Below are 55949 nucleotides of genomic sequence, written 5' to 3'. Positions count from 1 at the left end.
GGTGGTGGACTGCGCCAACGGGGCGGCGAGCGTGGCGGCGCCGCGCGCCTACCGTGGTGCGGGGGCGACCGTGATCGAGCTCCACTCCAGCCCCGACGGGTACAACATCAACGACGGGTGCGGCTCCACCCATCTGGACGACGTGCGCGCGGCCGTCCGCGAGCACGGCGCGGATCTCGGCCTCGCGCACGACGGCGACGCGGACCGTTGCCTGGCCGTGGACGCCTCCGGTGACGTCGTCGACGGTGACCAGATCATGGCGATCCTCGCGCTGGCGATGCGGGACGCCGGAGAGCTCGTGGAGGACACTCTCGTGGCGACGGTCATGAGCAACCTCGGCCTCAAGGTGGCGATGCAGGCTGAGGGGATCCACGTCACCGAGACCAAGGTGGGGGACCGCTACGTTCTGGAACGTCTTCGTGAGGGTGGGTACAGCCTCGGCGGCGAGCAGTCCGGTCACCTCGTCCTCCCCGCCCACGCGACCACCGGCGACGGGGTCCTCACCGGCCTTCGCATCATGGCCCGGATGGCGGAGACCGGCAACTCCCTGGCCCAGCTCGCCGGGGTGATGACGGTGCTCCCGCAGGTCCTGATCAACGTGCCGGTCGAGAACAAGGCAGCTGTCGTGTCGTCCGAGGTGGTGGGCGACGCGGTGGCGGAGGAAGAGGCGCGACTGGGCGCGACCGGCAGGGTGTTGCTGCGCCCGTCGGGTACCGAGCAGCTGGTCCGCGTCATGGTGGAAGCGGAGGACGCGCACTGCGCCCGCAGGGTGGCCGAGCGGTTGGCTGGACTCGTCACCACGGTCTGACACCACCGTCTGACGCGGCCCGGGGCGCCGGGATCCCGGTGGGGTCCCCGGCGGGCCCGGGCCGGCCGGGCTCGAGAGCCGGCTCAGCTCCCGGTGACGCTCTTGAAGAGTCTGAGTAGCGGCGGCCCGCCGGCCATGAGGTCGTCGTCCTCCTCGTCCAGCATCGCGTCGGTCACCGTGACGGTGTCCTTGAGCGTCTTCTCCGGATCGGCGAACACCGAGTAGGTCGCATCGCCCGCGAGCGTGGTCAGGAGATAACCCGCCAGAAGCGGCCGCACCGTGCGTTGTGTCCGGCGGTCCGGGTCTGCGAGCCCGACGTATTTGATCAACGGCGCGCCCTCGACCAGGCCGGTCTCGATGGCCTTCTCGAGACGCCGGTGCACGATCGGACCGCGCCATGCCAGGTGGAGCGCCCGCGCGTCCTCGGCGTGCACGCCACCGGAGGCCGACAGGAGCAGGCCCGGCGCGTCGATGGTCATCGCCCGATCGGCGGCGGACGGAACGGTCTCGGTGGGGAACGCCATCGCCACGGCCCCGATATCGGTGCGCTGGGAGGCCAGGAGTGCGGCGACCCCGGCGCCGAGACCGTGACCGGCCAGTCCGATCCGGCGGGGGTCCGCCCGGACGCCCCCGCGGCCGAGTTTGGCCTGGAGCACGTCCTCGATCGCGGCCGACAGATGGTCGGCGAAGTGCTGGTGATTCGGACGGGGGGACCGGTCGGTCGCGGGCGCCACCACGACGAAGCCCCACGAGGCGAGGTGCTTGAGCGTGTCGGTGTAGTCGCGGGGACCCTTGGTCCAGTCGTGGGCGAAGCCCACCACCGGGGCTGGCGACGGTGCGTCACGGGGCACGAACACGGCGCCCGGCGTCCCGGTGAACCCGAGATCGCCCGTATCGACCCCGTGGGGGCCCCGCCGGTTCACCTTGTCGAGCAGAGCTTTGGTCTTGATGGCCACGGGGGCCACAGTATCGCCTCCGGGGGGGTCGACGGTGCCGGGGCGTCGGGACGGCCTGGCTACACTTAGCGGCCATGTGCGGAATCGTCGGTTATGTGGGGCATCAGGCTGCCCTCCCTGTCGTGGTCGAGGCCCTGCGGCGGATGGAGTACCGCGGGTACGACTCCGCCGGGGTCGCCGTGCTGGACGGGTCGGGTGGCTCTCGGGTCGAGAAGAAGGAAGGCAAGCTCGCCAACCTCGAGGCCGCGCTGGCCTCCGCCGGTGACGACGGTTTCCCGGGGACCACCGGGATCGGACATACCCGCTGGGCCACCCACGGACGCCCCAGCGACCGCAACGCACACCCGCACGTCTCCGGCGACGTGGCGATCGTGCACAACGGCATCATCGAGAACTTCGCCCCGCTGCGCGCCGAGTTGGAGGCCGCCGGAGTCGAGTTGGTCTCGGACACCGACTCCGAGGTCGCCGCCCATCTGCTTGCCCGGGAGATGGGGTCCGGTCCCCGCGCGGGAGATTTCGTCGCGTCGTGCCGGGCCGTTCTCAGTCGACTCGAGGGCGCCTTCACCCTGGTGTTCAGCCATGCCGACCACCCCGGCACCCTCGTCGCGGCCCGTCGGTCGACGCCGCTGGTGCTGGGAGTGGGGGAGGGCGAGATGTTCCTCGGCTCGGACGTCGCGGCGTTCATCGAACACACCCGTGAGGCGGTGGAGCTCGGGCAGGACAACGTGGTCGTGCTCCGGGCCGACGGGTACGAGATCACCGATTTCGCCGGCGAGCCCACGGAGGGCCGTCCGTTCCACATCGACTGGGACCTGGCCGCCGCCGAGAAGGGCGGGTACGACTACTTCATGCTCAAGGAGATCGCCGAGCAGCCGAAGGCGGTGGCCGACACCCTGCTCGGCCACTTCCAGGACGGTCGCATCGTGCTCGACGAGCAGCGGATCAGCGACCAGGACCTGCGGGACATCGACAAGGTGTTCATCGTGGCCTGCGGCAGCGCGTATCACTCCGGCATGGTCGCCAAGTACGCGATCGAGCACTGGACCCGTCTGCCCTGCGAGGTCGAGATCGCCTCGGAGTTCCGCTACCGCGACCCGGTGCTGGACCGATCCACCCTCGTGGTGGCCATCTCCCAGTCGGGCGAGACCGCCGACACCCTCGAGGCCGTGCGGCACGCCAAGTCCCAGAAGGCCCGGGTCCTGGCGGTCTGCAACACCAACGGGTCGCAGATCCCGCGCGAGGCGGACGCGGTGCTGTACACCCACGCCGGGCCCGAGATCGGCGTGGCCTCGACCAAGGCGTACCTCGCCCAGATCACCGCCAACTATCTCGTCGGGCTGGCGTTGGCCCAGGCCCGCGGCACCAAGTACCCCGACGAGGTGGCGGCCGAGTTCCGCCAGCTCGAGCAGATGCCCGTTGCCATCCAGAAGGTGGTCGACTCCCTGGACCCGGTCCGCGAGATCGCCCGGGAGCTGGCCGGGTCGAAGTCGGTGCTGTTCCTCGGCCGCCACGTCGGCTACCCGACCGCCCTCGAGGGAGCGCTCAAGCTCAAGGAGTTGGCGTACATGCACGCCGAGGGTTTCCCGGCGGGCGAGCTCAAGCACGGTCCGATCGCGCTGATCGAGGACGACCTGCCCGTGTTCATCGTCATGCCGCCGGTCGAGGGACGCGGGGTCCTGCACTCCAAGCTGGTGAGCAACATCCAGGAGATCAGGGCCCGTGGTGCACGGACCATCGTGATCGCCGAGGAGGGGGACGAGGTGGTGCGACCGCTGTCGGACCACTTCATCCCGATCCCGGCCTCGACCACCCTGCTGCAACCGTTGCTCGCCACGATTCCGTACCAGGCCTTCGCCGCCGAGGTCGCCGCCGCCCGCGGCTACGACGTGGACAAGCCCCGCAATCTGGCCAAATCCGTCACGGTGGAGTGACCCGCACCCGGGTCCGAGTAAGGACGTAGACGTCATGTTGCGCGCGCACCCGGTCGAGGCGATCCGATCCGCCGAGCGCCCGCTCATCGAGGCGGCCGCAGCGGCGGGGGACCCGGACGCCGTGATGCGTCGCGCCGCCTCGGGGGTCGCCCACCACACCGCGGCGCTCCTGAGGAGTCGGACCGGAGGGGTCTACGGTCGCTCGGTCGTGCTTCTCGTGGGCAGCGGTGACAACGGCGGTGACGCCCTCTACGCCGGCGCGGTCCTGCGTGGGCGTGGGTGCCGGGTGGAGGCCGTCCTCCTCCACCCCGACCGGGTCCACGCGCGGGCACTGGGGGCCCTGCGCAGTGCCGGTGGTCGGGTGACCACCGGCGGGGTCGACGCGGTCTGCGGCGCGGCGGGCACGCCGGACGTGGTGATCGACGGCGTCGTGGGGCTCGCGGGATCCGGCCCGCTGCGGGAGCCCGCGGCGGCGAGGGTCGACGCGCTCGCCCGGGCCGGGTCGCCGTTCGTCGCGGTGGACCTGCCGAGCGGGGTGGACGCCGACACCGGCACGGTGCACGACGCGCACGTCCGGGCGGACGTCACCGTCACGTTCGGGACCCTCCGGCGCGCCCACCTGCTCGCCTCGCCCACGTGCGGCCGGGTCGAGGTGGTCGACATCGGACTGGCGGAACCCGCCTCCGGGCCGCTGACGGTACACCGCCCTGACCCGTCCGAGGTGGGCCGCGCCTGGCCGGTCCCGGGGCCGGAGGACGACAAGTACACCCAGGGCGTGGTCGCCATCCGGGCGGGATCCGGCCGGTTCCCCGGAGCGGCCGTGCTGTGCGCCTCGGCCGCGGTGGCGGCGACGTCGGGGATGGTCCGGTACGTCGGCTCCGGAGCGGCTGACGTGCTCGCGGCTCGTCCGGAGGTGGTGTGCCACCCGTCGGTCGCCGAGACCGGCACCGCGCAGTCCTGGGTCGTGGGGCCGGGAGCGGGGACCGGGTCGGCGGCGGTCGCCGACATCGAGGCCATCCTGGCCCGGGCACGACCGACCGTCCTGGATGCCGACGCACTGACCTGCATCGCGAGTCATCCCGTGGTGCTGCGGAGTGCGAGGGCCCCGGTACTGCTCACCCCCCACGCCGGGGAGTTCGACAGGCTGACCGGCGGGTGGGACCGGTCGGACCGGCCGGGCGCCCTGCGCAGGTACGTCTCGGATCTGCGCAACCGGGGGATCCCGGCGACGGTGCTGCTCAAGGGGCGGGTGACGCTCGTCGACGACGGGCAGACCACCTGGTCGGTCGACCCGGGCTCCTCCTGGGCCGCGACGGCGGGCTCCGGGGACGTGTTGGCCGGGATGGTCGGCGCCCTGCTCGCGAACGGTCCGGGCGGGAGCGGCGTGGACTCCGGCGGAACGGGTTCCGGCGGGGAGGTCGCGTGGTCGGCGGTCGCCGCGGCGGTGGTCCACGGCGAGGCCGCGCGGGCCGCGGCGCGACGCACGGGCGGTCCCGGCGCGCCGATCGGCGCCGGGGATCTGCTGCGCGCGGTCCCGGTGGCGATCTCCGCGATCCGCGGAGCGTGAATGGCCTCTCCCGGCCGAGGTTTGGCAGAATGGACGAAATGGGTCCAATTGTCCCCCAGTCGCCGTGTCGCGCCGAGATAGACCTGGACGCGATCGAGCACAACTCCCGCGTCCTGACGCGGGCCGCGCAGGGTGCGCGGGTCATGGCCGTGGTGAAGGCCGACGCCTACGGCCACGGGGCCGTGCCCGTCTCCCTCGCCGCGCTGCGCGGTGGTGCGGACGCGCTGGGCGTCACGACGATCGCCGAGGCGCTCCAGCTGCGTGCCGCGGGCATCGACTCCGAGATCCTGGCCTGGTTGTTCGGGGTCGGTGATGACGTCGGCGCGGCGCTGTCAGCAGATGTGGATCTGGCGGTCCCGAGCCCGGGCCACCTCGACACCGTGCTCGACGCCGCCCGTCGGACCGGACGCCGCGCGAGGGTGACGCCCAAGATCGACACCGGTCTCGCCCGCTCCGGCGTCACGCTCGAGGAGTGGCCCGCCCTGCTCGACCGGCTCGTCACCGCCTCCGAGGAGGGCCTCGTGGAGTTGACGGGGTTGATGGCACACTTCGCGCACGCCGACGACCCGGGCAACCCGGTGATCGACCAGCAGGTCGCCAGGCTGCACGCCTGCGTGGCGCAGGCCCGCGAACGGGGGTTGGAGTGCCCGGTGAACCACCACGCCAACTCCGCGGCCACCCTCACCCGTCCGGAGGACGGGTTCGAGATGGTCCGCCCCGGGATCGCGCTCTACGGACTCAACCCGGTCGACGGTCTCGAGGCGGACCTGATCCCGGCGATGACGTTCTCCGCCGAGGTGTTGATGGTCAAGCGCATCGCCGCCGGTCAGGGGGTGAGCTACGGGCACACGTGGTACGCGCCGCACGACACCACCGTCGCTCTCGTGGCGGCGGGTTACGCCGACGGGGTGTGGCGCCTGCTCTCGGGCGGTCTCGACGTGCAGATCAACGGGCGTCGCTACCACAACGTCGGACGTGTCTGCATGGACCAGTTCGTCGTCGACCTGGGCCCCGACCCGGGCGAGGCGGTACGGGCGGGGGACACCGCCGTCCTGTTCGGCGACGGTTCCGACGGCGGACCCACCGCCGCCGAGTGGGCCCGCTCCCTCGGGACCATCCACTACGAGGTCGTCACCGCGGTCCGAGGTCGCGCTGTGCGCCATCACGTGCTCGGGACCCGCCACGCCCCGGACCGGCGGAAGGAGGGGTCGACATGAGTGGAGACGACAACTCGCCCGGGCGCCGGAGGTCGATGCCCCGACTCCGGCTCCCCCGGCGCCCCTCCAGGTCGCCCGCGAGCGAGCCCGTCGAGGTCCGATCACCAGAACTGGTGGGCGGTCAGGCCAGTGACGCCGAGACCGTCGACGAGCAGATCCGGACCCCCGGGGGACTCGCCGCGGGCCTGAGCGCCCTGGGCGCCGCGACGATCGGATCCGTCGGCACCCTCCTCCCGGGGCGCCGGGCGAGCGACCCGTGGGCCGGAGAGGACATGTGGGAGCTCGGGGTCGACCGGGGGTCGATGGTCGCCGCCTCGGACGGGGTCCCGCTCGCGGTGCGCGAGGCCGGCCCGACGGACGCGCCGATGACCGTGGTGTTCGCCCACGGCTACACGCTCTCGATGGATTCCTGGCACTTCCAGCGCCGGCACCTCCAGGACCGGTTCGGATCCGAGGTCCGGTTGGTCTTCTACGACCAGCGCGGTCACGGGCTCAGCGGGAAGAGCTCGCGCGAGAACTCGACGATCGCCCAGCTGGCGGCCGACCTCAACTCGGTGATCTCGGCCACCGCCCCGACCGGCCCGATCGTGGCGATCGGCCATTCCATGGGGGGGATGACGGTATTGGGCTACGCAGCCCGTCACTCCGAGGCGGTCCGCGAGCGGGTGCTCGGTGTGGGTTTGGTCGCCACCGCCATGGCAGAACTGTCGGAGTCGGGCCTGGGCGCCGTACTCGACAGCCGGGCCGTCAGCAGGTTCGTGGGTCTGGCCGGCCGCACGCCGGCCGTGTTCACCAGCAGCCGCAAGGCCCTCGGGGCGATCATCTCCCCGTTCATCTACGGCGGCTCGTTCGGCGACCCGGCCAAGATGAGCCCGACCGTCGCCCGGTTCGTCGACAAGCTCATCGCCTCGACGGACATGCTGACCATCGCGAACTTCTTCGAGACCCTCACCCAGCACGACGAGTCCGCGGCCGTGCCCGTCCTGCGGGACGTGCGGACCACGGTGTTGTGCGGTGACCGCGACCTGCTCACCCCCCTCGACCGCTCAGTGGACATCGCCGAGGCGTTACCGGACGCCGAGTTCGTGGTGGTCCCGGGGGCGGGACACATGGTGATGCTGGAGGAGCCCGCGCACGTGTCGGAGGTCCTCGGTGACCTGATCGCGGACGCCGTCGTCGAGTGGCGCGCACGCACACACGGGTCGTCGGGGCGCCGAAGCACGGCGTTGTGACGATCGGGGTACCGGGAGCGCGGTCCCTCCCCACCGTGGAGGACACGCGTCGGCTCGGCGTGGAACTCGCGGCGCTGCTGCGGGCCGGCGACGTCGTGGTCCTCGACGGACCCCTCGGTGCCGGCAAGACCGCCCTCACCGCAGGGATCGCCGCCGGTCTGGGCGTCCGGGGCCGGGTGACCTCACCGACCTTCGTGATCGCCCGTCGGCACGCCCCTGGAGCCCCGGGCGGCCCCGGACTGGTCCACGTGGACGCCTACCGACTGGTGGGGGGTCAGAACCCCGACGGGTCGCAGCCCTCGTCCGGTGATCTGGCCGACCAGTTGGAGTCCCTCGACCTGGATTCCTCGCTCGACCATGACGTGGTGGTGGTGGAGTGGGGGGCCGGGTTCGTGGAGTCCCTGGTCGCGGCGCCACTCGTCGTCACTCTCCACCGCGGTGCCGAGACAGAGGTGCGCTCGGCCACCTGGCGCCGGGCCGATCGGGCACCGGGCCCGGCGGTACCCTGACCACCGTGCTGGTCCTCGCCGTCGACACCTCGACCCCCGCCGTCACGGCAGGGGTCTGCCGTCTCGTGGAGGGGGGCGGCGGCCCGGCCGTGATCACCCTGGCCACGCGCGTGACCGAGGACGCGCGGGCGCACGCCGAGCTGCTCACCCCTCACATCCTGGACTGCCTCGCGGAAGCGGACCTGGTCCCCGACGACCTCGACGCGGTGGTGGTGGGCGTGGGGCCGGGGCCGTTCACCGGACTCCGGGTGGGCATGGCGACCGCGGCGGCGTTCGCCGATGCGCTCGGCCGACCGGTGTACGGGGTGTGCTCGCTCGACGGCCTAGCGTGGCGGGCGCGCGCGGCCGGGGTGACGGGCGACCTCCTCGTCGTCACCGACGCCCGGCGCCGCGAGGCCTACCACGCGCGATACTCCCCGGACGGCCGCCGCGTGGCCGGCCCCACGGTCGGTCCCGCGGCGGACATCTCCACCGAGGGGGTGGACCACGTGGTCGGCGACGCCACCCGACTCGATGAGCTCGTCGGCCGGACGCCCCGCGCGGGGACGGGTGGCGGAGGGACCGTCGCGCCGGACCGGTTGGTCTCACCGGACCCGGCCGGGCTCGTCGCGGCCGCCGCCGCGGACCTTCTCAACGGAGTGGCTCCTGCCCCGCTGGAGCCCCTCTACCTGCGCCGACCGGATGCCGTGCCGCCCCGCCGGGTGGAGCCGTCGCCCGCCCTGCGGGGCACCGAGCCCGGCGGACCACGGGGGTGAGCGGCCGGAGGTCGGAGAGTACCGACGTGGCCGGCGTCGTCTACGACCCGTTGGTCGCTGGCGACGCGATGCGCTGCGCGGACCTCGAGCGGGTGCTCTTCCGTGGTGACGGGCCGTGGTCGGCCGCCGCGTTCCTGTCCGAGATCGGTGCCGGGCACACCACCTGTCGTGCCGCCCGTGTCGAGGACGTGCTGGTCGGTTACGCCGTGCTGGCGGCGCTCGGGCGGGAGGGGGACCGGGAGTTCGAGGTCCACACCATCGGCGTCGACCCCGCCTATCGGGGCCGGGGGATCGGACGCACCCTGCTGCGCATGCTGCTCGATGTGGCGGATGCCGAGGCGGCTCCCGTCCTCCTGGACGTGCGCACCGACAACGTCCCGGCCCGCACGCTCTACGAGGCCCACGGATTCGAGGTGGTGGGGCTGCGGCCCCGGTATTACCGTCCGAGCATGGCCGACGCTCACCTGATGGTGCGCCCGGCGCGCGGCGGACCCGACGAGAGAGGGGGGAGCGGCCCGTGAGGACCGTACTGGGGATCGAGAGCTCGTGTGACGAGACGGGTGTGGCGATCGCGCGGGTCCACGACGACGGTCGTGCGGAACTGCTCGCCGACGTGGTCGCGTCGTCGATGTCCGAGCACGCGCGGTTCGGCGGGGTGGTGCCCGAGATCGCCTCCCGCGCGCATCTCGAGGCGCTCGTCCCGACCGTGCGTGCGGCGCTCGCCGAGGCGGGCGTGGACCGCCCCGACGCCGTGGCCGCGACCATCGGCCCCGGACTGTCCGGTGCCCTGTTGGTGGGATCCGCGGCGGCCAAGGCCTACGCCGCCGCGTGGGGCACGCCGTTCTACGCGGTCAACCACCTGGTGGGACACGTCGCCGTGGCCGGGTTCGACGGTGGACCACTCGAGGAGTGCGTGGCGCTGTTGGTCTCCGGTGGGCACACCCAACTGCTGCACGTGCGGTCCCTCACCGAACCGGTGGTCGAACTCGGCTCGACGGTCGACGACGCGGCGGGGGAGGCCTACGACAAGGTCGCGAGGCTCCTGGGGTTGGGGTATCCGGGCGGTCCGGTGATCGATCGGCTCGCGGCGTCGGGGGACGGCGCGGCCATACCCTTCCCGCGCGGCATGACCGGGCCCCGGGACGCCCGGCACGATTTCTCCTTCTCCGGTCTCAAGACCTCGGTCGCGCGTCGGATCGAGGCCGCCGAGCGGGACGGGTCCCAGCTCGAGGTGGCCGACGTCGCCGCATCATTTCAGGAGGCGGTGGCGGACGTGCTCACCATGAAGGCGGTGCGGGCCTGCACCGACCTGGGTGTGCGGACCCTGCTCGTCGGCGGCGGTGTCGCGGCGAACTCCCGGCTTCGCGAACTGGCGGCACAGAGGTGCGCTGCGGCCGGTATCCGCCTCCGGGTGCCCCGACCGCGGTTGTGCACGGACAACGGCGCGATGGTCGTCGCGGTGGCGTCAGCACTCCTCGCCGCCGGCGCCGGGCCCAGTTCCCTGACCGTCGCCGCGGATCCCGGGCTCACTGTCGGGGTGACCCAGGTGGTGTGAGGTGTGCGCGTCAGAACCCGAGCAGGGCCAGACCGTACCCGGTGAACAGCAGCATTCCCGACACCAACACAGTGATCACGACCAGCCACAGGTAGCCCACCGCGAGGGCGGTGAGGGCGAGCCCGCGCCCGGCCTGACCGGTGCGACGGATCCTGGCCAGGGCGAGATGACCGAGTACGACCGAGGCGAGCGCGAAGACCGCGGGCAACGCGGGCAGGAACAGTCCGAGGAACGACCCGAAGACCACGTTCCCCACCGCCAACACGACCGCCGCGAGCGCCGTCCCGTTGACCTCGTTGACATCGTCGACCTCGGGTCGCCCGGTGCGGGAGCCGTGCGCGGGGTCCTCCGGTTCGCGACGACCGGACGCGCCCGCGCCACCGCAGGGGATACCTGACATGGACGTCGACTCCTCCCGGACTGGCGGGGCCTGCCGCTGATCGTACGCGGGAGTCGCGCACACGTCCGGAGCTCGAGTCGGGCGAGTGGGGCCGGGCGGTGTTCGCCATCCGCGAACGCGACAGGATCGTGCACCCGGGACACTTGAGTGCTGGCACTCGCACATATAGAGTGCCAATAGGCATGGACCCGGCCGCGTCACCCGCGACGACGCCACCCGGAGCCCCGCCCCCTGAGCACATCAGCCATCTACACACGGAGGATCCATCGTGGCGATCAAGCCGCTTGAGGACAAGATTCTCGTCGAGGCCACCGCTGCCGAGACCACCACGGCGTCCGGCCTCGTCATCCCGGACACCGCCAAGGAGAAGCCCCAGGAGGGCACCGTCGTCGCGGTCGGCAAGGGCCGCTTCGACGAGGACGGCGACCGCATCCCCATGGACATCAAGGAGGGGGACAAGGTCATCTACTCCAAGTACGGCGGAACCGAGATCAAGTACGAGGGCAAGGAGTACCTGATCCTCTCCTCGCGCGACGTCCTCGCCGTCATCGACTGACGTGAGTCGGTAGAACCCCGCCCCGGTGGTGTCGGCCAGTGTCCGGCCCCGCCGGGGCGGTGGTGTCTCGCCGGTGTCCCGCCGGTCCAGCAGGCAGCACGACCCGTCCGTCCCGCACACCCACTTCCTTCCAGGAGTCCCATCAATGTCCAAGTTGATAGCGTTCGACGAGGAGGCCCGTAAGGGCATGCTCGCCGGTGTCGACGAGCTCGCCGACACCGTCAAGGTCACGCTCGGCCCGAAGGGTCGGCACGTCGTACTGGCCAAGGCCTTCGGTGGCCCCACCGTCACGAACGACGGTGTCTCCATCGCCCGCGAGATCGAGCTCTCCGACCCGTTCGCGAATCTCGGTGCCCAGCTGGTCAAGAGCGTCGCCACCAAGACCAACGACGTCGCGGGCGACGGCACGACCACCGCGACCGTGCTCGCGCAGGCGCTGATCCGCGAGGGGTTGCGCAACGTCGCCGCCGGGTCCAACCCGATGGCCATGGGCAAGGGCATCGAGAAGGCCTCGGCCGCGGTCGTCGAGTTCCTCAAGTCCGCCGCCACCCCTGTGTCGGGGTCCGAGGCCGTGGCACAGGTCGCGACGGTCTCCTCCCGGGACCCGGAGGTCGGCCGCATGGTCGCCGAGGCCATGGACGCCGTGGGTGTCAACGGCGTCGTGTCGGTCGAGGAATCCCAGGGCCTGCACACCGAGGTCGCCGTGACCGAGGGCATCGCCTTCGACAAGGGCTACCTCAGCCCCTACTTCGTCACCGACCCCGACGAGCAGAAGGCCATCTACGAGGACGTCCTGGTCCTGCTGCACCGCGAGAAGATCAGCTCCCTCCCGGACCTGCTCCCGCTGCTCGAGAAGGTCGCCGAGACCGGCAAGCCGCTGCTCGTCGTGGCCGAGGATGTCGACGGAGAGGCGCTGTCGACGCTGGTCGTCAACTCGATCCGCAAGACCATCAAGGTCGTCGCGATCAAGGCGCCGTTCTTCGGCGACCGCCGCAAGGCCTTCCAGGACGATCTCGCGATCGTCCTCAAGGGTCAGGTCGTCAGCCCGGACCTGGGCATGAAGCTCTCCGACTGTGGCCTCGAGGTGCTCGGACACGCCCGCCGCGTGACCGTCTCCAAGGACGAGACGATCATCGTCGACGGCGACGGGGACCAGGCCGATGTGGACGCCCGGGTGGCGCAGCTTCGCCGGCAGGCCGAGGCGACCGACTCCGACTGGGACCGCGAGAAGCTCGAGGAGCGCATCGCCAAGCTCTCCGGTGGCGTCGCGGTGATCCGGGTCGGCGCGGCCACCGAGACGGAGCTCACCGAGCGCAAGCTCCGTGTCGAGGACGCGGTCAACTCGGCCAAGGCCGCCGTCGAGGAGGGCGTGATCGCCGGTGGTGGTTCCGTGCTCGTCCAGGCGGCCGCGGCGCTCACCCGTCTCTCGGCAGGCATCTCCGACCCCGACGAGGTCGTCGGGGTGAACGTGGTCCGCAAGGCACTGTCTGCTCCCTTGTTCTGGATCGCCGCCAATGCCGGAGAAGACGGTTCCGTCGTGGTCAGCAAGGTCTCCGACCTCGGTCCGCGTGACGGTTTCAACGCCGCCACCGGCGAGTACGGTGACCTGGTCTCGGCGGGCGTCATCGACCCGGTGAAGGTGACCCACTCCGCCGTCGTCAACGCCTGCTCCGTCGCGCGGATGGTCCTGACCACCGAGACCGCGATCGTGGACAAGCCCGAGGAGGAGGCACCCGGCGGACACTCGCACGCCGGTCACTCCCACTGACCTGTCCCACTGACCTCTCCCACACCGGGCCCCGGCTCCCGCATCCCGCGGGAGCCGGGGCCCGGTCGTCGTGGAACGACCGGGGTGTCGTCCCGTCCGGCGTCGAGAGGTTAGGCTGGGCCCTCACCGGATGACCTGCCGCACAGGTGCCGTGGAAGTATCCTGTGCCCACGCCCCGCCGGCCGCCACGGTCCGGACCCGACCGCGCGACCCCGGCGTGCACCCCGACAGAAAGGCCGTGCCCCGTAGCACACCCGTGTAACGAGAGGCCCCCCTAATTCGATGACAGGTACAGCAGACGAGTTGGAGCTCGCCGTCGCCGCCGCGGTCAGAGGAGACCGCAGTGCGGCCACGCGGGTGCTCGAGCTCGTTCGTCCCGGGGTGGTGCGGTACTGCCGCTCTCGCGTCGGGGGTGCGGAGAGGGTCAACCTTTCTGCTGACGATGTCGCACAGGAGGTGCTGATCGCGGTGCTCTCGGCGTTGCCCGGGTACCGGGATCAGGGACGTCCCTTCATGGCATTCGTGTACGGGATCGCGGCACACAAGGTCGCGGACGCGCACCGGGGCGCCGCACGGAACAAGTCGGACCCCGTGGAGTACCTGCCGGAGGTGCTCTCGACGGAGACGGGGCCGGAGGATCACATCCTCGACGGCGAGGTGACCAGGGCCATGAGCCGACTCCTGGACACCCTGCCGGAGAAGCAGAGGGAGATCATCCGGTTGCGGGTGGTAGTAGGACTCTCGGCGGAGGAGACCGCGGAGATCGTGGACAGCACGGCCGGAGCCGTGCGCGTGGCCCAACACCGGGCCATGAAGCAGCTCCGGGCGAGGATCGAGCAGGACGGAGAGGAGCGATGGCGATGAACGACGACGAAGTCGGCCCCGGCACCCGGGACGACGCCGCCTCGCTCGACGGGCACGGCCCGGACCCCGAGGCGGTGGAGCGCGACGACCAGCTCCTCGACGCCCTCGGGGCGGGCGGCCGTCCCACCGACACCGATACCCTCGCGGCGCTGCTCGCCGACTGGCGGGGGGAGCTCGACTCCGCACCCCTGCCCGAGCTGCCGGGAGATGAGGAGGTCGGGGTCGCACTGGCGCCCAACGTCTCCCGCCTGTGGCCCCGCCGGGGCTGGGCCAGGTCCCATGAACACCACCACGGCCAACGTCCCGCGTTGTGGCAGGCGGTGATCGGGGCCGCGGCGGTGGCCGCCGTGATCGTCGGCGGCCTGTCGGTGGCCGCGCACAGTGCCATGCCGGGGGACCCGCTGTGGGGCGTGTCCAAGACGATCTTCGCCGACCGTGCCGGGGAGGTGGAGTTGGTCAGCGACCTGACCGAGCATCTGGCCGCAGCGGATCTGGCGGCTCGCGAAGGTGATCGCGAGCGGGCCGAGCGTCTCCTCGACGAGGTGTCCGGCCGGCTGGACGAGGTCGCGGACGCCTCGGAACGCGTCGAGTTGATGAAGCGCCGCGACGCCATCCGGCGCGACCTGAGCCGGATCACGCCCACCTCGGTACCGTCCCCCGCTCCCGCACCCGAACCGGCGCCCGCCCCGGCCCCCGGACCGGGCCAGGGCCCCGCGACTCTCGTTCCCGGGGTGCCCGTGCCGCTGCCGACGAACCTCATCCCGCCGCCGCCGCCGGGTATGCCGGTCATCCCGTTACCGTTGGACGGGCTACGGATCTCGACGACGTTGCAGATTCCGATCGACACCCAGCGGATCCAGGATTTCCTGGCGCCCACCACCGGCCGTCCGAACCCGGGCGAGGTCGCAGGGACCACCCCGGCGCCGACCCCGACCCGGACCACCGTGACCCAGGTCCCGACCTCGGGACCGGCGGCCACCAGTGCACCGGCGACCGCGCCACCCACGGGCTAGGTGTGATACCCGGCTAGACCGCGCACCGGGGGTGCGATTCCCGGGGCGGGACCCGGGGCCGCGAACCCGCCCTCAGCGGCGCCAGTGCAGCCGGCGCGGGCGGATCGCACGCACCGCGTCGGCGTACCCGCGGCAGTAGTCCCACGACACGTAGTCGTCGGGGATCGGGTCGAACGCGGGCTCGTGGGGCAGGAGCGAACCGTCCTCGAGGAGCTGCATGAGGTTGGCGCGGAGCATGTCCCACTCGTGGAAGTGCTCCTCGGCACAGTCCTCGCACTGCACGGCCACGCCCTTGACGCCGGTGGGTGCCAGGAGCTCGCGGAACTCCGCGAGATCGGCCAGGTCCTCCTCGATCGCGCGGCGTTCCTCCGCGTCGAGCGGGCCCGACGGGATGCCGTCGTCGACGGGGTCGAGCCCGGCCAGCTCCGCCGTCGGATCATCCGGATCGCCGGCGAACGGGTCGGGCGGCATGCCGTGCCGTAGGGGATCGTTCACCCCCTCACCGTACCCGTGCACGCCACCCGGCGGGGCCGACGGTTCGAGCCGGGGACCCCGGACGCACTATCCTCGGACTCCAGACCGAGACGACCCCCAGGAGGACGGCAGATGAGCGAGTCGCGAGGCCCCGTGCGCACCGGCGGCGACGATCCCACCAAGGTCGCCATGGTGGGCCTGACCTTCGACGACGTGCTGCTGCTCCCGGCCGCTTCCGAGGTGGTCCCCAGCGAGGTCGACACGAGCACCCGACTCACCCGCGACATCACGTTGCGGGTGCCGCTGGTGTCGTCCGCGATGGACACCGTCACCGAGGCACGCATGGCCATCGCCATGGCCCGCCAGGGCGGGATCGGGGTGCTGCACCGCAATCTGTCGGTGGCCGACCAGGCGGCTCAGGTGGACACCGTCAAGAGGTCCGAGGCGGGGATGGTCACCGATCCGGTCACCTGTGCTCCCGCCAACACCCTCGCCGAGGTCGACGAGATGTGCGCCCGCTACCGGATCTCCGGCCTGCCGGTGACCGACGAGCGGGGTGAGCTCGTGGGCATCATCACCAACCGCGACATGCGTTTCGAGGTGGACAAGTCGCGGCGGGTGGACGAGGTCATGACCCGCGCACCGCTGGTGGTCGCGCGGGAGGGGGTGACGGCGGAGGCCGCGCTCGGGCTCCTGCGCCGTCACAAGATCGAGAAGCTGCCGATCGTGGACGGAGACGGTCGTCTCACCGGGCTCATCACGGTCAAGGACTTCGTCAAGACCGAGAAGCACCCCGACGCCACCAAGGACTCGGACGGTCGACTGCGGGTGGCCGCGGCCATCGGGACCGGTGAGGACGCCTGGCAGCGCGCCGGCGCCCTGACCGAGGCCGGCGTGGACGTCCTCGTCGTCGACACCGCTCACGCCCACAACCGCAACGCGCTGGAGATGGTCGCCCGCGTCAAACGCGAGCTCGGCGACCGGGTCCAGGTGATCGGCGGCAACCTCGCCACCCGAGGCGCGGCCCAGGCGATGATCGACGCGGGTGCGGACGCGATCAAGGTGGGCATCGGCCCCGGTTCCATCTGCACCACCCGTGTCGTGGCGGGGGTGGGTGCGCCGCAGATCACCGCGATCCTGGAGGCCTCCGTGGCGGCCCATGCCGCAGGTGTCCCCGTGATCGCCGACGGCGGTATGCAGTACTCGGGCGACGTGGCCAAGGCGATCGCGGCCGGCGCCTCGGCGTGCATGTTCGGATCCCTGCTCGCGGGCTGCACCGAGTCGCCCGGCGACCTGATCTTCGTGGACGGCAAGCAGTACAAGGTCTACCGCGGGATGGGGTCGGTGGGCGCGATGCGCGGACGGGGCAAGCCCGGACAGGAGAAGTCGTTCTCCAAGGACCGGTACTTCCAGGACGACGTGCTGTCCGAGGAGAAGCTCGTCCCCGAGGGCATCGAGGGACGGGTGCCGTACCGGGGCGACGTCGCACAGGTCCTGCACCAGCTCAACGGCGGGCTGCGTGCGGGGATGGGCTACACGGGATCGGCGACCATACCGGACATGAACCGCGCCCAGTTCGTCCAGATCACGGCGGCGGGGCTCAAGGAGAGCCACCCCCACGCGATCCAGATGACCGTCGAGGCCCCCAACTACAACGTCAAGGACTGAAGCCGCGTGCGCAACGTCGTGGAGATCGGAATGGGTCGCGAGGCCCGACGGATGTACGGGCTCGGCGAGGTGGACATCGTGCCCTCCCGCCGCACCCGCAGTTCCAAGGAGGTGTCGACGTCCTGGCAGATCGACGCCTACCGGATGGACCTGCCCGTGATGACCCACCCGACCGACGCGGTGGTCTCACCCGAATCGGCGGTGGAGTTCTCGAGGCTGGGTGGCCTGGCGGTCCTCAACGGCGAGGGCCTGTGGGCGCGGCATGAGGATCCTGAGGCGGCGATCGACGAGTTGCGCGAGATCGCCCTCGAGGACGTGACCGGCCACCGCGCGGTGGCTCGACTCCAGGAACTGCACCGCGCCCCGATCGACCGGGAGCTGCTCGCGGCGGCGGTGCGACGGATCCGCGACGAGGGTGCGACCGTCGCGGTCCGGGTGTCTCCGCAGCACGCCCGCGAGCTCACGCCCGGCCTGATCGCCGCCGGGATCGACCTGCTCGTGGTCCAGGGCACGATCATCTCCGCCGAGCATGTGAGCGGCGAGGACGAACCGCTGAACCTGAAGGACTTCATCCACGGGCTCGACGTGCCCGTGATCGCCGGCGGCGTGGTGGACTACAAGACCGCCCTGCACCTCATGCGCACGGGCGCGGCGGGTGTGATCGTGGGTTACGGCGGCGTCGACGGGGTCACCACGACGGGCTCCGTGCTCGGGATGGAGGTGCACATGGCCACCGCGATCGCCGACGCGGCGGCCGCGCGACGCGACTACCTGGACGAGACGGGTGGCCGGTACGTCCATGTGCTGGCCGACGGTGATATCTACACCTCGGGCGACATCGCCCGTGCGGTGGCCTGCGGTGCCGACGCCGTGGTCCTGGGGCCGCTCCTGGCGGGCTCGTTGGAGTCCCCGGGGCGGGGTGTGTACTGGGACGCCGTCTCCGCCCACCCCAAGGTCCCCCGGGGGCATGTCGCGGAGATCGACGACGAGACGGCCCTGTCCCCCCTGGCCGAGGTGCTGGAGGGGCCCACGAGTGCCCCGGACGGGACGCGGAACCTGATGGGTGGTCTGCGCCGCGCGATGGCCAAGTGCGGATACTCGGACGTGAAGGGCTTCCAGAAGGTGGACCTGTCCGTTCGCCCCTGAGACCGGTGGACAAATCGGGCCCTACTGTCGGGTAGGTGCGTGGTGCTCGGGTACTGTGACCCACACCTCGATCACCAGGGAGATCCACCATGACGACATCGGCGCCGTCGCCCTCGACCACCTCCGCCCCCACCGGGAGTACCGACACGGACGTCCTCGTCATCGGGTCCGGATTCGGCGGGAGTGTCACGGCCCTGCGTCTGACCGAGAAGGGCTACCGCGTCACGGTGGTCGAGGCGGGTCGTCGCTTCGAGGACGCGGACTTCGCCAAGACCTCCTGGCGGCTCAACAAGTTCGTCTGGGCGCCGAAACTGGGGCTGTTCGGAGTGCAGCGCGTCCACCTGCTGCGCGATGTGATGGTGATGGCGGGTGCCGGCGTGGGCGGCGGCTCCCTGAACTACGCCAACACCCTCTACAAGCCGCACGCCCCGTTCTTCAACGACCCGCAGTGGGCGCACATCACGGACTGGGACGCTGAACTCTCCCCGTTCTATGACCAGGGTCGCCGGATGCTCGGGGTGGTCACGAACCCGACGCATTCCCATTCCGACACGATCATCAAGGAGGTCGCAAGGGAGATGGGGGCGGAGGACACCTTCGTCTACACCCCGGTCGGCGTCTACTTCGGCGAGAAGACCGGTGGTCGTGGCAAGCCGGGTGAGACGGTCCCGGACCCCTTCTTCGGCGGGGTGGGCCCGGACCGCACGGCCTGCATCGAGTGCGGCGAGTGCATGACGGGCTGCCGGCACGGCGCCAAGAACACTCTGGTCAAGAACTACCTCGGGCTGGCCGAGCGCGCCGGGGCCCGCGTTCTGGACCGGACCACGGTCAGCGGACTGCGCGAGCGCGGAGACGGCACCTGGGAGGTGACGCTCGAGCGCTCCGGCGCCTGGACCCGGCGGGGTAAGCGCATCACAACGGTGACCGCCTCGCACGTGGTGGTGGCAGCCGGGACGTGGGGCACCCAGCATCTGTTGCACTACGCCAAGGACGAGGGCGCACTGCCACGGCTGTCGAACGCGTTGGGCAGGCTGACCCGCACCAACTCGGAGTCGATCCTCGGGGCGATGGGGGACAGGTACACGCCGGAACGGGACTTCTCCGAGGGCGTGGCCATCACGTCGTCGTTCCATCCCGGTTCCGACACCCACGTCGAACCCGTCCGGTACGGCAAGGGCTCCAACGCCATAGCCGTGCTCCAGACCCTGCTGACCGACGGTGACGGCGACGGCCCCCGCTGGCGCACGCTCGCCAACGAGCTGCGTCGCCGGCCGTCGCTACTGTTCAAGCTGGTCAACAAGCGCCGGTGGAGCCAGCGGACTGTGATCGTGCTCGTCATGCAGAACCTGGACAACTCGCTCCAGACCTTCGTGAAGCGCTTCGGTCCTTTCCGCTACGTCTCCAGCAGACAGGGCCACGGCCAGCCCAACCCGACGTGGATCCCCAAGGGCAACGAGGCCACCCGCCGGATCGCCGAGAAGATCGGCGGCGTGGCCGGTGGAACCTGGGGTGACATCATCAACATGCCGATGACCGCGCACTTCCTGGGTGGCTGCGCGATCTCCGATTCCCCGGAATCGGGCGTGGTGGACCCGTACCACCGGGTCTGGAACTACCCGACCATGCATATCGTCGACGGTTCCGCGATCTCCGCGAACCTCGGCGTCAACCCGGCGCTGAGCATCACCGCCCAGGCCGAGCGCGCCATGTCGCTGTGGCCCAACAAGGGTGAGGCCGATCCCCGGCCCCGGCAGGGTGAGGCGTACGTGCGGGTGCAGCCGGTACCGCCCGCGTCGCCGGTCGTCCCGGAGGCGGCGCCCGGCGCGCTGCGTCTGCCGATCGTCGGGGTCTCCAGTGGGGGTGCCCCCGCCCGCGTGTGAGTCCGGGTGGCCGGCGGACGTGGCCGAGTTCGGCTGCGGGCGGGCTGCGCCTAGACTCGACCCCGTGGCCGAGAACGCACAAACCGACTCCCAGTTCACCGCCGAGGCAGCGGTTCCCCGCCCCGTCCTCGTCGTCGATTTCGGCGCCCAGTACGCGCAGCTCATCGCGCGGCGGGTGCGTGAGGCGAGGATCTACTCCGAGGTGATCCCGCACACGGCGACGGTGGAGGAGATCCGGTGCAAGGACCCGGTCGCCCTGATCCTGTCCGGCGGACCGGCCAGCGTCTACGCCGACGATGCCCCGGCTCTCGACCCGGCGGTGCTCGAGCTCGGGGTGCCGGTCCTCGGCATCTGCTACGGCTTCCAGTCCATGGCGGGCGCCCTGGGCGGCGAGGTCGCGCACACGGGAAGCCGCGAGTACGGGCGCACCGACGTGACGGTGTCGGGTGGCTTGTTGCACGCCGGACTGCCCGAGCACCACCCTGTGTGGATGAGCCACGGTGACGCGGTCACGACCGCGCCCGAGGGGTTCACGGTGACGGCCACGTCCCCCGGCGCCCCGGTCGCGGCGTTCGAGTGCGCCGAACGCCGGATGGCCGGTGTCCAGTACCACCCCGAGGTCATGCATTCGCCTCACGGTCAGCAGGTCCTCACCCGCTTCCTCACCGAGATCGCGGGCCTCGAACCCACGTGGACGGCGTCCAACATCGCGGACCAGCTGGTGGAGGCCGTCCGTGAGCAGATCGGTGACGGCCGGGCGATCTGCGGGCTGTCCGGTGGCGTCGACTCCGCGGTCGCGGCCGCGTTGGTGCAGAAGGCCATCGGGGACCGACTCACGTGCGTGTTCGTCGACCACGGTCTGCTGCGCGCGGGCGAGCGGGAGCAGGTGGAGAACGATTTCGTGGCCGCCACCGGTGCTCGCCTCATCACACTCGACGATTCGGAGACCTACCTCGGTCACCTCGCCGGCGTGACCGACCCCGAGTCCAAGCGCAAGATCATCGGCCGCGAGTTCATCCGGTCCTTCGAGCGTGCCGTAACCCAGGCCCTCGAACTCCAGGGTGACGACGCCGCCTCCGTCGACTTCCTCGTCCAGGGCACCCTCTACCCGGACGTCGTCGAGTCCGGTGGGGGCGCGGGAACGGCCAACATCAAGAGCCACCACAACGTGGGCGGCCTGCCGGACGACATCGAGTTCTCACTGGTGGAGCCGCTGCGTCTGCTGTTCAAGGACGAGGTCCGGGCCGTGGGCCGGGAGCTCGGATTGCCGGAGGCGATCGTCGGTCGGCACCCCTTCCCCGGCCCGGGTCTGGCCATCCGAATCGTCGGGGCCGTCGATCGGGACCGGCTCGAGACCCTGCGCGCGGCGGATGCGATCGTGCGCGAGGAGATGACCGCGGCCGGGCTCGACGCCTCGGTGTGGCAGTGCCCGGTCGTGTTGCTCGCCGACGTTCGTTCTGTGGGCGTCCAGGGCGACGGGCGCACCTACGGCCACCCGATCGTGCTGCGCCCGGTGAGCTCCGAGGACGCCATGACCGCGGACTGGACGCGCGTGCCGTACGAGACCCTCGCGCTGATCTCGGGCCGAATCACCAACGAGGTCCCGGACGTCAACAGGGTCGTCCTGGACGTGACCAGCAAGCCGCCGGGCACCATCGAGTGGGAGTGACGGCCGGGTGGGACTCAGACGTAGCCGAGTGTCTCGCGGCCCTCGGCTGAGAGTCTGACCCACGTCGCGGTCGCCGGGGAGTGGACCTCCGTGGCGGGGAGTTCGAGCCAGCGTCGACCCCGTGCGATGCGGTCACGGACGTCGGCGACGCCGGTGCCGAGGACATCGGCGCACCAGGCGACGCGACGTTCGCCGGTGTGGTGCTGAAGGACGAGCAGCTTGAGCACGTCCAGAGAAAGGTCCCCGTGCGCGACGTCGGCCATACCCTCGGCCGAGAGTTCGGGAGCGTGCTCGAGTCGCGGGCCGTGGATGTGGTCGGCCGTCTCGTACCGCGGTATGGCCAATGTTGCTAGGACCCCCGCCGCGATCGCGCCGCCGAGGATCACCGGGACGTTCTCGTAGAAGCCGGTCACGGAGCCGACGAAGATCGCGGTGAACACGGCGGGTCCGAAGAGGGCGGGGTGACGCCACCACGGCCGGCCCGGCGGTTGCGGGACCTCCCTGTTCCCGCTTGGACCGCGGAGGCTCGCCCGACGAGCCGCGACGACGACGGCCACTACGCCCGCGGCCACCATGACACCGAGGATGCCGAGTGCGGTCGGCAGCCCCCCGGGCGCGAGGTCCGGGCGGGCGAGCACCGCGAACCCTGCAGCCGCCACCACGCCTGTGGCCGGCCGGTGCCACGGGCCGTGCCGCTCGGCCTGTCGTCGTCGTTCCCACACCCGGGCGATGGCCTGCCCGGTGTCTCCGGCGGCGACGTCCCGGCGCGGTGGCATGCTCCGACCGTAACAACCGGCCGGCCCCGGTGGGCGGGGCCGGCCGTGCATCTGAATCCGTGTGCGGGTCAGCGCCGGATGACCATCGCCAGGCCGACCAGGACCAGCAGCACGAGTGACGCGGCGATCACCACGGTCGTCGTGATCACCGGCGCGCCCAGGATCGCCCACACGGCGACCCCGAGGGAGAGCAGTCCGGCGACTGCGAGCACGGGCGACCCGGACCGCTCGCGCCGCGCGACCGCATCCGTCGCTACATCGGGCTCGTAGGCGACCCCGTACCCGGTCGGGATCCCGTGCACGGGGGCGGCCCCGTACCCGGCTGCGGCCCCGTACGCGGGGGAGGTCCCGTACCCGAACTGCTGCGGGTCGGTGACGCCGGAGCCGTAGGGAAGCGGGTCGTGGAGCGGCTGGTCGGGGCGGGGCGTGGTGTCGGAGTGCAGGCTGGTCATGTCGGGGCTCCCGGTGGGTTGCGGTTCGTCGTGGTCCGTGTCGTCGGTGTGGTCTGTGTGATCTGTCGGGTCGTCGGTGTGCCGGTCGCTCATCGCGTCACCATGATGCTGCCGACGCCGGAGTGCACGCTGAGGGTCAGGACGGGGCCGGAGGCATCACCGGACAGGCCGGTCGGGCAGTCCACGCTCCCGACGTCGGTGGTGCAGTTCGTCTCCACGGCGACCCCGTCGGGCAGCAGCACCTGCACTTCTCCGACGTTGTTGGCGATGCTGTAGCTGCGATCGCGGTCCAACTCCAGCTCGCGCATGTCCACGGTGAGGCTGCCGACCTGATGGTTGATCGGGGCGTCCAACTGGGCGGGGTCGGTGATCTGGATCAGCTGCTCGCCGGTGCCCTCCCAGCCGCCCTCGGGCACCTGGACCAGGGAGGCGAGCAGGACGAAGCCGGCGAGCGGGCCGGCGACGACCAGCAGTCCGTGCCCTCTGCGGGTGACCGCGCCGACGAGCAGCCCGCCGGCCACCACGGCGAGTCCGATCGCGGCGATCCTCGTCGCGTCGAGCCAGAGCACGCCGCCGAGCGTGGCCAGTCCACCGGCCACGGCCACGGCGATGAGCGCCAGACCGAGGGTGACCTTGGTCAGCCGGGACCGGGGGCGCGGCGGTGCGGGCGCGGGCGGAGGCGTGGCCCCGGGGTCGGGCAGGTCCCAGGCGAACGGCGCGGCACCCAGCGGGTCCCAGGTGGGCGGGACCGGCGGGCCGTAGGGCGCGCCGGGTCCAGAGCCCGGTTCCTGAGACGCCCCGGCGGTGCGGCCGGAGTCGGCCCGGGCTGTCTGTGGCCGTACGGCCGACACTTCGGACCACCCGGCGGGCGGCACGGGGGTGCGGCGGTGGAGTCCGTACCAGCCCGCGAGCATGGCGATGGCGATGAGGAATCCGGCACCCACGAAGAGGCTCTCCCCGGAGCCGCCGAACGTCGGTGCGCTGAGGAGGACGACGACGACGAGGATCACCGCCGTGATCTTGGAGCCGGATGCCCGGCCCCTCCCGATCAGCGCCTCCCCCTTGGAGACCTCGTCTCCGGCAGAGCGTAGGAGCAGCCACAACAGTGCGTACAGGAACACCCCGGCCCCGCCCCAGAGTGCGGCGATCACGAAGGCGATGCGGAACAGGACGGGGTCCACGCCGTAGCGTCGGCCGAAGCCACCGCAGATGCCGGCGATCTTGGCGTCGTCCGGGGTCCGGACGGGTCGGGTCCGCCACAGGGAGCGGAGCTCTGATGGGACGTCGTGGGTGCTGGAGCTGGACATGACTCCATCGTGGTGGGCGGGCCGCCTTTCCACATCGGGGGCCGACCCTGATATTCGACCCTGAGAGCCCCCGGCAGGGATGATGGCGGAATAGCCGACCTACCCCTGGGGGGCGGATCCCCAGGATTAGCGTGGACTTATGGAAAGCTGGCACACAGTGCTGCCGCAGAATCGAGGAGTGTCCGATGACCACACGCCCGTCGAGGGATGCCGCCCGAGCAGATGACGGGTACTTCGGCCCCGGCAGTGCCACGTGGAAGGTCTATTCCGACTCGGGCGCGTCACTCGGCGCCGTTGCGTCGTTGCTCCTCCAGATTCTCGATACGGGCATGCTCAATCATTTTGATCATGTCTCGATCACGTCGGAGAGTCCCGAGGCCGGCCAGGCCCGGTTCCAGCGCACGGGCGATTTCATCATGACCTGCGCCTTCGGCGACAAGGCTCACGTGGATGCCGCAACCGCCCACGTGGACATGCTTCATGAGCGCGCGACCTGGACCAATCCCGAGACCGGACAGGTCGAGGTGGCCAAGTGGCCCGAGTGGCAGCGCTGGACCATGTACACGTTCATATGGGGTTCGCTCGAAGGTGCGCTGAGGTTCGGCATGAAGCTCAGTACGGCCGAGCAGGATGCCTTCGTCAAGGAACAGCAGCTCGTCGCCGAGAAATTGCACGTTCCTGGCCCCCACCCCGAGACGAAGGCCGAATTGGACGCCTTCATCGACGCCGGGCAGAAGGACAAGGCGCTGAATTATCTCGGCGCCCAGACAGCGCTCGGTCTGCGCCACCCGGCCAGAACCCACAATCCCGCCAAGGACTGGGTCTCCGGCGTGGTGCTCGACGGAATCCTCTCGCTGCTTCCCCTGTGGGCGCGGCAGATCTACGGCGTTGAGAACCGCAGCGAGCGGCGACTGGCGCGGGCGCAGCGCACCACGGCTCGTTTCCTCGCGGTCGCCCGCAGGAATTCGTCCCTGCAGGACCTCGTCGACGCGGGAATCGCCCACGCTACTGAACACCCGTATCAGAAGGTCCGGGCGAGGGCTCCGAAGGGCTGAACCGGGCGGGGCGGCTCCGCGCCGGCGCCCGGCGACTCAGGACCGGAGCATCCGGCGCAGCGACACCGACGGATCAGCCAGCGCGTCCCGGTCTACGCGCACATCGCGGTCGATGATGCGGCGCGCGGCGCGGACGGTCATCGGATCATCGACGGTCGCCGCGCCGACCAGTCGGTCGCCCTCCACTCGGAAGACCGCGACCCCGGGGCGCACGATCTCCACGCCCTCGCCGACGAGATTGCCCACGATCTCGATGTGGGAGCCGTACCGGTCCGTCCAGTACCAGGCTGCACCGCGCGGGGCCGGCGCTCGTCCGAGCAGCCGGGCCGCAGCGTCCTGCCCGTCCAGCCGTGCCGCCTCCCAATGCGCGGCCGCGGGCAGGACGACGCCGCCAGGAACGAGTTCCAGCTCGGTCCTCGCGGTGCCCTCGACGAGACCGCGTTTCGACAGGGGCGGATGATCCACGCACGACGGCTCCTGCTCGATGATCGTCACCGGGCCGTCATACCCGAGGTCCCGCAGTGTCCTGGCCGTCGTGTACCCCGCGACGCCGCCGCCGACGATCAGGACATCCGTCGGGTCCTCTCCGCTCACGCGAGGCGAGCGGGGTTCGGCACCAGCACGATGTCAGTACCCTCCACACGCACCGTGTGGGCGGCGACGCCGCTCGACGCCGGCGGCGTCAACACGGCGCCGTCGGCAAGACGGAACCGCGCGCCGTGCAGCGGGCACTCGACGCAGCCGTCCTCGACCCAACCATCGGCGAGACCGGATTCCTCGTGGGTGCAGGTGTCGTCGAGGGCGTAGTACCGGTCGCCGTCGTGGAACACGGCCACGTCGTCCATCGTCCCGGCACGCTCCTTCGGGACCGTGATCCCGGTACCGTCGTCGATCTCGCCGACACGTGCGACCACGATCCCTTGCGTCATGAACCCAGGTTAGTGCGTGTCCCGCACACCGTCACCGGGCCGTCCGCGGCAGTCGGCGGCAGTCGGCAGAAGAGGAGGCCGCCGCATCAGGTGTCTTCCCGGGCGAACCGGGGGAGATCCCCGATACCTCTCGGGGGCACGATCTGTGACCATGGCGGGTATGAGTGAGAACGCGACCGATCAGGTATCGGCCCCCGCGCCGCAACCGCCGGTCGCTCCGCGGCCACCCATGGCGGCCGTGCAGCCGGTGGGGTTCCGGTGGTATCCGCCGCTGGCCAGGGTCTCCGATGGGTCCGTCGTCGCCGGCGTGTGCGCGGGTCTCGCGGCCCATCTGGGGGTGCGGGTCACCCATGTGCGCCTGGCGATGGTGGTGCTCGCCACCCTGTCCGGCGCGGGTGTGCTGTTCTACGCCGCCCTGTGGGCTCTGACCCCGTCGGCGCGGGCCCCGGAGGGAGCCGCCTCCGTGGACGCGCGGGAGCGGCGGCGCGGCATGGCCCTCGCCGTGGTGGCGCTGGTGGGGTCGGTGCTGTCGTTGATGGTCACCACCGCGACGGGACTGCACGTGCTCGTGCCCGTCCTGATCGTGGCACTGGGCGCCGGGCTGGTCTGGCAGCAGTACGACGGTGGGGGACGGGTGGCCCCCCGGTCCGTCTTCGACTGGGCCAGGGTCACCGCCGGTGCGACCCTCGTCGTCGTCGGACTGGCGGTCGTGGTGCTGGGACAGGTCGAGTTCGCCGCCCTTCGATCGTCGTTCCTGGCGGTGCTGGCGACCCTGGTCGGAGTGGCGTTGCTCAGCGTCCCCGTGGGTCTGCGGCTGTGGCGGTCGCTTGAGGAGGAACGCGCGGCCCGCATCCGTGAGGCCGAGCGCAGCGACATCGCCTCCCACCTGCACGACTCGGTGCTGCAGACGCTGGCGTTGATCCAGAAGCGCTCCGACGACCCCGCCCAGGTGTCACGGCTGGCCCGCAGGCAGGAGCGCGAACTGCGGCAGTGGCTCTTCGGGGCGGGGTCACGCATGTCCTCGGGCGCGGCCACCGTCGCCGGGGTCGTCGAGGTGATCGTCGGGGACGTCGAGGACGCCTACGGTCTGCGCGTGGACCAGGTGGTGGTGGGTGGCGACGGCCCGGTGGGCGACGCCGAGGAGGCGGTGCTGGGCGCCGTCCGCGAGGCCCTGGTCAACGTGGCCAAGCACGCCGGCGTCGACACCGCCGACGTGTTCGTGGAGAACGACGGTCAGGTGCTCACCGCCTTCGTCCGGGACCGCGGCTGCGGCTTCGACCCCGACGACGTGGGCGGTGATCGACACGGGTTGTCCCAGTCCATCCGGCACCGTGTCGAGAGCCGGGGTGGCAGCGTGACGGTGCGCAGTACTCTCGGTCGCGGAACCGAGATCGGGATCGAGATGTCGCTGGAGGGCGAATGACGGACGAGCCGGTGGGTGGCGTCAGGGTGTGCCGGGTGTTCCTCGTCGACGACCACGCGGTGTTCCGCAGCGGTGTCCGGGCCGAGCTGGCCGGTCAGGCCGGGATCGAGGTGGTGGGCGAGGCGGGGTCGGTCGCGGAGGCCGTCGCCGGCATCGGAAGGGTCCGGCCCGACGTGGTGCTGCTCGACGTGCACATGCCCGATGGCGGTGGGGTGGCCGTGCTGCGCTCGGTGCTGGGGACCGATCCGAGCGGCGCCCCCGCCACCTCCGGCGCCCCCGCCACCTCCGGCACGTCCGACGCGTCCGGCACGTCCGAGGCGCCCGTGTCGACCTTCCTCGCACTGAGTGTCTCCGACGCCGCGGAGGACGTGATCGCCGTGATCCGCGGCGGCGCGCGCGGATACGTCACCAAGACCATCTCCGGTGGGGAGCTCGCCGACGCCGTGCGCCGCGTGGCCGACGGGGACGCTGTGTTCTCCCCGCGCCTGGCCGGGTTCGTCCTGGACGCGTTCGCCCGCGCCGCTCCCGGGCCGGAGGAGCGGGGTGAGCCCGTCCACGACCCGGAGGTCGACTCCCTCACTCCGCGGGAGAAGGAGGTGCTGCGGTTGTTGGCACGCGGGTACACCTACAAGGAGATCGCGGAGAAGCTGTTCATCTCGGTCAAGACCGTGGAGACGCACGCCTCCAACGTGCTGCGCAAGACCCAGCAGTCCAACCGGCACGCGCTCACCCGCTGGGCGCAGTCCCGACACCTGGACTGACGCACGCCGCCCCCACCCTCGGTGCCGTGTCGTCGCGAAGAGCGTTCCGCACACATCTGCCGGGAGTGGGGTGTGCGGAACGCTCTTGACGTTGACGCCGGCCAGCTACCGTGGCGTCGTGAGCGAACCGCGCGACCTCCCCGTCTGCATCATCGGTGACTCCTTCGTGGCCGGGTACGGCGACGAGACCGGCCGGGGGTGGACCGCGCACCTGGTCGAGGAGGGTGCCGGGGCGGGTCTGAGCCTCCACACCACCGTCGCGGGGATCGGCGGGGACACCTCCGAGATGATCCTGGACCGTTGGGACGAGGTCGACCGCCGACGGGCCGCGTTCCCGACCACGGCGGTGATCGCGGAGTTCGGCGTCAACGACGTGATGGAGCACGAGGGTGCCCTCCGTGTCGAGGAGGCGGGCACGGTCTCGGCCCTGCGGGGGATGATCGCCCGTGCTCCCGAGGGGCGGTTCCTGGTGGTGGGGCCGCCACCGGTCATGTGGGAGCAGGTCAACGAGCGGATCGCCGCCCGTGCCGCGGCCATGGCCGCGGTGTGCGCGGAGGCCGGGGTGCCGTTCGTGCCGACCTTCGATTCACTGCGGCCCGGCGGCGCGTGGATGCGCGAGGTCACCGCCGGCGACGGGGCACACCCCGGCCCCGCCGGGTACGAGGAGTTCGCCCGGGTCATCTGCGACCCGGTGCTCGGGTGGCTGCGCTCCCTGCCGGACGTCGAGCCGGGCTAGCGGGAACTCTTCATGGCGGTCCTGATCGTCACGGACGGGTCGGCCTGCAGTTCGGCCAGACGGTCCGACCCCATGGGCAGCAGCGCGATCCTCCCGCCGGAGTCGAAGTGCATCGCCCAGCCGTACGTCTTGGTCAGCGGGGAGGTGCGCAGGCACGGTTGGCCCTTGGAGAAGAACCGCTCGCGTTCGGCCGCACGGTCCGCCTCCGCGATGCCCTTGCGAGCGCAGTGGACGTCGAAGATCAGATCGTCGCTCGTCCAGGTGTAGTCCGCACCCGAGAGCCTCTCGTACTGCAACTCGGCGATCGAGCGTTTCCCCGCGGGCGGTGCCGTGGCCGTCTCGGCCCGGGTGTCGGCCGCGGGCAGGATCAGTGTGTCGGTGTAGTCGGTGCTGTGCATGGCGCTCTTTCCTGTTCCCGTAGTGACCGCGATGGTGTGTTCTCCGTCGCGCCCGGGGCCGGTGGTCTCCGGTAATCTGAGTATCGCCGCACCCCCCGTACGGCGGCAGGAGGATTGATCATGACGAGTCCGAAGAACCCTGACCGCACCGGTGAGCATTCCGAGCAACCCGCGGACAAGGCCCGGCACGACCACGACGACGCGGTCGCTGACGAGTGGGGTGACGAGTCCTTCCCGGCGAGCGATCCCCCCGCCACCCCCTGACTCAGCGCAGTATCTCGAACTGCTCCGACACCGCCCGCAGTGCAGACGCGCTGCGGGCGAACTGTTCGATCTCGGTGGCGTCGAGTTCCAGTTCCACCACGCGCTGGACCCCGGTCCGGCCGATCACCGCGGGGACGCCGATGAAGATCCCGTCCTGCCCGTACTCGCCCCGCAGCAACGTGGAGACCGGTAGCGACACCTGCTCGTTGCGCAGCACGGCGCGCGTGATGCGGGCCAGCCCCATGCCGATGCCATAGCTCGTGGAGCCCTTGGAGTCGATGATCCGGTAGGCGGCGTCCCTGGTCTCCGTGAAGATCCGGGCCAGTCGTTCCCGCGTGGCCGGGTCCCCGTCGAGATCTCGGCGCAGTGGTACCCCGGAGACGTTGGCCGATGAGAAGACCGGCAGTTCGGTGTCACCGTGTTCACCGATGATCGAGGCGTGCACGCTCATCGGGGCGACGTCGTAGTACTCGCCCAGCATGAACCGGAAACGTGCGGAGTCGAGGATCGTGCCGGAGCCGATGACCTGCGCGGAGGGCAGGCCGGAGTAGCGCCACGAGGCCTGGGCGAGGATGTCGACGGGGTTGGTGGCCACGAGCAGGATGCCGTCGAAGCCGGTCGCCATCACGTCGCCGACGATCCCCTCGAAGATCGCCATGTTCCTGCCGACCAGGTCGAGCCGCGTCTCACCGGGTCGCTGGGCGGCGCCGGCGCAGATCACCACCATCGTGGCGTCCGCGCAGTCGTCGTAGGTGCCCTCCGTGACGAGGGTGGGGGAGGGGGCCCACACGACGCCGTGGTTGAGGTCCATGACCTCGCCGACCAGTTTGTCGTGGTCGATGTCGATGATGGACAGGTGGTCGGCCAGGCCCTGGTTGACGAGCGCGTAACCGTAGGCGATGCCCACGTCCCCGGCGCCGATGAGCACGATGCGGTTCCCGATGGAGGCCTTCATGGTCACCGAGGGTAGATGCTCCGGGTGAACGACGGGGGGCGACGACGAGGAGAACCCTGTTCGAACAGGTGTTCTTGCACTGTGTCGGACCCGTGGTGTTCACTGTTCTCCGTGATCGAAAAATAGTTCGATCCGAGCGGTTGGCGGCGTGTCGTCCGGGGCGGGAGGTTCTGGTGATGGTAGTGGGAACTTCTGTCGTTGACCTGTCCGGCCTCGGGACGGCGGACCGCGTCGCTGAGCTGCGTCGCCGACTCGCCACGATGCCGGGCGGGGGCCCGCCCGCGGCCGCGCGCTCGGGGGCGCCGGCGACCGCACGCCCGGAGGGGGCCGCGGTCGCGGAACCGGACGCGGCCGTGCCCGGCGCGGCATCCGCGGACGCGGGGGCGTCCGGTGCGGTGTCCTTCGACGCGCGCGTCCCCGGAGTGGTGGTGCCGCGTTCCGTGGCGCCCCTGTTGCCGGGCGGAGTACTGCCCGCCGGGAGGGTCACCGCGGTGTCCGGCAGTGCCACCCTCCGGGTCGGGCTGCTGGCCGCGGCCACGGCCGCCGGGGCCAGATGCGCGGTGGTGGGCTGGCCGGAGCTCGGGGTGGCGGCGGTGGCGGAACAGGGCGGTCGGCTGGACTGCCTGGCGCTGGTCCCCGATCCCGGTCCGGATCCCGCCGCGGTGGTGTCGGTGCTGCTCGACGGCCTGGACCTGGTGCTGCTGGGGCCCGGCGTCCGGGTGGTCGCCCCGTCCCGGGCCCGTGTGCTCGCCGGGCGGGTGCGGGCCGCGGGTGCGGTGCTGCTCGTGGGTGCGGACTGGCCCGGGGCGGAACTCACACTGACCGGGCGGCACTGCCGCTACGGCGGGCTGGGTGCGGGCGTGGGGAGGCTGGACTCGGTGTCCACCATGGTGCGGTGCTCCGGCCGGGCGGCGCCCCCGCGGACGGCGGAATGGGTGGCGGCGGGATGAGCGCGCGGGTCATGGCGGTGTGGTGTCCTGACTGGCCGGCGGTCGCGGCAGCCCGGGGCGGGGGGCACGGCCTGCACCTGCCGCTCGCGGTGGTGGGCCCACGGGGGGTGCTCGCGTGTAACGCCGTCGCGCGCGCGGTCGGGGTGCGGCGTGGGCTGCGCCGGCGCGAGGCGCAGTTCCGCTGCCCGGAGCTCGTCGTGGTGCCGGCGGACCCGTCGCGGGACGCCGTGTGGTTCGAACCCGTGGTGCAGGCGCTGGACGCCGTGGTGCCGGGCATCGAGGTGCTCCGGCCGGGGCTGTTCGTCTTCTCCGCGACCGGGGCGCTGCGCTTTCACGGCGGGGTGGAGGAGGTCGTCACCCGGGTCGTGGACGCGGTGGCGACGGCCGGGACGGAGTGCCAGGTGGGGCTGGCGGACGAACTGCCCACGGCCGTGCTCGGCGCGCGAGGGTCGGCGCTGCTGGAACCGGACGGGGACGCCGACTACCTCGCCGGGTTGCCCGTGGACGCGCTCGTGGTGGAGCCCGCGCTGGGCGACCCGGATGAGCTGGCAGAACTGGTCGGGCTGTTGCACCGGCTCGGTGTGCGGACGCTCGGGGACTTCGCCGCGCTCCCGTTGCGGGACGTGGCCACCCGCTTCGGAGAGGCGGGCGCGGTGGCACACCGCATCGCCCGCGCCGTGCCGTGGCGGCCCCCGTCGGTGACCGCGGTGCCCACGGGGTCGGCGGTCGAGCACCGGTGCGACCCGCCCCTGGAACGGGTCGACGAGGCGGCGTTCCTCGGGCGGCGACTGGCGGGGGAGTTGCACGCCGTACTCGCGGCGGCCGGGGTCGCGTGCCTGCGTCTGTCCATCACGGCGCGGGTCGAGGGGGGCGTGGAGGTCAACCGGGTGTGGCGGTGCTCCGCCCCGCTCACCCCGGAGGGCACCGCTGACCGGTTGCGCTGGCAGCTGGAGGGCTGGCTCACCGGTACCGCGATCGCCGGTGGAGCCGGAGGGGCGGTCACCGCTCTCGTCCTGGAACCGGTGGAGGTGGTCCCCGCCGGCCGCGTCCAGGAGGGGTTGTGGGGCGAGGCGGGGTTGGCGGAGGCGCGTGTGCACCGTGCCCTCGTGCGGGTGCAGGGGCTGCTCGGCCCGGAGTCGGTCCGCGTCCCCGTTCAGGTCGGTGGCCGAGGTCCGGGTGATCGCGTGCGGTCCCTGCCGTACGGGGACGCCCCGGCCGACCCGGTCACTCATGGGCCGTGGCCGGGGGCTCTGCCGGCGCCGTCGCCGTCGGTGGTGTGGCCGGGGCCGGGTTATCGATTGGAGATCCGTGAGAGTCGTGACCCCGGCTCAGGGGTCGTGGCACGGGTTCCCCTCGCCGGGGGGGTCGTGCTGCGTACCGCGGCGGGGGCGCCGATCGGGGTCGGTCCGCGCGGCCTGCTCACCGGACGACCCGAGTCGGTCGAGGTGACGGGCCGTCGATGCGCGTTGGTCGGTTGGTCGAGGCCGTGGCCGATCGATGAGGCCTGGTGGGAGCCGGGTCCCGGTGGTGAGCCCCGCCGGCCGAGGGCCCGGATGCAGGTCGTCCCCGAGCGGGCGGCCGCGTTGTTGCTGTGCTGCCTGGTCGGGGACGAAGCGGGGAGTTGGACCGTCGAGGGGGTATACGAATGAACCGTCCACGACTCACCGTGGTCGCGGCCCCCGTCGCTCGCCGGGTGGGCTCAGCGCTCGATGTCGACCACCAGTCGGGTCGGGTTCTGGAGGAGGAAGGCCGAGAAGGCGCGGTCCGTGCCCTCGAGACCGATGACGGATTGTGCCTGGCCCTCGAACTGGCCGGCGAAGGCCACCCCGGCCACCCCGGTCGCCTCGTCGCTCGAGACGGTGCCCACGGGGACCTCCGTCATGGAGGTCATGGTGGGCAGGACCTGGTCGCGGATCATCACCTGGAGGAACGAGTCACCGGGCACCTCCACGGGGAAGCCACTGCCCTGCTGGGCGGGGGCGTCCACGTAGTCCACGGAGTACCCCGGGACGCCCTGGCCCTCGAGTTCGTAGACCACGCGATCCTTGCCCTGGTAGTCGCCCACGCGGATATCGGTCACGACGAGTTGGGCGCGCTCGGCGGTCTCACCGGGGTCCTCGCTCTTCGGACCGGAGTCCGCGGGCCTGGCGGAGGGATCGGAGGTCTCGGTCTCGTCCGGAGCCAGGGCCCGGGCCACCGCGGCCGGGGAGGATCCCGCCGCGGTGGTCTGGCTGGTGGTGGGGGTCTCGGTCGAGGTGTCGGCTCCACATCCCGCCAGCCCCAGGGACGCGACGGCGGTGAGGGCGACGGCTGCGGCGAAGCGGCGGTGATGGATGCGCATACGTCCACCCTAGATCCCTCTGGTCACTTTTGTCCCACAAGGTGGCTACAGTTACGCCTCCCCGCGGGATGGGGCACCATGGGGTCGTGTCAGATACCGATTCCGCCACACACCCGGGTTGGTGTTCCCTGCAGTCCGCCGACGAGCCCCCGGCAGGCACCGCCGCCCACGAGGAGTCGTGGGTGCTGCTGGAGGTCCCCGGGCGCTGGGGGCGCGACATCTTCGACGGTGAGGCCCTGGGCGAGGACCTGTCCCGACGTCTCAAGGAGCACATCGCGGCCTGCGGGTCGCGCATGCTCTTCATCCGCCGGCCCGGCCGCGAGGGTCAGCGCCTCGACCGGCACCGCTTCTACCTCTGCGACACCCGCCCCGACCGGCAGAGCATCCACGCCGGTCGTGTCGACGGGCCTGAGGAATTGCTCGGATTGGACCTGTCTCCGGACGGGCACGTGGCCGGTACCCGCGAGGTCGCGGCGCCCGTGCCACTCGTGTGCACCCACGCCAAGCGTGACCAGTGTTGCGCTGTGCGGGGCCGCCCCGTCGCGGCCGGCCTGGAGTCACTGTTGGGCGGGCGCCTGGCCGCACTCGACCCCGATGCCGCGGTGTGGGAGTGTTCCCACACCGGGGGTCACCGCTTCGCCCCGGTCCTGTTGCTGCCCGGCACCGGTTACACCTATGGGCCCGCGGAGGTGGCCCACGCGGCCGGAATCGTCGAGGCGGCGCTGGACGGCCGGGTCGTCACCGAGAACCTGCGGGGCCGAAGCACGTGGCCACCGGCCGGTCAGGTGGCGGAGGTGGCCGTGCGGGACTCCGGTGTGGAGGCTGGGCCGGGCGACCTCGTCGTCACGATCGACCCCGATTCCTCGCGCGTGGCCGTGGTCCGTCACACCGACGGACGCGCCTGGCGTGTCGAGGCGGGCACCCGCCCGCTGCCTCCGCGGTCCCAGAGCTGTCGCAAACCGCCCGGTGAGGCCTCGGCGTGGGTCGTGGAGTCGTTCACCCGGCTCTGAGTTCTCGCGCGGCTTTGAATCCTCGCCCGATTCCGAGTTCTCGCCCGGTTCCGAGGTTGCCTCCGGTCCTGAGTCCACCCCCCGGGCCACGGCGGGTGAGGCCCGGTGAACTGGTATCACGGGCCCCGGACCTGGAACGAGCTGGAGCGGGTTCTGTCCGGTCGGCCGAACCCGCGTGGGCCCCAGAATCCGCACCCCGGTGACGGCAGCGACGCCCCCGCCTGGTCCCGTCGACGGGGTGAGTACACCCCTCCTCACGGGCGCCGGACGCAGGGACGGGTGCCCTACGCCGAGCTCCACGCCCATTCCGCCTTCAGCTTCCTGGACGGTGCCTCCTCACCCGAGGCGATGGCGGAGGCGGCGGCGGAACTGGGGTTGACCGCGCTGGCGATCACCGATCACGACGGCTTGTACGGGGTCGTCCGATTCGCCGAGGCGGCGTCCGAGCTGGGTCTGGCGACCGTCTTCGGCGCCGAGCTCTCGCTGCCCGGGGGTGAACACCTGCTCGTGTTGGCCCGCGGAGGGGAGGGTTATCGCAGACTCTCGCGTGCGATCGCCCACGCCCACCTCAGGGGAGGTGCGAAGGGTGAACCGCGGTACGAGATCGGGGAACTCGCCGAGGCCGCCGGTGGTCACTGGTACGTGCTCACCGGGTGTCGCAGAGGGCGGGTGCGGCGAGCCCTCGAACGGGGCGGCGCGGGTGCGCCCGGCGTCGACACCGCGGCTGCGGGTGCGGCGCTGGGCGAGCTCGTCGAGCTGTTCGGGCGGGACCGGGTGGTCGTGGAGCTGACCTGTCACGGCGTTCCCGAGGACACCGAGCGATGTGACGCGCTGGCCACGCTCGCGGCCGCGGCGGGCCTGCCCGTCGTGGCCACCACCGCCGCGCACTGTGCGGGCCCGGAGGACGCCCGTCTGGCCTCAGTCATGGCGGCGCTCGGAGCCCGCGACGCCCTGGAGACCCATGCCGCGCACCTGCCCCCGGCCGGAGGAGCGTACCTGCGCTCGGGTGAGGAGATGGCCGAGTTGTTCGACCGCTGGCCGGGCGCCGTCTCCGGGGCGGCGGCCCTGGGTCGCGAGTGTGCGTTCGACCTCCGGCTCATCGCCCCCGAACTGCCGCCGTTCGATGTGCCCGAGGGCCACACGGAGGACAGTCGGCTCGCCGAACTCACCTACGCGGGGGCCGCCCGGCGCTACGGGGCACCCGGCGCGGCCCCGGAGGCCTACGCGCAGATCCACCGCGAGTTGGGGGTGATCGCCGAGCTGGGGTTCCCCGGTTACTTCCTCGTGGTCCACGACATCGTCGAGTTCTGTCGCAGGGAGGGCATCCTCTGTCAGGGCAGGGGATCGGCCGCCAACTCGGCCGTCTGCTACTCCCTCGGCATCACCAACGTGGACCCGGTGGGGGCGCACCTGCTCTTCGAGCGCTTCCTGTCCCCGGAGCGGGACGGTCCGCCGGACATCGACGTGGACATCGAGTCCGGCCGTCGGGAGGAGGCCATCCAGTACGTCTACTCCCGCTACGGGCGGGATCACGCCGCGCAGGTCGCCAATGTCATCACCTACCGGGGGCGGTCGGCCGTGCGGGACGTGGCGCGGGCACTCGGGTACTCCACCGGGCAGCAGGACGCGTGGTCCAAGAGCGTCGACCGGTGGTCGGGTCTGAAGAACCACGAGCGGGAGGCCACCGAGCACACCGTCCCGGCCGACGTGCTGGCGCTGGCCCGCAGACTCGTCGGCCTGCCCCGGCACCTCGGCATCCACTCCGGCGGCATGGTGATCTGCGACCGGCCGGTGGCCGACGTGGTGCCCGTCGAATGGGCGCGCATGCCCGGGCGGACCGTCCTGCAGTGGGACAAGGACGACTGCGCGGCGGTCGGTCTGGTCAAGTTCGACATGCTGGGGCTGGGGATGCTCACGGCGCTGCACCACGCCATCGACCTCGCGGCCGAGCACAAGGACCTCGAGGTGGATCTGGCCCGACTGGACCTCTCCGATCCCGAGGTCTACGAGATGCTGTGCCGGGGCGATTCCGTGGGGGTGTTCCAGGTGGAGTCTCGGGCGCAGATGGCCACGCTGCCCAGGCTCCGGCCGCGGACGTTCTACGACCTCGTGGTGGAGGTGGCACTCATCCGCCCCGGCCCCATCCAGGGCGGCTCCGTGCACCCCTACATCCGTAGACGCAACGGGCGGGAGGAGGTGGTGTTCGACCACCCCGCGCTCGAGGCGGCCCTGGGGCGGACGCTGGGTATCCCGCTGTTCCAGGAGCAGCTCATGCAGATCGCCACCGAGATCGCCGGGTTCACCGGGGCGGAGGCGGACCAGCTCCGCCGGGCGATGGGGGCCAAGCGCTCACCCGAGCGGATGGCGCGGCTGCGGGAGAGGTTCTTCGCGGGCATGCGTGACCTCCACGGCATCGGCACCAGCCCGCCCGGGACACCGGTCACCGGGCCCGAGGTGGGGGAGCGGATCTGGGAGAAGATGTGCGCGTTCGCCAACTACGGCTTCCCCGAGAGCCACTCCCAGTCCTTCGCGGCGATCGTCTACTACTCGGCGTGGTTCAAGTGCCACCACCCGGCCGTCTTCTGTGCGGCGCTGCTGCGTAGCCAGCCGATGGGGTTCTACTCGCCGCAGTCCCTCGTGGCCGACGCCCGCAGGCACGGCGTCACCGTGCACCGCCCCTGCGTCAACCGCTCGCTCGGCGGTGCCACGTGTGAGAACAGGGGCACCGAGGTGCGCCTCGGCCTGGAGTCCGTGCGGGCGATCGGCACCGACCTCGCCACGGCGATCGCCGACGAGCGCGATACCCACGGCCCGTTCCTCTCGGCCGCCGACCTCGCCGGCCGCACCGGGCTGACCGTCCGACAGATGGAGGCGCTGGCCACCGCGGGGGCCCTCGACGCGCTCGGCGTCGGGGGGCGGCGGGCGGCCCTGTGGTCGGCGGCCACCGCGGCCCGGCAACGGCCCGGGATGTTGCCCGGGCTGAGCCAGGTCGACGCCCCGGCGCTGCCGGGGATGAGCGTCCTGGAACTCACCTCCGCGGATCTGGCCGCCACCGGGATCAGCCCCGAGGAGTACCCGACGGTTCACGCCCGGCCGTGGCTCGACTCCCGGGGGGTGTGCACCACCGCCGGGCTAGCCCACGTCCCCGACGGCAGCCGGGTGGAGGTCGCCGGCGCGGTCACCCACCGGCAGCGGCCCGCCACCGCCGAGGGGGTGACCTTCCTCAGCCTCGAGGACGAGACGGGCATGACCAACGTCGTGTGCTCGGTGGGACTGTGGGCGCGCTACCGCCCGATCGTTTCCTCCGCCCCGGCGCTCATCGTCCGCGGCACGGTGGAGAACCGCTCGGGCGCGGTGAGCTTGGTGGCGGACAAGATAGAGCGCCTCCACCTGGGGATGGCGATCGGCCGCAGCCGGGACTTCAGGTGATGACCACTACCCAGCCCGCCCCGGCCGAGCCCGGGTTCAGGCCGAGCCCGGGTTCAGGCCGAGCCCGAGATCAGACGTAGCGGAAGTCCTCCCCGCGCGCCCACTGCACCAGCCTGTCGGCGGTGTCCCGGCGCGAGGGCGGGTGGTAGTCCCGGGTCCGTGAGGAGTACGACCGCCACGGCGACACCACACGGGCCGTGTTCGACGGGGTGTCCCGCACCGCCCCCGTGGTGGGGGCGGCGGCGGTTCTCGTGGCCGTGATGTTCCTCGGGAGGGCTGATCGCCGGGGACCCCGTCCATACACATGCGCCCCCGCGAGGCTTCGCCGTAGGTTCGGGTCATGATCCTGGACGATCTCCGCGCCCGCCTCCACACCGCCTCCGTCCTCACCGACGCGGACGTTCTGGAGGGATACCGCCAGGACTGGGCCAAGGCCCCGGACCCGGGGATGCCGCTCGCCGTGGTGCGCGCGCGGTCGACCGAGGACGTGCAGGAGGTCATGCGCTGGGCGAGTGCCCACGGCGTGCCGGTGGTCCCTCGGGGCGCCGGGTCAGGGCTGTCCGGGGGAGCTACGGCGGTCGACGGCGGGATCGTGCTCTCGACCGAGCTCATGCGGGACATCGACGTCGACCCGGTCACCCGCACCGCGACCGTCCAACCGGGTCTGCTCAACATCGAGGTCAAACGCGCCGTCGCCGAACACGGCCTCTGGTATCCGCCCGACCCCTCGTCGTACGAGATCTGCTCGATCGGCGGCAACATCGCCACCAACGCCGGCGGTTTGTGCTGTGTGAAGTACGGCGTGACCACCGACTACGTCCTGGGCCTGACGGTGGTGCTGGCCGACGGCACCGCGGTGCGACTGGGCGGTGCGCGGCTCAAGGACACCGCCGGGTTGAGCCTGACCAAGCTCTTCGTGGGCAGCGAGGGCACTCTGGGGATCGTCACCGAGATCATCGTGCGACTCATCCCCGAGCAACCTCCGCGCTCGACCGTGGTGGGGATCTTCCCCGACGTGGTGGCGTGCAGCGACGCCGTCCTGGCCATCACGCGCCGCATCCGCCCGGCGATGCTGGAGTTCATGGACACCGTCTCGATCCGGGCCGTGGAGGCGGACCTGAGGATGGGCCTGGACACCTCCGCGGGGGCGATGTTGCTCGCCCAGTCCGACCTCACCGGACCCGACCGGGTGGCCGAGACGGAGTTCATGGCCGAGGCGTTCCGCACGCACGGTGCCACCGAGGTGTTCGCGACCGACGACCCCGAGGAGGGCGAGCAGTTCACGGTCGCGCGCCGGGCAGCGTTCACCAGCCTGGGAAAGACCGGGACGCTGCTGCTGGAGGACGTCGGGGTGCCGCTGCCCGCGCTGCCCGAGCTGGTCGCCGGTATCGAGGAGATCTCCGCCCGGCGGGACGTGCCGATCGCCCTGGTCGCTCACGCCGGCGACGGCAACACCCACCCGATCATCGTGCTGACCGATGACGACCCGGAGCGTGCCCGGCGGGCTCAGGCGGCGTTCGGTGAGGTCATGGACCTGGCTATCGGGATGGGCGGGACGATCACGGGCGAACACGGCGTGGGGCGACTCAAGGCGCCGTGGTTGCCCGACCAGCTGGGCGAGGATGCCATGGAGTTGAATCGCCGCATCAAGACCGCGCTGGACCCGCAGGGGATCCTCAACCCGGGGACGATGTTCTGACGTCGCCGCCGGCACCGTCGTCGGCGTCATCAGCGCTGTCGTCGCCGGACGGGACCCGGACCCGGACCGCCGCCGCGACCGGCGTGCCCACCGGGATCGCCCGGCCGTGCAGGGCCACCGTGATGATCCCCAGCTCGATCTGGCGGGAGACCACCTCGACCGGTGAATCCGGACGCAGACCGATCTCGGCCAGGTGCCGGAGCACGGAGTTGTCCCGGTCGGACACCCGGGTGACGACGCCGGCGCCGCCCTCCGGCACCCGGTCCAGGGGGATGTCGGGGAGGTGGTCCAGATGCCCGTCGCGGGTGGGGATGGGGTCGCCGTGGGGGTCGCGGCGCGGGTGGTCGAGGAAGCCGTCCAGGGCGTCGACGAACCGGTCGGAGACCACGTGCTCGAGGGCGTCGGCCTCGGCGTGGACCTCGTCCCACGGGTAGTCCAGGCACCGTGCCAGGAAGGTCTCGAGGATCCGGTGGCGGCGCACCATCGCCACCGCGAACGACCTCCCGGCGTCGGTGAGCTCTACAGGAGCATAGGGACGGTGCCGCGCCAGCCCCGTGGCGGCGAGTTTGCGCACCCCCTCGGTGACGGAGGACGGGGAGGCCCCGAGTCGATCCGCGAGCGCGCCCGGGGTGACGGACTGACCTGCGGCCTCCAGGTGGTGGGCGGCCATGAGGTAGGCCTGGACGGTGGGGGTGAGATCGCCGAGGCCACCGGGTGCGGTCGCGCGGGGTGCCTCGTCTCGGGGCCGGTCGCCGGTCATGCCGTCATCATCCCCGATCGTCGGGCCCGTGCGCTCGCCGCGGCCCGCGGGATCACGCCGCGCCGGGGGGCGAACAGCTGCGCCGCGGCGAAGATGGCGGCCTGCGCGAGCACCACCACCGGCCCCGGGGGGAGGTCGGCGTAGTACCCGGCGTACAGGCCGGTGAGGCCACCGGCCAGGGCGACGACGACGGCGAGGATCATCGTCCCCCGCATGGTGTCGGCCAGCAGCTGGGCGGTCGCACCGGGGATGATGAGCGTGGCCACTACCAGGATCACGCCCACCGACTGGACTCCCGCCACGGTGGCCGTCGCGAGGGTGGCCAGCAGGAGCCCGGTCAGCGCCCGCGTCCTGAGGCCCAGTGTGTGGGCGTGCAGCCGGTCGAAGGCCACCATGATCAGATCCCGGCGGAAGGCCAGCAACACGATCACCGTGAACGCGGAGACGGCGAGGACCTGCACGAGGACGGTGTCCGGCACGCCGAGCACGCTGCCGAACAGGATCGAGTGCAGGTCCTGCTGGCTCGGGAAGCGCGCGATGAGGACCAGGCCCAGCGAGAACAGAGCGGTGAAGACGATGCCCATGGCGGCGTCCTCCCGCACCGTCCCGCTCTCGCGGACCCCGCCGATCAGCGCCACGGCGACCAACGCCGCGACGAGCGCGCCGACGGCGAACGGGATGCCGGTCAGGGCGGCGATCACCACGCCGGGCAGGACGGCGTGAGAAACGGCGTCGCCCATCAGCGACCACCCCATGTGGACGAGCCAACAACTGAGCAGCGCGCCGGCCACTCCGGAGGCGGCCACCACGAGCAGGGCACGCCGCATGAACTCGTAGCCCATGGGTTCGATCAGCAGGTCGATCATCTCGGTGCCCCTTCAGTAGTCGGTGCCCGGTCGTCGACGGCGGGAGGTCGCGCGCCGAGCAGAGTGGACAGGATCTGTGGGGTGGTGGTCTCGGCGACGGGTCCGTGCGCCACCAGTCCGCCGTTGAGCAGGGCGACCGAGTCGGCGAGCCGGTCGACCGTGCCCAGGTGGTGTGTGGAGACCACCGCGGTCCTCCCCGAGGCGGTGAGGTCGCGCAGCACGTCGATGTACACCTCCTCACTGCCGGCGTCCATCCCGTTGAACGGCTCGTCGAGGAGCAGTAGCTCGGCCTCCTGCGCCAGGCATCGGGCCAGCAGGACCCGTCGGCGTTGACCCCCCGACAGCTCCCCGATCCGCCGCCCGGCGATCGGAGACAGGCCGACCCTGTCCAGGGCCCGGTCGACCGCCAGGCGATCGGCGGAGGACGGGCGGCGCCACGGACCGGTGAACCGTCGACGGCCCTGCATGACCACCTCGCCCGCGGTGACCGGGAAGCGATCGTCGACGGCGTCCGACTGGGGCACCGCCGCCACCCGGCCGGTGCGCAGCGCGCGGCGGACCGGGGAATCGAGGACACGCACCGATCCGCCGGTCGGGGTGACCAGACCGAGCATCGCCTGGAGCAGGGTGGATTTGCCGGACCCGTTGGGCCCGAGCAGCACGGTGATCTCCCCGGTCGGTACGGACAGGGAGACACAGTCGAGTGCGCGGATGTGTCCACGGTCGACGGTGAGGTCGCTGACGACCACGGCGGGCGGGCCCGTGTGCGCCGAGAAGGGCAGTGGTCGGTCGGTCATGAGGTCAGCTCCCTGGTGATGATCTCGAGGTCGTGGTCGAGCAGGTCCAGATATGTGGGCACCGGGCCGCTGGGGGCGGACAGGGAGTCGACGTACAGCACCCCGGCGACCCTGCTGCCGGTCTCCTGCGCCACCTGTTCCATCGCGGCGTCGGACACCGTCGACTCGCAGAAGAGTGCGGGGATCTCGCGGGCGCGCACCTCGTCGATCAGCGAGGTGACCTGGCGCGGGAGTCCCTGCGATTCGCTGTTGACCGGCCACAGGTAGAGCTCCTCCAGGCCGAGGTCGCGGGCCAGGTAGGAGAACGCGCCCTCGCATGTGGCCAGGACGCGTCGTTCCTCCGGCACCGCCGCCACGGCCGCCTCTGCGCGGGTGGCCATGTCCTCGAGGTCTGCCGCATAGTCCTCGGCGCGGGCGAGGTACTCCTCGGTCCCGTCCGGGTCGACCTCGGCCAGTGCGTCGGCGATCGTGCGGACGTAGCCGATGCCCTCCCGGGGTGACATCCACGCGTGGGGATTGGGGCGGCCGGTGTAGTTGCCGGAACGTACAGGCAGGGGGTCGACCCTCTCGGACCCGACCACGTGCCGGGCGTCGGCCCCGTCCAGGAATCGCAGCAGCCAGTCGTCCATGCCGAGGCCGTTGCTGACCACCAGATCGGCGCCCTCGACCCGCTTGAGGTCGTCCACCGACGGTTCGTACTGGTGCACGTCGGCCCCGGGGGTGGTGACCGACTCCACCCGGACACGGTCGCCACCGACCCGGCGCGCCATGTCGGCGAGGATCGTGAAGGTCGTGGCCACCACGACCCTGTCCCCGGGCTCCTGATCGGCGTACCGGGGGCGGTCGTCCACGTCGGTCGCGCCCGTGAACCCGGTGGTGCACGCCGCGGTCACGACAACCGTCGCGAGGGCGGAGAGGGAGGCGAGAAGGACGGTCCCGGGCTGCTCGAACCGTCGGCGATCACCCTGACGATTGCGGTCACCGACCAGACGAGATTTCGGCATGCCGAAATAATAAGTCAAACAGACGGAATTTCCATACCGCCTGCGTATCCCTCCTGCCTCCAGGCCTCGTAGACCGCAACTGCGGCCGCGTTGGACAGATTCATCGACCGACGTCCCGCGATCATGGGGATGCGCACAGTGGCCGTCACCCGCTCGTCCGCCAGCACGTCCTCGGCCAGGCCGGTGGGCTCGGGCCCGAACAGGAGGACGTCACCGGGGGAGAAGCGGACCTCCGGCAGCGTGAGGTCGGCCCTCACGGTGAACGCCCAGACCCTCGCCGGGAGCAGACGGGCGTACGCGGCCTCGAGGTCGGCGTGGACCTCCACGTGCGCCAGGTCGTGATAGTCGAGCCCGGCCCGCCGCAGCCGTGGCTCGCTGAGGTCGAAACCCAGCGGCCCGGCCAGATGGAGTTCGCAGCCCGCGCCCGCGGCCAACCGGATCGCGTTGCCGGTGTTGGGCGGGATGCGGGGTCGGTCGAACAGCACACGCACGCCGGCTCCGGTCATGGCCCCCATTCTCGCAGTGCGCTGGCGACGTGACCGCTCCGCAGTGGGATACTGGCACCCGTGACCGCTATCAAGTTGGACGGGAAGCTCACCCGCGACGAGATCGTCGCCGACCTCACGACCCGCGTCGCCGCGTTGCGGGACAAGGGCATCACCCCGGGGCTGGGGACGGTCCTGGTCGGTGACGACCCGGGCAGCCACGCGTACGTCAAGATGAAGCACCGCGACTGCGAACAGGTCGGGATCGCCTCCCTCCGCCGTGACCTGCCCGCCGACACCGATCAGGCAGAGCTCGAAGCCGTGATCGACGAACTCAACGCCGATCCGGCGTGCACCGGGTACATCGTCCAGCTGCCCCTGCCGAAGCACCTCGACGAGAACGCCATTCTCGAGCGCATCGACCCGGTCAAGGACGCCGACGGGTTGCACCCTGTCAACCTCGGCAAGCTGGTGCTCAACGCGCCGGCCCCGCTCCCGTGCACCCCCAACGGCGCCATCCACCTCCTCCGTCGTTTCGGTGTCCGGCTCGACGGCGCACATGTGGTGGTCATCGGACGCGGTGTGACCGTGGGGCGGCCGATCGGCTTGATGCTCACCCGTCGCAGCGAGAACTCGACCGTCACCCTGTGCCACACCGGCACCCGCGACCTGGCCGCCGAGACGCGGCGTGCCGATGTGATCGTGGCCGCTGCCGGTGTGGCCCACATGCTCACCCCGGACATGGTCAAACCCGGCGCGGCGATCCTCGACGTGGGGGTGTCCCGGCTCGACGGGAAGTTGGCCGGTGACGTGCACCCGGACGTGTGGGAGGTCGCGGGTGCGGTCTCCCCGAACCCGGGAGGGGTCGGTCCACTGACCCGGGCGTTCCTCCTGTCCAACGTGGTCGAGCGCTGTGAGCAGCTCGCCACGGGAGCCTAAATCCATATGACCCATCCCGCCCCGGACCGGCCCCGGCAGACCGACGCCCGGCCCCGCCGCACCCGTCCCGCGCGGCTGCGCTGGTCGCAGATCCGGGCCCAGTGGCCGCTCGCGCTGGTCCTGGTCGGGATCGCTGTGTCACTGGGGTTCGTGATGTTCGAGCGGTGGCGCCGTGGGGCGTTCATTCTGGGGATCATGGCCCTGGCCGCCGCGGTGCTGCGCGCGGTGGTGCCGGACGAGCGCGCGCGGCTGCTCGGTGTGCGGGGCAAGGGTTTCGACGTGGCCTTCTACCTGGCGGTCGGCGTGGTCGTGCTCTGGCTCGCCACCTCGATCGACTCGCTCGGGACGGGCTGAGTGGATCTCCTCTGCAGGGTCGGTCTCTGCTGCCAGGTCTAGGTCAGCGGGGCCCAGGTCAGCGGGGCTTAGGTCGTTCAGGCCTAGGTCAGTCGCAGGGGCACGCCCTCGCGGACGTGGTCGCGCACCCCGTTCGACGCGAGCAGCAGTCCCATCGCCACCAGAGCGCACAGGGACAGCACGCTCCCCAGTACCGAGATGAACGTGACGCTGTCCAGCACCATCCGTGCCAGCGTGCTCACGGCCAGCAGTGTCACCGCCACCCCGATGACGGCCCGGGCCGCTCGGTGGGCGCGCCACAGCAACACCGCGCCGGTGATGAGCAGCACGCTCAACACCAGTGACGACGCCGCGGTCAGCGCCATCGCGCCGTACTCGGCCGTGTCGTAGCCGCCTCTCGCGGTCGCGGTGATCCCCAACAGGGTGGCGAAGCCGATGGCCCCCCCGATGATGCCGAGACCCACGGCCAGTCCGGTCAGCCCGAGGGCGGCGGTCCGGTTCGGACGGTCACGGTCGGTCATGCGGGTCCTCGCGATCTGTCGGGTGTGCCGTGGGCGGCGAGTTCCATCGTCCTGGCGAGCATGGGGCCCACCACGTCGGATTCGGTGAGGAACCCGTCGTGACCGGCCGGGCTGTCGATCACGACCAGAGGATCGGCACCGGGCAACAGCGCGGCCAGTTCCTCCTGCTGCCGCAGGGGGTAGAGACGGTCGGTGGTCACCCCGCCGATGACGCACGGGACGGGGCAGGAGCGCAGCGCCCGCTCGACCCCCCCGCGGTCCAGGCCCACGTCGTGACGGTTGAGCGCATCGGTGAGCAGCACGTAGCTGCAGGCGTCGAAGCGTGAGACGAGCTTCCCGGCCTGGTGATCGAGATAGGACTGCACGGCGAATCGCCCCGACATCGACAGGTCCTCGCCACGGGGGTCCTCGCCGGGCTGCGGACGGTTGGCGAACCGCTCGTCCAGCTCCACCTCACCCCGGTAGGACAGGTGTGCGATACGTCTCGCGATGCCGAGACCGGTGACAGGAGTGCGGCCGGTGCCGTGATACCCGCCCTGCTGCCAGTGCGGATCAGAGGTCACGGCCATGATCTGCGCGGTCTGCACACCGATCTGATCGGCCGAGGCGCGCGCGCCCACCGCCAGGACACAGCCGGCCCCGACGCGGTCAGGGTGGCCGACCATCCACTCGAGCGCCCTCGCCCCGCCCATGGAACCGCCGACCACCGCGGCCCAACGGTTGATGCCCAGCAGGTCTGCCAGGGCCCGCTCGGACTCGACCATGTCCCGGACAGACACGGCGGGGAAGCGGGCACCCCAGTAGTGGCCGTCGGGGTGGAGCGAACTGGGACCCGTCGAACCGCGACACCCTCCGAGTACGTTGACCGACAGGATGCAGTAGTGATCGGTGTCCAGTGGTAACCCGGGGCCGACCAGACCGTTCCACCACCCGGGCGTCGGGTGCAGCGAGTCCACGGAGCCGATCACGTGCGAGTCCCCGGTCAGCGCGTGCTCCACCAGGACGATGTTGGACAGGTCGTCCGCGATCCGGCCCCACCGCTGCACCGCGAGCGAGACCCCCGGGAGGACGACACCCGTGGACAGCGTGAGGTCGCCGATGGCGACACGGCCGAGGGTGCCGTCGCCCGGGGGCAGCAGCGTGAGCGGATCGGTGGGGCGGATCATCCGGTCAGGGATCAGGACAGCGCGGCGAAACCGAGCTCGAGGTCGCCGATGATGTCGTCGACGGCCTCGATGCCCACCGAGAGGCGGATGGTCGCCGTGGTGACCCCGGCGATCGCGTTGGCCTCGGACGTGCCCTGGGAATGGGTGGTGGTGGCAGGGTGACACACCAGTGATCGGACGTCACCGATGTTGACCAGGCACGAGTGCAGCTTGAGGGCGTCGATGAACGTCCACGCCCGAGCCTTGACGTCCTCGTCGGACGCGCCCTGCGGCACCGCGAGGTCGAAGGTGACGATGGCGCCCGCCCCCTTGGGGGAGAGCTTCTGCTGCAGGGCGTTGTAGGGCGAGGAGGCCAGTCCGGCGTACTGCACCTTCGCCACGTCCTCGCGCGCTTCGAGCCACTCGGCCACCCGCTGGGCGTTGGCCACGTGGCGCTCGATCCGCAGGCTCAGGGTGTCGATGCCCTGGATGAGGGTCCACGCGTTGAACGGCGAGGCCGCTGCGCCGGTGTCGCGCAGGAGCGTCACGCGGGCCTTGAGCGCGAGGGCCGGTGCACCGAGGTCCGCGTAGACCAGACCGTGGTACGCGGGATCCGGGGTGGTGAAGGAGGGGAACACGTCCTGCCCGTCGCGCTGCACTCGCCAGTCGAACGTGCCACCGTCGACGAGGATGCCGCCGAGCGAGGCGCCGTGGCCGCCGAGGTACTTGGTGACCGAGGAGACGACCACATCCGCCCCCAGCTCCAGCGGACGGATCAGGTAGGGGGTGGCCACGGTGTTGTCGATCACGAGCGGCACCTGGTTGCGGTGCGCGACCTCGGCGATCGCCGGGATGTCGAGGATGTCGTTCAGCGGATTGGAGATCGACTCCCCGTAGAACAACTTGGTGTCGGGCCGCACGGCGGCCTCCCACGAGGCGGGGTCGTCGGGGTTCTCGACGAACGTGGTCTCGATGCCGTACTTGGGGAGCGTGTGCCGCAGCAGCGTGTCGGTACCGCCGTAGAGGCGGGGGGAGGCGACCACGTGGCCACCTGACTGGGCGATGGCCTGGATCACCGCGGTCTCGGCGGCCTGGCCGGACGCGAAGAGCAGACCGGCGACCCCGCCCTCGAGGGACGCGAGGCGATCCTCCACGGCGGCGACCGTGGGGTTGGTGATCCTGGTGTAGATCGGGCCCATCTCGGCGAGCGCGAACCGGTCCGCGGCCTGCTTGGCGTCCGCGAATACGTACGAGGTGGTCTGGTAGATCGGCAGATTGCGGGCACCGGTGTCCGAATCGACCGGCTGCCCGGCGTGGACCTGGCGGGTCTCGAAGGCCCAGTCGGGATTGCTGTTGTCGTACGTCATAGGGGCGGAGCCCCTCCTCTCGTCAGAAGGGTCCGGCCGCGTCACGACAGCGGACCCGCGCTTGCCTGTCACCCGGTCGGGTGGTGGCCAGGTCGTCTCCCGGGGCACCCCACCGCGGTGGAGGGTTGCCGCCCAGCGAGCCGGGGCTTGTCGCTGGAACTCATGACCTGGGGAGAGGTTAGCCTAAGCCGTTCGGCGGCGGCAACGCGGGGTAAGAGTCGGAACTGGCCGCCCCGCCCCCCGAGTCCGGGCGGAACCCCCGGAAGGTCGGCGTCCGACCGGTTACGGTTACCGGACAGTGGTCCATCTCACCGGATGGCCACCACCCGTCGACGCGCGAGCCCCCGAGGAGTCCCACGTGGACCAGAGTCCCCTGATCGATATAGGCCTGCCCATCGCACTGGCGATCATCATGGTCGGCATCGGGCTCAGCCTGACCAAGGAGGACTTCGCGGTCCAGGCGAGGTCGCCGTGGGCGACGATCGTCGGGTTGTTCGGCCAACTGGTCCTGGTTCCGCTGACCGGCGTGGCCGTGGCGCTGGCGTTCGGGCTCTCCCCGATGTTGGCCCTCGGCGTGGTCCTGGTGGCGGCGACGCCCGGAGGCGCGACGTCGAACCTCATCACCTATCTCGCCCGGGGCAACGTCGCACTGTCGGTCATCCTCACCGCCCTGAGCTCCGTGGCCGTGATCCTGACGCTGCCCATGTGGTTCGGGATCGGCGCGCGGCTCATCCCCGGAGCCGCGGACGAAGAGGTGACCGTCCCGCTCGGTCAGACTTTCGGCCTGCTGCTGGGCGTCATCCTCATCCCGGTCCTTCTCGGGATGATCCTCCGCGCGCGTAAGCCCGCCCTGGCGGCCCGGATCGAGCGCTTCGTCGGCATCGTCGGACTCGTCGTGTTGGTGCTGCTCATCGTGGGCATCGTGCTCGGCGAGAGGGACCGGATCGTGGACCTCATCGTGGCCGTGGGGCCTGCGGTGATCGTCCTCAACCTGGCCCTGATCGTGATCGGTGGCCTGCTCGCGTGGATCTGCCGCCTGCGCCGCGCCGAGCAGATCGCGATCGCGGTCGAGTTCGGCATCAAGAACACCACCCTGACCCTGCTCATCGCCTTCACCGTGATCGGCGACGACGAGGTGGGGCTGGCGGCCGCCGTCTACAGCATCGTCATGTACCTCACCGCGTTCCTCGTGGTCTACGGCGGCCGGCGTCTCATGCGCACCGCCGTATAGAGCGTTGCCGCCGTCCCGCCGGGGGTGATCAGTTGATCCGGGACGGGCACCCCGATCGCGGAAGTAGGGTGGTCCGGGCGACGCCACCGTAGTTGAGGAGCCTTCGTGTCAGTGCCGCCCCGTCCTCCGACCACATCGACCGGACGGGGCCTGACGGCGGTGATCGCCGTCCTGTGCCTGTGTGCGCTGATCGCCGGTGCGGGCCTTGCCGGCGCGCCCCGGGTGCTCGGCCAGCAGACGCCGTCGGACGCCTCCCGTGACGGCAGTTCTCCCGGTGATGGCCCTGCTCCTGGTGACGGAAGTGTCGCGATCGTCATTGACGCCTCGAGTTCCATGCTCGAGGCCGATGTGGGCAGCACCCGGTTGGCGGCCGCCCAGTCCGCCGCCCGCGAGCTCGTGGACTCGCTGCCCGAGGGTGCGCGCGTGGGGATGCTGGCGTACGGGACCGAGGAGTCAGACGCATCGGACAACCGGGACGCCGCCTGCCGCGACGTCGTCACGCTCGCTCCCGTCCAGCCCGTCGACAAGGCGGCCCTGACCGATCGGATCGACGGACTGACGGCGCGCGGATACACCCCGATCGGCAATGCCCTGCTCGCCGCGGCGGAAGAGCTCGGGGACGAGGGTGAGCGATCCATCGTCCTGGTCTCGGACGGGCTGGACACCTGCGCGCCGCCGGACCCGTGCGAGGTCGCGGGTGACCTCGCCGGAGCGGGCGTCGACATGACCGTGCACACGGTGGGGTTCCTCGTCGACGATGCGGCGCGGGCCCAGCTCGAGTGCATCGCGGGGGCCACGGGCGGTCGCTTCACCGAGGCCTCCGACGCGGCCTCGCTGTCCGGACAGCTGCAGTTCCTGACGCGTCGGGGCATCGAGGGCTACCAGACGCGCGGGACCCCCTTCGAGATGGGCCTGACCCTGCGTGACGCGCCGATGCTGGGGGAGGGGCTGTATCTCTCCGAGCTCACCGGTGCCGCGATGAGTGGTGGTCGAGGACCCGCCGGCCACCTGGGCTTCGAGATTCCCGACGGGCACATCGCTCACGTGTCGGCGACCCTCATCCCGCCCGTCGACCCCGATCCCACCAGCGGTGTGACGGCCGCGGGCCTGCGGATCGAGGCCGACCACGTCGCGGAGGAGTGCCGGGTGACCGGTTCGGACACGAGTTACGAAGTCGGTGGTGGGTGGAAGTCGCCGGGAGCGACACATCTCGTCATTCCCGCCACGGAGAATGAGCCCGCGTGCAGTCCGGACGGGTACCGCGTGATCGCGCAGCGCACCGGAGTATCGGCCTCCGAGCTCGAGGTCGAGGTGCTGCTCCAGTTCGAGCCCGTGCCCTCCGACGGCGAGATCACCGGATATCCGGCGGTGCAGTCCGTGCCGGCGGACGCTCCGGCCCCGGACTTCGGTGCGGCCGTCCCGGTGGCCGGTGGCACCAGCTTCAACGGTGCGGACGCGGTCGGGCCGGGCACCTACTCCGACGCCCTGGTGCCCGGGGAGACCCGCTTCTACCGGGTCCCGGTGGAGTGGGGCGAACGGCTGGCGCTGGGCCTGCGCGTCCCCGGGTCCGTCCGCGGTGCGCTGGACCACATCCAGCTGGAGGTGGCCAACCCGTTCCGGGTGAAGCCCTCCACCGCGGTCCGAACCACCTTCGAGGACGGACCGGAGGAGGTGTTCCTTCTCGACACGATCCCGGTTCAGTACCGCAATCGTGACGGCGACCAGGAGATGAGCGTCCAGTCGCAGGCAGGGGAGCACTACATCATGGTGTCACTCAACGACGGGTCGAACTCGCTGCCGCGGGGGATCGAACAGCCCTTCGAACTCGCCGTCGCGATCGACGGCGAGCCCGCCCCGGGACCGGACTGGCGGCCGGTGTTCGAGGACGGTCCCGAGCCGGGTCTGGGCGGTGTGGCCCCGACCGCACCCGATCAGGACCCGACGGCGGTCGACGATGAGTCCGTCGAGGCGGCGGACGAGGGGGCCGACGGTGGCGCGGGCTGGGCGTGGATCGCCGGGGGAGTGCTCGTCGTCGCGCTCGCGGTCGTTGTTGGGGTCGCACTGGTGAGGGGACGGAGGGGTGGCGGGGCTGGTCGGTGAGGGGGCCTGCTCGCGCGGCATGCGTAGCCTGCACGGGTGACCGAGGCACACCCCGCCCCCTCCAGCACCCCGCCTGATCCGCGCGGTGGCGTCTCCGCACGCCGAGTGTCGTTCGCGATCCTCGCCCTCGCCCTCGGCGGGTTCGGCATCGGCGTCACCGAGTTCGCGGCAATGGGTCTGCTCAGGTCGATCGCCAACGACTTCGGGCTCACCGAACCCCAGGCCGGGCACGTGATCACCGCGTACGCACTCGGGGTGGTCGTGGGCGCACCGTTGCTGACCGTGTGGACCGCCCGGTGGCGCCGCCGCACCCTGCTCCTGGTGCTCATGGGGCTGTTCACGGTAGGCAACACCGCCGCCGCCTTCGCCCCCTCCGCGGAGGTCCTGGTGGCCGCGCGCTTCCTGGCCGGCATCCCGCACGGGGCCTACTTCGGCGTGGCCTCGCTGGTGGCGGCCTCGCTCGCGGGCCCGGGCAAGCAGGCAAGGGCGGTGTCGTTGGTCCTGCTGGGGCTGTCTGTGGCGACGGTGATCGGTGTCCCCGCGGCCACCGGGCTGGGCGAGGCCGCGGGTTGGCAGGCGGCCTTCCTCGCGGTCGGGTTGATAGGCGCACTGACCGTGACGGCGATCTTCGTCGTCGTCCCCGAACCGCAGGGCGCGGTGGAGGTCAGGGCGCGGGAGGAACTGGCCGCGCTGGCCCGCCCCCAGATCCTGGCGACGCTCGCCGTGGGCGCGGTCGGATTCGGCGGCATGTTCGCGGTCTACACCTACATCCAGTGGACGATGGTCGACGTCGCGGGGATCGACCGAGCGTGGATGCCCGCGGTCCTGGCCGTCTACGGTCTCGGCATGGTGGCCGGCAACCTCGTGGGCGGTGTGGTCGCGGACCGGGATCTCGACCGCGGGTTGGTGGCGATCGCCACGGCCATGACTGCGGTCCTCGCCCTGTTCGCGGTGGCCGCCCATCATCCGGCCACGGCGCTGGTGGGCCTGTTCCTCGTGGGGGCGACGGGCTCGGCACTCGTGCCCGGACTGCAGGCCCGGCTGATGAAGTACGCCGGCCGGGGACAGACGTTGGCGGCCGCGCTCAATCACTCGGCGCTCAACGCCGCCAACGCGTCGGGGGCGTGGCTCGGAGGAGTGGTGATCGCGCTGGGCTTCGGCTACACGTCCCCCGCCCTCGCGGGAGCAACCCTGGCAGCGATCGGACTGGCGATCCTATTGGGCGCGGTCGCGGCCGCCCGCCGATCGGAGCGGGACGAGGTCATGACGGGTCGGTAGCCTGATCGGCGTGAGCCTCACCATCAGCACCGTCAACGTCAACGGGATCCGCGCCGCCGTCAAGCAGCGATCGGAGACCAACCTCGGATTCCTGCCCTGGCTGGAGGGTAGCGGCGCCGACGTGGTCGCACTCCAGGAGGTCCGCGCGGACGAGGACCAGACCCGCAAGGCCCTGGCCCCGGCCCTCGACGCCGGCTGGCATCTGATCGGCTCGGCCTCCTCGCTCAAGGGCCGGGCCGGCGTGGCACTGTTGTCCCGTCACGAGCCCTCCGAGGTGCGCATCGGTCACGGCGATCCGGAGTTCGACGAGTCCGGCCGCTACATCGAGGCCGTGTACCCCGGTGCCGTCGACGGGGAGACCATCACCGTGGCCAGCCTCTACCTGCCCTCGGGGTCGGCCGACACTCCCAAGCAGGACGAGAAGGACCGCTTCATGGCGAGCTTCCGGGAGCACCTGGCCGAGAGCGCGGAGGTGGTCGGCGCCCGGGACGGCCACGAGATGATCGTCTGCGGTGACTGGAACATCGCCCACCGCGAGGCGGACCTGAAGAACCACAAGGGCAACCACAAGAGCTCCGGCTTCCTGCCCCACGAGCGCGAGTGGATGTCCGAACTGTTCGCCGACGCCAGCGGGTGGACGGACATCGTCCGTCATCGCCGCCCCGACGAGATCGGCCCGTACTCCTGGTGGAGCCAGCGGGGCAAGGCCTTCGACAACGACGCGGGCTGGCGCATCGACTACCACGTGGTGACCGACGGGCTGGTCGAGCGCGCCGTGTCCGACCGGGTGGATCGCGCGAGCGCCTACGACATGCGGTGGTCCGACCACGCGCCGGTGACCGTCGTCTACGAGTGACGACGACAACGGCGGCGATGGCCGGCCGGCCCGCGGTCCCGGATGCTGCGGATCGGGCGGCCCCGTAGCCTCGGCTCATGCCGAAGTACGCCACCGCAGACCGCCCTGACCGGACGGGGCTCGACGAGTTCCTCCGCCCCCGGCACCGCGCCGTCCTCATCACCCGCAGGTCCTCCGGCGGGCTGCAGACCTCGCCCGTGACCTGCGGCGTCGACTCCGAGGGCAGGCTCGTCGTGGCCACCTACCCGCAGCGGGCGAAGGTGATCAACATCCGCCGCGACCCGGCCGTGAACGAATGCGTCCTGTCCGACGAGTTCGACGGCCCGTACGTCCACCTCGACGGCACCGCGGAGATCGTGGACCTGCCCGAGGCCGTCGAGCCGCTGGTCGAGTACTTCCGCAGCGTCGCCGGCGAGCACGACGACTGGGACGAGTACCGCGCGGCCATGATGCGACAGGGCAAATGCCTCATCCGGGTGACGATCGACGACTGGGGTCCGGTCGCCACGGGCGGGTTCCCGCCCGAGCCGGACCAGCCCACGGGCAGATGAGGGCGTGAGTGGGGCTCCGGGGGCACCGTGGGAAGATGGACTCCATGTCTGAGCAGTCCTCGACCGTCTCTCCCGCCCCTACGACGGGGCCGTCCGAGGCGGCAGCCCCCGCGAAGCGCCAGCGCGTCCTGTCCGGCATCCAGCCGACCGCCGATTCGTACCACCTCGGCAACTACCTGGGCGCCGTGCGGCAGTGGGTCGAGCTCCAGGACGAGTACGACGCGTACTACTTCATCCCGGACCTGCACGCGATCACGGTCAAGCAGGATCCCAAGGAGCTGCGGGAGCGGGTCTACCGCGGGTGCGCGCAGTTGCTCGCCCTGGGGGTGGATCCCGCCCGCTCGGTGCTGTTCGTGCAGTCGCATGTGCCCGAACACGCGGAGCTGGCGTGGGTGTTGGGGTGCATCACCGGGTACGGCGAGGCCGCGCGGATGACGCAGTTCAAGGACAAGTCGTCAAAACAGGGCACGGATGGGACGACCGTCGGGTTGTTCACCTACCCGGTGCTCATGGCCGCCGACATCCTGCTCTACCGCCCGCACCTCGTGCCGGTGGGGGAGGATCAGCGGCAGCATCTCGAGCTGACCCGCGACCTGGCGATGCGGTTCAACTCCCGCTTCAAGAAGACCTTCGTGGTTCCCGAGGGCAAGATCCTCGAGGGCTCGGCCAAGATTTACGATCTGCAGGACCCCACGGCCAAGATGAGCAAGTCGGGGGAGAACCCCAAGGGGATCGTCAACCTGCTCGACGACCCGAAGGTCTCCGCCAAGCGCATCCGCAGCGCGGTGACCGACTCCGACGGTGACATCCGATTCGACCGTGAGATGAAGCCGGGCGTGTCCAACCTCTTGACCATCCAGTCGGCGTTCACGGGGCGGCCGGTGGCGGATCTCGTGGCGGACTACCAGACCTCGGGGGCGGGGTACGGCGCCCTCAAGTCCGAGACCGCCGACGCGCTCGAGGCATTCGTCACCCCGTTGCGTGCCCGCTTCGACGAGTACATGTCGGACAGGGGCCAACTCGAGCAGATCCTTGCTGACGGCGCGGACCGGGCGAGGGTAGTGGCGGGCCCGGTCCTCTCGCAGGTGTACCAGACGGTCGGTTTCACGGCACCGCGCCGCGGGTGAACCGCCGGCCATCTGCGACCACTTGGTGAAGAATTTTCTATACAGATGTAGCTTTACGGCGACGAAACCCATGTTTGCGGTAGTGATCGCACGGTAAAACGGCTCTTCGCATCTG

The 55949-nt window shown here is 71.3% G+C and carries 56 protein-coding genes and 1 riboswitch (1 of these 57 running past the window's edge); of the genes, 36 read left to right on the top strand and 20 right to left on the bottom strand.

Features of this window, described 5'->3' with window-relative positions; all coding sequences use genetic code 11:
• Positions 1–808, top strand: the 3' portion of a protein-coding gene (gene glmM / locus H483_RS31110; protein WP_017837230.1) for a phosphoglucosamine mutase. 554 nt of this gene lie to the left of the window's left edge; 808 of the gene's 1362 nt are visible here — the last part of the coding sequence; the start codon falls outside the window, past its left edge; the stop codon is at positions 806–808.
• A gap of 83 nt (positions 809–891) precedes the next feature.
• On the opposite strand, the gene H483_RS31105 is transcribed toward glmM, so the two are convergent.
• Entirely contained in the window at positions 892–1764 is an 873-nt protein-coding gene (locus tag H483_RS31105; RefSeq protein WP_042329895.1) for a dienelactone hydrolase family protein, read from the bottom strand.
• A gap of 74 nt (positions 1765–1838) precedes the next feature.
• Between H483_RS31105 and glmS the strand changes: the two genes are divergently transcribed.
• Genes glmS through tsaD form a run of 8 tightly spaced genes read left to right on the top strand, consistent with a single transcriptional unit; the run spans position 1839 to position 10530 of the window.
• Positions 1839–3695, top strand: a complete 1857-nt coding sequence (glmS, locus tag H483_RS31100; RefSeq protein ID WP_031264939.1) for a glutamine--fructose-6-phosphate transaminase (isomerizing) — start codon at positions 1839–1841, stop codon at positions 3693–3695.
• Between the two features lie 34 nt (positions 3696–3729).
• Positions 3730–5262 carry an NAD(P)H-hydrate epimerase gene (locus tag H483_RS31095; protein WP_017837227.1) on the top strand — a complete coding sequence of 511 codons (1533 nt, stop codon included), beginning with the start codon at positions 3730–3732 and terminating at the stop codon, positions 5260–5262.
• Positions 5263–5300: 38 nt separating this feature from the next.
• On the top strand, positions 5301–6479 hold the full coding sequence (gene alr, locus H483_RS31090; protein WP_152427978.1) for an alanine racemase: 1179 nt from the start codon (positions 5301–5303) through the stop codon (positions 6477–6479).
• On the top strand, positions 6476–7711 hold the full coding sequence (locus H483_RS31085; protein ID WP_017837225.1) for an alpha/beta fold hydrolase: 1236 nt from the start codon (positions 6476–6478) through the stop codon (positions 7709–7711). The genes alr and H483_RS31085 overlap by 4 nt, the downstream gene beginning before the upstream one ends.
• Positions 7708–8220 carry a tRNA (adenosine(37)-N6)-threonylcarbamoyltransferase complex ATPase subunit type 1 TsaE gene (locus H483_RS31080; RefSeq protein WP_042329893.1) on the top strand — a complete coding sequence of 171 codons (513 nt, stop codon included), beginning with the start codon at positions 7708–7710 and terminating at the stop codon, positions 8218–8220. Before H483_RS31085 ends, H483_RS31080 begins: the two co-directional genes overlap by 4 nt.
• A gap of 5 nt (positions 8221–8225) precedes the next feature.
• Positions 8226–8975, top strand: a complete 750-nt coding sequence (gene tsaB, locus H483_RS31075) for a tRNA (adenosine(37)-N6)-threonylcarbamoyltransferase complex dimerization subunit type 1 TsaB (RefSeq protein WP_017837223.1) — start codon at positions 8226–8228, stop codon at positions 8973–8975.
• A 26-nt stretch (positions 8976–9001) separates the two neighbouring features.
• Complete coding sequence (gene rimI, locus H483_RS31070) at positions 9002–9496, top strand: ribosomal protein S18-alanine N-acetyltransferase (protein ID WP_017837222.1); 495 nt, start codon at positions 9002–9004, stop codon at positions 9494–9496.
• Positions 9493–10530, top strand: coding sequence for a tRNA (adenosine(37)-N6)-threonylcarbamoyltransferase complex transferase subunit TsaD (tsaD, locus tag H483_RS31065; protein ID WP_017837221.1), 1038 nt, complete (start codon positions 9493–9495; stop codon positions 10528–10530). The genes rimI and tsaD overlap by 4 nt, the downstream gene beginning before the upstream one ends.
• A gap of 10 nt (positions 10531–10540) precedes the next feature.
• Here tsaD and H483_RS38215 read toward each other — a convergent pair whose 3' ends face one another.
• Positions 10541–10930 carry a DUF4190 domain-containing protein gene (locus H483_RS38215; RefSeq protein WP_017837220.1) on the bottom strand — a complete coding sequence of 130 codons (390 nt, stop codon included), beginning with the start codon at positions 10928–10930 and terminating at the stop codon, positions 10541–10543.
• 268 nt (positions 10931–11198) lie between these two features.
• Between H483_RS38215 and groES the strand changes: the two genes are divergently transcribed.
• The 4 genes from groES to H483_RS31045 all read left to right on the top strand — a co-directional run bounded on the left by groES (position 11199) and on the right by H483_RS31045 (position 15131).
• Positions 11199–11486 (top strand): co-chaperone GroES, encoded by a 288-nt coding sequence (groES, locus tag H483_RS31060; RefSeq protein WP_017837219.1) that lies wholly within the window; start codon positions 11199–11201, stop codon positions 11484–11486.
• Positions 11487–11631: 145 nt separating this feature from the next.
• A complete protein-coding gene (gene groL / locus H483_RS31055) occupies positions 11632–13254 on the top strand; it encodes a chaperonin GroEL (protein ID WP_017837218.1) in 1623 nt (540 codons plus the stop codon).
• A 282-nt stretch (positions 13255–13536) separates the two neighbouring features.
• Complete coding sequence (locus H483_RS31050; protein ID WP_017837217.1) at positions 13537–14118, top strand: sigma-70 family RNA polymerase sigma factor; 582 nt, start codon at positions 13537–13539, stop codon at positions 14116–14118.
• Complete coding sequence (locus H483_RS31045) at positions 14115–15131, top strand: anti-sigma-D factor RsdA (protein WP_152427977.1); 1017 nt, start codon at positions 14115–14117, stop codon at positions 15129–15131. Before H483_RS31050 ends, H483_RS31045 begins: the two co-directional genes overlap by 4 nt.
• A 72-nt stretch (positions 15132–15203) precedes the next feature.
• Here the strand turns inward: H483_RS31045 and H483_RS31040 are convergent, their stop codons facing one another.
• Positions 15204–15626 (bottom strand): DUF5319 domain-containing protein, encoded by a 423-nt coding sequence (locus tag H483_RS31040; RefSeq protein ID WP_017837215.1) that lies wholly within the window; start codon positions 15624–15626, stop codon positions 15204–15206.
• A gap of 111 nt (positions 15627–15737) precedes the next feature.
• Between H483_RS31040 and guaB the strand changes: the two genes are divergently transcribed.
• The 4 genes from guaB to guaA all read left to right on the top strand — a co-directional run bounded on the left by guaB (position 15738) and on the right by guaA (position 21968).
• On the top strand, positions 15738–17273 hold the full coding sequence (gene guaB / locus H483_RS31035; RefSeq protein WP_017837214.1) for an IMP dehydrogenase: 1536 nt from the start codon (positions 15738–15740) through the stop codon (positions 17271–17273).
• Between the two features lie 6 nt (positions 17274–17279).
• A complete protein-coding gene (locus H483_RS31030) occupies positions 17280–18419 on the top strand; it encodes a GuaB3 family IMP dehydrogenase-related protein (protein WP_017837213.1) in 1140 nt (379 codons plus the stop codon).
• Between the two features lie 89 nt (positions 18420–18508).
• Complete coding sequence (locus tag H483_RS31025) at positions 18509–20299, top strand: GMC family oxidoreductase (protein ID WP_017837212.1); 1791 nt, start codon at positions 18509–18511, stop codon at positions 20297–20299.
• A gap of 64 nt (positions 20300–20363) precedes the next feature.
• A complete protein-coding gene (gene guaA / locus H483_RS31020) occupies positions 20364–21968 on the top strand; it encodes a glutamine-hydrolyzing GMP synthase (RefSeq protein ID WP_042329891.1) in 1605 nt (534 codons plus the stop codon).
• A 14-nt stretch (positions 21969–21982) separates the two neighbouring features.
• On the opposite strand, the gene H483_RS31015 is transcribed toward guaA, so the two are convergent.
• From H483_RS31015 to H483_RS31005, 3 genes are all read right to left on the bottom strand, one after another.
• Complete coding sequence (locus H483_RS31015) at positions 21983–22744, bottom strand: hypothetical protein (protein WP_017837210.1); 762 nt, start codon at positions 22742–22744, stop codon at positions 21983–21985.
• Between the two features lie 68 nt (positions 22745–22812).
• Entirely contained in the window at positions 22813–23289 is a 477-nt protein-coding gene (locus tag H483_RS31010; protein WP_017837209.1) for a hypothetical protein, read from the bottom strand.
• Positions 23286–24503 (bottom strand): PspC domain-containing protein, encoded by a 1218-nt coding sequence (locus H483_RS31005; protein ID WP_017837208.1) that lies wholly within the window; start codon positions 24501–24503, stop codon positions 23286–23288. The genes H483_RS31010 and H483_RS31005 overlap by 4 nt, the downstream gene beginning before the upstream one ends.
• Positions 24504–24688: 185 nt before the next feature.
• Here H483_RS31005 and H483_RS31000 point away from each other — a divergent pair, with 185 nt between their 5' ends.
• Positions 24689–25558 carry an oxygenase MpaB family protein gene (locus tag H483_RS31000; RefSeq protein ID WP_017837207.1) on the top strand — a complete coding sequence of 290 codons (870 nt, stop codon included), beginning with the start codon at positions 24689–24691 and terminating at the stop codon, positions 25556–25558.
• Positions 25559–25594: 36 nt separating this feature from the next.
• Here the strand turns inward: H483_RS31000 and H483_RS30995 are convergent, their stop codons facing one another.
• Both H483_RS30995 and H483_RS30990 read right to left on the bottom strand, forming a co-directional pair.
• Positions 25595–26152: an oxidoreductase C-terminal domain-containing protein gene (locus tag H483_RS30995; protein ID WP_017837206.1), complete on the bottom strand. Its 558-nt coding sequence runs from the start codon at positions 26150–26152 to the stop codon at positions 25595–25597.
• Complete coding sequence (locus tag H483_RS30990; protein ID WP_017837205.1) at positions 26149–26487, bottom strand: Rieske 2Fe-2S domain-containing protein; 339 nt, start codon at positions 26485–26487, stop codon at positions 26149–26151. The genes H483_RS30995 and H483_RS30990 overlap by 4 nt, the downstream gene beginning before the upstream one ends.
• Positions 26488–26647: 160 nt before the next feature.
• Here H483_RS30990 and H483_RS30985 point away from each other — a divergent pair, with 160 nt between their 5' ends.
• From H483_RS30985 to H483_RS30975, 3 genes are all read left to right on the top strand, one after another.
• Positions 26648–27910, top strand: a complete 1263-nt coding sequence (locus tag H483_RS30985; RefSeq protein ID WP_238556308.1) for an ATP-binding protein — start codon at positions 26648–26650, stop codon at positions 27908–27910.
• Entirely contained in the window at positions 27907–28671 is a 765-nt protein-coding gene (locus H483_RS30980; protein ID WP_017837203.1) for a response regulator transcription factor, read from the top strand. The genes H483_RS30985 and H483_RS30980 overlap by 4 nt, the downstream gene beginning before the upstream one ends.
• Before the next feature lie 118 nt (positions 28672–28789).
• Positions 28790–29407, top strand: coding sequence for a GDSL-type esterase/lipase family protein (locus H483_RS30975; RefSeq protein WP_017837202.1), 618 nt, complete (start codon positions 28790–28792; stop codon positions 29405–29407).
• Here the strand turns inward: H483_RS30975 and H483_RS30970 are convergent.
• The gene (locus H483_RS30970; RefSeq protein ID WP_017837201.1) at positions 29404–29805 is read right to left on the bottom strand and encodes a DUF6157 family protein; all 402 of its coding nucleotides are present in this window, start codon (positions 29803–29805) and stop codon (positions 29404–29406) included. The genes H483_RS30975 and H483_RS30970 overlap by 4 nt on opposite strands.
• Positions 29806–29925: 120 nt before the next feature.
• On the opposite strand from H483_RS30970, the gene H483_RS39640 reads away from it, so the two are divergent.
• The gene (locus H483_RS39640) at positions 29926–30069 is read left to right on the top strand and encodes a hypothetical protein (protein WP_017837200.1); all 144 of its coding nucleotides are present in this window, start codon (positions 29926–29928) and stop codon (positions 30067–30069) included.
• Position 30070: 1 nt separating this feature from the next.
• On the opposite strand, the gene H483_RS30965 is transcribed toward H483_RS39640, so the two are convergent.
• Positions 30071–31024, bottom strand: a complete 954-nt coding sequence (locus H483_RS30965) for an L-lactate dehydrogenase (protein ID WP_017837199.1) — start codon at positions 31022–31024, stop codon at positions 30071–30073.
• Between the two features lie 176 nt (positions 31025–31200).
• Between H483_RS30965 and H483_RS30960 the strand changes: the two genes are divergently transcribed.
• Positions 31201–31974: a hypothetical protein gene (locus tag H483_RS30960; protein WP_031264936.1), complete on the top strand. Its 774-nt coding sequence runs from the start codon at positions 31201–31203 to the stop codon at positions 31972–31974.
• Positions 31971–33623: a DNA polymerase Y family protein gene (locus H483_RS30955; protein ID WP_031264935.1), complete on the top strand. Its 1653-nt coding sequence runs from the start codon at positions 31971–31973 to the stop codon at positions 33621–33623. The genes H483_RS30960 and H483_RS30955 overlap by 4 nt, the downstream gene beginning before the upstream one ends.
• 50 nt (positions 33624–33673) lie before the next feature.
• Here the strand turns inward: H483_RS30955 and H483_RS30950 are convergent, their stop codons facing one another.
• Positions 33674–34315, bottom strand: coding sequence for a hypothetical protein (locus H483_RS30950; protein WP_017837196.1), 642 nt, complete (start codon positions 34313–34315; stop codon positions 33674–33676).
• A gap of 86 nt (positions 34316–34401) precedes the next feature.
• Between H483_RS30950 and H483_RS30945 the strand changes: the two genes are divergently transcribed.
• Complete coding sequence (locus H483_RS30945) at positions 34402–35325, top strand: sucrase ferredoxin (RefSeq protein ID WP_042329889.1); 924 nt, start codon at positions 34402–34404, stop codon at positions 35323–35325.
• A 105-nt stretch (positions 35326–35430) separates the two neighbouring features.
• The gene (locus tag H483_RS30940) at positions 35431–38754 is read left to right on the top strand and encodes an error-prone DNA polymerase (protein WP_031264934.1); all 3324 of its coding nucleotides are present in this window, start codon (positions 35431–35433) and stop codon (positions 38752–38754) included.
• A 70-nt stretch (positions 38755–38824) separates the two neighbouring features.
• On the opposite strand, the gene H483_RS39635 is transcribed toward H483_RS30940, so the two are convergent.
• The gene (locus H483_RS39635) at positions 38825–38974 is read right to left on the bottom strand and encodes a hypothetical protein (protein WP_017837193.1); all 150 of its coding nucleotides are present in this window, start codon (positions 38972–38974) and stop codon (positions 38825–38827) included.
• On the opposite strand from H483_RS39635, the gene H483_RS40590 reads away from it, so the two are divergent.
• Both H483_RS40590 and H483_RS30935 read left to right on the top strand, forming a co-directional pair.
• Positions 38952–39098, top strand: coding sequence for a hypothetical protein (locus H483_RS40590; protein WP_371204469.1), 147 nt, complete (start codon positions 38952–38954; stop codon positions 39096–39098). The genes H483_RS39635 and H483_RS40590 overlap by 23 nt on opposite strands.
• Positions 39095–40453 (top strand): FAD-binding oxidoreductase, encoded by a 1359-nt coding sequence (locus H483_RS30935; RefSeq protein ID WP_017837192.1) that lies wholly within the window; start codon positions 39095–39097, stop codon positions 40451–40453. Before H483_RS40590 ends, H483_RS30935 begins: the two co-directional genes overlap by 4 nt.
• On the opposite strand, the gene H483_RS30930 is transcribed toward H483_RS30935, so the two are convergent.
• Genes H483_RS30930 through H483_RS30910 form a run of 5 tightly spaced genes read right to left on the bottom strand, consistent with a single transcriptional unit; the run spans position 40431 to position 44386 of the window.
• On the bottom strand, positions 40431–41213 hold the full coding sequence (locus H483_RS30930; protein WP_017837191.1) for a metal-dependent transcriptional regulator: 783 nt from the start codon (positions 41211–41213) through the stop codon (positions 40431–40433). The two genes, H483_RS30935 and H483_RS30930, sit on opposite strands and share 23 nt — an antisense overlap.
• Positions 41210–42079: a metal ABC transporter permease gene (locus H483_RS30925; protein WP_017837190.1), complete on the bottom strand. Its 870-nt coding sequence runs from the start codon at positions 42077–42079 to the stop codon at positions 41210–41212. Before H483_RS30925 ends, H483_RS30930 begins: the two co-directional genes overlap by 4 nt.
• Positions 42076–42876 carry a metal ABC transporter ATP-binding protein gene (locus H483_RS30920; protein WP_017837189.1) on the bottom strand — a complete coding sequence of 267 codons (801 nt, stop codon included), beginning with the start codon at positions 42874–42876 and terminating at the stop codon, positions 42076–42078. Before H483_RS30920 ends, H483_RS30925 begins: the two co-directional genes overlap by 4 nt.
• On the bottom strand, positions 42873–43880 hold the full coding sequence (locus tag H483_RS30915) for a metal ABC transporter solute-binding protein, Zn/Mn family (RefSeq protein ID WP_017837188.1): 1008 nt from the start codon (positions 43878–43880) through the stop codon (positions 42873–42875). The genes H483_RS30920 and H483_RS30915 overlap by 4 nt, the downstream gene beginning before the upstream one ends.
• Before the next feature lie 14 nt (positions 43881–43894).
• Positions 43895–44386: a tRNA (cytidine(34)-2'-O)-methyltransferase gene (locus tag H483_RS30910; RefSeq protein WP_017837187.1), complete on the bottom strand. Its 492-nt coding sequence runs from the start codon at positions 44384–44386 to the stop codon at positions 43895–43897.
• Between the two features lie 60 nt (positions 44387–44446).
• Between H483_RS30910 and H483_RS30905 the strand changes: the two genes are divergently transcribed.
• Positions 44447–45304 carry a bifunctional methylenetetrahydrofolate dehydrogenase/methenyltetrahydrofolate cyclohydrolase gene (locus tag H483_RS30905; RefSeq protein ID WP_017837186.1) on the top strand — a complete coding sequence of 286 codons (858 nt, stop codon included), beginning with the start codon at positions 44447–44449 and terminating at the stop codon, positions 45302–45304.
• Between the two features lie 6 nt (positions 45305–45310).
• Positions 45311–45658, top strand: coding sequence for a DUF3017 domain-containing protein (locus H483_RS30900; RefSeq protein ID WP_017837185.1), 348 nt, complete (start codon positions 45311–45313; stop codon positions 45656–45658).
• An 83-nt stretch (positions 45659–45741) separates the two neighbouring features.
• On the opposite strand, the gene H483_RS30895 is transcribed toward H483_RS30900, so the two are convergent.
• Genes H483_RS30895 through H483_RS30885 form a run of 3 tightly spaced genes read right to left on the bottom strand, consistent with a single transcriptional unit; the run spans position 45742 to position 48691 of the window.
• Complete coding sequence (locus H483_RS30895; RefSeq protein ID WP_017837184.1) at positions 45742–46179, bottom strand: hypothetical protein; 438 nt, start codon at positions 46177–46179, stop codon at positions 45742–45744.
• Positions 46176–47345: a homoserine O-acetyltransferase gene (locus tag H483_RS30890; RefSeq protein WP_017837183.1), complete on the bottom strand. Its 1170-nt coding sequence runs from the start codon at positions 47343–47345 to the stop codon at positions 46176–46178. The genes H483_RS30895 and H483_RS30890 overlap by 4 nt, the downstream gene beginning before the upstream one ends.
• Before the next feature lie 11 nt (positions 47346–47356).
• Complete coding sequence (locus tag H483_RS30885; RefSeq protein ID WP_017837182.1) at positions 47357–48691, bottom strand: O-acetylhomoserine aminocarboxypropyltransferase/cysteine synthase family protein; 1335 nt, start codon at positions 48689–48691, stop codon at positions 47357–47359.
• Positions 48692–48743: 52 nt separating this feature from the next.
• Positions 48744–48859: riboswitch (SAM riboswitch) on the bottom strand.
• A gap of 190 nt (positions 48860–49049) precedes the next feature.
• Between H483_RS30885 and H483_RS30880 the strand changes: the two genes are divergently transcribed.
• The 6 genes from H483_RS30880 to trpS all read left to right on the top strand — a co-directional run bounded on the left by H483_RS30880 (position 49050) and on the right by trpS (position 55834).
• Entirely contained in the window at positions 49050–49922 is an 873-nt protein-coding gene (locus H483_RS30880; protein ID WP_017837181.1) for a bile acid:sodium symporter family protein, read from the top strand.
• A gap of 105 nt (positions 49923–50027) precedes the next feature.
• Positions 50028–52022 (top strand): VWA domain-containing protein, encoded by a 1995-nt coding sequence (locus H483_RS30875; protein WP_152427976.1) that lies wholly within the window; start codon positions 50028–50030, stop codon positions 52020–52022.
• Between the two features lie 36 nt (positions 52023–52058).
• Positions 52059–53300 (top strand): MFS transporter, encoded by a 1242-nt coding sequence (locus H483_RS30870; protein ID WP_042329884.1) that lies wholly within the window; start codon positions 52059–52061, stop codon positions 53298–53300.
• A 10-nt stretch (positions 53301–53310) separates the two neighbouring features.
• Complete coding sequence (locus H483_RS30865) at positions 53311–54156, top strand: exodeoxyribonuclease III (protein WP_017837178.1); 846 nt, start codon at positions 53311–53313, stop codon at positions 54154–54156.
• 77 nt (positions 54157–54233) lie between these two features.
• Complete coding sequence (locus H483_RS30860; RefSeq protein WP_017837177.1) at positions 54234–54707, top strand: PPOX class F420-dependent oxidoreductase; 474 nt, start codon at positions 54234–54236, stop codon at positions 54705–54707.
• Positions 54708–54751: 44 nt separating this feature from the next.
• Entirely contained in the window at positions 54752–55834 is a 1083-nt protein-coding gene (gene trpS, locus H483_RS30855; RefSeq protein ID WP_031264931.1) for a tryptophan--tRNA ligase, read from the top strand.
• Positions 55835–55949: the final 115 nt, after the last annotated feature.

Origin of the sequence: Dietzia sp. UCD-THP (assembly GCF_000349585.1) — a bacterium.
GTDB lineage: Bacteria > Actinomycetota > Actinomycetes > Mycobacteriales > Mycobacteriaceae > Dietzia > Dietzia natronolimnaea_A.
The sequence above is the reverse complement of the archived record's forward strand: the minus strand, read 5'-3'. Positions and strand labels throughout refer to the sequence as shown.

Excerpts from the sequence above, each read along its gene's own strand:
- groL (WP_017837218.1), top strand. The coding sequence starts at position 11,632 with ATGTCCAAGTTGATAGCGTTCGACGAGGAGGCCCGTAAGGGCATGCTC.
- alr (WP_152427978.1), top strand. The coding sequence starts at position 5,301 with ATGGGTCCAATTGTCCCCCAGTCGCCGTGTCGCGCCGAGATAGACCTG.
- H483_RS31000 (WP_017837207.1), top strand. The coding sequence starts at position 24,689 with ATGACCACACGCCCGTCGAGGGATGCCGCCCGAGCAGATGACGGGTAC.
- H483_RS30985 (WP_238556308.1), top strand. The coding sequence starts at position 26,648 with ATGAGTGAGAACGCGACCGATCAGGTATCGGCCCCCGCGCCGCAACCG.
- H483_RS30900 (WP_017837185.1), top strand. The coding sequence starts at position 45,311 with ATGACCCATCCCGCCCCGGACCGGCCCCGGCAGACCGACGCCCGGCCC.
- H483_RS30935 (WP_017837192.1), top strand. The coding sequence starts at position 39,095 with ATGATCCTGGACGATCTCCGCGCCCGCCTCCACACCGCCTCCGTCCTC.
- H483_RS30895 (WP_017837184.1), bottom strand. The coding sequence starts at position 46,179 with ATGACCGACCGTGACCGTCCGAACCGGACCGCCGCCCTCGGGCTGACC.
- H483_RS31050 (WP_017837217.1), top strand. The coding sequence starts at position 13,537 with ATGACAGGTACAGCAGACGAGTTGGAGCTCGCCGTCGCCGCCGCGGTC.
- H483_RS30930 (WP_017837191.1), bottom strand. The coding sequence starts at position 41,213 with ATGACCGGCGACCGGCCCCGAGACGAGGCACCCCGCGCGACCGCACCC.
- H483_RS39640 (WP_017837200.1), top strand. The coding sequence starts at position 29,926 with ATGACGAGTCCGAAGAACCCTGACCGCACCGGTGAGCATTCCGAGCAA.
- H483_RS30925 (WP_017837190.1), bottom strand. The coding sequence starts at position 42,079 with ATGATCGACCTGCTGATCGAACCCATGGGCTACGAGTTCATGCGGCGT.
- H483_RS30980 (WP_017837203.1), top strand. The coding sequence starts at position 27,907 with ATGACGGACGAGCCGGTGGGTGGCGTCAGGGTGTGCCGGGTGTTCCTC.
- H483_RS30950 (WP_017837196.1), bottom strand. The coding sequence starts at position 34,315 with ATGCGCATCCATCACCGCCGCTTCGCCGCAGCCGTCGCCCTCACCGCC.
- H483_RS31015 (WP_017837210.1), bottom strand. The coding sequence starts at position 22,744 with ATGCCACCGCGCCGGGACGTCGCCGCCGGAGACACCGGGCAGGCCATC.
- H483_RS31010 (WP_017837209.1), bottom strand. The coding sequence starts at position 23,289 with ATGAGCGACCGGCACACCGACGACCCGACAGATCACACAGACCACACC.
- H483_RS30915 (WP_017837188.1), bottom strand. The coding sequence starts at position 43,880 with ATGCCGAAATCTCGTCTGGTCGGTGACCGCAATCGTCAGGGTGATCGC.
- H483_RS30885 (WP_017837182.1), bottom strand. The coding sequence starts at position 48,691 with ATGACGTACGACAACAGCAATCCCGACTGGGCCTTCGAGACCCGCCAG.
- H483_RS30860 (WP_017837177.1), top strand. The coding sequence starts at position 54,234 with ATGCCGAAGTACGCCACCGCAGACCGCCCTGACCGGACGGGGCTCGAC.
- H483_RS30910 (WP_017837187.1), bottom strand. The coding sequence starts at position 44,386 with ATGACCGGAGCCGGCGTGCGTGTGCTGTTCGACCGACCCCGCATCCCG.
- H483_RS31005 (WP_017837208.1), bottom strand. The coding sequence starts at position 24,503 with ATGTCCAGCTCCAGCACCCACGACGTCCCATCAGAGCTCCGCTCCCTG.
- H483_RS30920 (WP_017837189.1), bottom strand. The coding sequence starts at position 42,876 with ATGACCGACCGACCACTGCCCTTCTCGGCGCACACGGGCCCGCCCGCC.
- H483_RS30970 (WP_017837201.1), bottom strand. The coding sequence starts at position 29,805 with ATGCACAGCACCGACTACACCGACACACTGATCCTGCCCGCGGCCGAC.
- H483_RS31095 (WP_017837227.1), top strand. The coding sequence starts at position 3,730 with ATGTTGCGCGCGCACCCGGTCGAGGCGATCCGATCCGCCGAGCGCCCG.
- guaB (WP_017837214.1), top strand. The coding sequence starts at position 15,738 with ATGAGCGAGTCGCGAGGCCCCGTGCGCACCGGCGGCGACGATCCCACC.
- H483_RS38215 (WP_017837220.1), bottom strand. The coding sequence starts at position 10,930 with ATGTCAGGTATCCCCTGCGGTGGCGCGGGCGCGTCCGGTCGTCGCGAA.
- H483_RS31045 (WP_152427977.1), top strand. The coding sequence starts at position 14,115 with ATGAACGACGACGAAGTCGGCCCCGGCACCCGGGACGACGCCGCCTCG.
- H483_RS31025 (WP_017837212.1), top strand. The coding sequence starts at position 18,509 with ATGACGACATCGGCGCCGTCGCCCTCGACCACCTCCGCCCCCACCGGG.
- trpS (WP_031264931.1), top strand. The coding sequence starts at position 54,752 with ATGTCTGAGCAGTCCTCGACCGTCTCTCCCGCCCCTACGACGGGGCCG.
- H483_RS30890 (WP_017837183.1), bottom strand. The coding sequence starts at position 47,345 with ATGATCCGCCCCACCGATCCGCTCACGCTGCTGCCCCCGGGCGACGGC.
- H483_RS30955 (WP_031264935.1), top strand. The coding sequence starts at position 31,971 with ATGAGCGCGCGGGTCATGGCGGTGTGGTGTCCTGACTGGCCGGCGGTC.
- H483_RS30990 (WP_017837205.1), bottom strand. The coding sequence starts at position 26,487 with ATGACGCAAGGGATCGTGGTCGCACGTGTCGGCGAGATCGACGACGGT.
- H483_RS30960 (WP_031264936.1), top strand. The coding sequence starts at position 31,201 with ATGGTAGTGGGAACTTCTGTCGTTGACCTGTCCGGCCTCGGGACGGCG.
- H483_RS31085 (WP_017837225.1), top strand. The coding sequence starts at position 6,476 with ATGAGTGGAGACGACAACTCGCCCGGGCGCCGGAGGTCGATGCCCCGA.
- glmS (WP_031264939.1), top strand. The coding sequence starts at position 1,839 with ATGTGCGGAATCGTCGGTTATGTGGGGCATCAGGCTGCCCTCCCTGTC.
- H483_RS30965 (WP_017837199.1), bottom strand. The coding sequence starts at position 31,024 with ATGAAGGCCTCCATCGGGAACCGCATCGTGCTCATCGGCGCCGGGGAC.